We start from the raw sequence: 56,703 nt of genomic DNA, 5'->3' as shown, positions 1-56,703 counted from the left end.
AGCTGACTCACGACCAGAACCTGGACCTTTAACAGTAACTTCAACTGATTTAAGACCGTGTTCTTGTGCAGACTTTGCAGCAGCTTCAGATGCCATTTGGGCAGCAAATGGTGTAGATTTACGAGAACCTTTAAATCCAAGAGCTCCGGCAGATGACCAAGCAATTGCGTTACCATGCACATCAGTAATCATAACAATAGTGTTGTTAAATGTAGCGTGAATATGAGCAATACCAGATTCGATATTTTTCTTCACACGACGTTTACGTGTTGGTTTAGCCAAGACTTTTTACCTCCTTATATTATTTTTTCTTACCAGCAATCGCAACTGCTTTACCTTTACGAGTGCGAGCGTTGTTCTTAGTGTTTTGTCCACGTACAGGAAGTCCACGACGATGACGGATTCCACGATATGAACCAATTTCCATCAAACGTTTGATGTTTAAGTTTACTTCACGACGAAGGTCACCTTCAACTTTGATAGCATCCACTTCACGACGGATAGCGTCTTCTTGATCAGATGTTAAATCTTTCACACGAATATCCTCTGAAACTCCAGCAGCTGCTAAAATTTTCTTAGATGTTGGAAGACCAATACCGTATACATAAGTCAGTGAAACAACTACACGTTTGTCATTTGGAATATCAACTCCAGCAATACGAGCCATTTTTTCTCCTTTCTATTATCCTTGACGTTGTTTGTGTTTTGGATTTGCTGGGCAAATCACCATAACACGACCATTACGACGAATAACTTTGCAGTATTCGCAAATTGGTTTGACCGATGGTCTTACTTTCATTTCTTATCCCTCCAAGTATTTCGATTATTTAAAGCGGTAAGTGATCCGTCCACGTGTCAAATCATAAGGACTCATCTCGACAGTAACACGGTCTCCCGCTAAAATACGAATATAGTTTTTACGAATTTTACCAGAAACTGTTGCTAAAATCTGATGTCCATTTTCAAGTTCAACCGTAAACATTGCATTCGGCATTGTATCAACTACTTTGCCTTCAACTTCAATCACATCGTCTTTTGCCACGCAAAAGCACCCCCTAAATTTCGATTCATTCCTCTGAGCACAGAGGTAACAATTATAAGTCAGACTAATTCATTGTATCACTACTTGTCAAATATTGCAAGTGTAAAAAACGCTTTTATTTTAACTTCAACAAGATTTTTTCAATATCTTTAAATACATCATCAATCTCTTGATTTCCTTGAATATCATAAACCAAGCTTTGAGAACGATAGTGCTCAATAATTGGTGCTCCTTGAGCAATATTGACATCCAAACGACGTTTCACAGTTTCTGGCTTGTCATCCTCACGTTGATAATAATCCTCTTCATTATAATCTGCTGGTGGATTGAAGACTTTATGGAAGGTTTCTCCCGTTTTTTTGTGAATAATCCGTCCGCTCAAGCGCTCTAGCAAGCTGTTAGGATCCACTTCGATATTAACAACCCCGTCTAAAGTAAGCCCAAGTTCAGCAAGTATCTGATCCAGTGCATGAGCTTGATCAATGGTGCGTGGGTAGCCATCTAATAAAAAGCCTTTTTCTTTAATATCATCTTGTGCTAAACGTTCTTTGACAATTCCATTAGTCACTTCATCTGGCACTAATTCACCTTTGTCAATATATGATTTTGCAAGTACCCCCATTTCAGTTTGGTTTGCCATAGCTGCACGGAACATATCCCCTGTTGAGATATGCGCAACACCAAATTCCTCAACGATTTTGGCTGCTTGAGTACCCTTGCCTGCACCTGGCAAGCCCATAATCAAAAGATTCATGATCCTTCTCCTTTTTTGTTTTTAAATAAATCTATTACAAATTCTTAATAAACTTGTTTAAAAACAAAATAGAAAGAGTGGGACAGACTTCAGAAAATCTATGATTTTCGATTTGCTCTCCCACCCCGCAACATAATTCAGGATGAAAACAAAAACTCATTTTCATCATCAACCACTGCGTTCGTACTTTAACGCAAATTGCTTTTGAAAGTATAGAATATCTTTCTTTACTCTGTTTCTATTCTGTTGTATTCATAAAGCCAGTATATTTTCTCTTCAGAAGGTAACCTTCAAGCTGTTTCATTCCTTCAATACCAGTTGCAATAATAATCAGCAAACTAGTACCACCCAAAGCAACAGCATCTGTCAATCCAAACAAATCTTTTGCTAAAATCGGTAAAATCGAAATAAAGCCTAAGAAAAGTGAACCAACTGTTGCCAAGCGACGAAGCAGCTTGGACATGTATTCTTCTGTACCTTTACCCGGACGGACACCATGAATATAGGCACCGCTCTTTTGCAAATTTTCCGCAGTTTTCTCTGGATTGATTTGTACAAATGTATAGAAAAATGTAAACAAAATAATCAAGAGTGCGTACATCACAATTCCGCTTGCGGTTGTTGTTGCAAACAAGGACTGGGCCACTCGAACCCACTGTGCATTATGACCTGTAGCTGTCAAGAATTGGAAAATAGCTGCGGGTGCGGCAGTAATTGAACTTGCAAAGATAACAGGAATAACACCTGCTGGGTTGACTTTCAAAGGAAGGTAAGAGCTAGAAGGTGCCCCTTGAGCTATCTTGGTATACTGGATTGGAATTTTATATTCTGCTTGTTGAACGAAGGTTGTAAAGTAAACAATGAGTAAAACAGCTATAATCAAAATAGTCACAAAAATGATAGATGAAGTAATACGGCTGCTTGGTACATTGACAAAGTAGTCTACATATATACTCTTAATCATTCCTGGAATTGCTGCTACGATACCTGCAAAGATAATCATAGAAACACCATTACCATAGCCTTTATCTGTGATTTGTTCCCCTAACCAAGTCACAATCATAGAACCTGTTGTCAAAAGGAAACCAATCAGCAAATAAGTTTGCCAGTTAGGCGTTGCCACCAACTTAGCACTAGACAAGGTATGGAAACCTGCTGTAATACCGATAGATTGAACAAAAGCCAAGACTAAGGCAATATAGCGCGTTGCTTGATTTAACTTTCTTCGTCCAACTTCACCTTGCTTGCCCCATTCTACAAACTTAGGTAAAATATCCATTTGTAGCAATTGAACAACAATAGAGGCGGTAATATACGGACTAACTCCCAATGCAAATACTGAGAAATTTCGCAAAGCATTACCTGACACAAGGCTGAGCATGTTTAGAAATGAAAGCCCGTTAAGAGCTTCCAAGCTTTTTGCATTAACACCTGGAACAGTAATCGTCGTACCAATTCGAAATACTAATACAATAAAAATTGTAAAGAGAATTTTTGAACGAACCTGTTTGATTTTTAATGCATCTTTTAATAGTTTAAAAAACATAGGTCACCTCGCTTAGATGACTTCCACTGAACCACCTTTAGCAGTGATAGCTTCTTCGGCTGATTTAGAGAATTTAGCTGCTTTCACAGTCAATTTCTTTGTCAATTCGCCGTTACCAAGAATCTTAACACCAGATTTTTCAGCTTTTACAATCCCTGCTTCGATAAGGACAACTGGAGTTACTTCTGCCCCGTCTTCAAAAACATTCAATTGATCAAGATTTACAATTGCATATTCTTTACGATTGATGTTCAAGAAACCACGTTTTGGCATGCGACGGAACAATGGTGTTTGTCCACCTTCAAAACCAAGACGAACTTTACCACCACTACGAGCTTTTTGACCTTTTTGACCACGTCCAGCTGTTTTACCATTACCAGATGAAGTACCACGACCAACACGGTTACGGACTTTACGAGAACCTGTAGCAGGTTGTAATTCATGAAGTTTCATTATATTTTTTCTCCTCTTTTGTAAAATGCTAGCGCTTATACTGAGAAAAAGGTGTCCTCAGGATAAACTCGCCTATACATATATTTAGTTTAAGGGGCTGAGAAAATCCTCTCATCCCCTAGTTTATTTCAATTTAAAGTTTTGTTAGCAAAATGATTACTTACTTAACTTCTTCAACAGTTACCAAGTGTGATACTGCTGTAATCATACCACGAACAGCAGCATTATCTTTTTTGATAACTGAGCTATTTAATTTGCCAAGTCCAAGTGCTACAACAGTTTTACGTTGTGACGGAATGCGTCCGATTGGAGACTTTGTCAAAGTAATTTTAATTTGAGCCATGTGAATCTCCTTTCTTATGCTAAGTCAGAAACTGAAATACCACGAAGGGCAGCAACTTCTTCAGCGCGTTTTAATTGTTTCAAACCTTCAATAGTTGCACGAACGATGTTGATTGGAGTGTTAGAACCAAGTGATTTAGATGTTACATCTGCTACACCTGCCAATTCAATGACGGCACGAACAGCACCACCAGCAGCTACTCCAGCACCTTCTACAGCTGGTTTCAACAAGACACGAGCTCCACCAAATTCAGATGTTACTTCGTGAGGAATTGTTGTGCCAACCATTGGTACCTCAATTAGGTTTTTCTTTGCATCTTCAACGGCTTTGCGAATTGCTTCTGGTACTTCTTGAGCTTTACCAGTACCAAAGCCAACACGACCATTACGGTCACCAACAACTACAAGAGCTGCAAAACGAAGACGACGTCCACCTTTAACAACTTTTGTAACACGGTTAATCGCAACTACGCGTTCTTCAAGTTCAACTGCATTGTCTTTAAATGCCATTTTTTAGTGTCCTCCCTATTAGAATTTCAATCCGTTTTCACGAGCTGCATCAGCCAAAGCTTTTACACGTCCGTGATATAGATATCCACCGCGGTCAAACACCACTTCAGTAATACCTTTAGCAACTGCACGTTCAGCAACAAGTTTGCCGACAACAACGGCTTGTTCAGTTTTTGTTCCTTTTGAAACTTCTTTGTCAAGAGTTGAAGCGCTTGCGAGCGTTACACCCGCTACGTCATCAATTACTTGAGCGTAGATGCCTGTATTAGAACGGAATACGTTCAAACGTGGGCGATCAGCAGTTCCAGAGAGTTTTCCGCGAACGCGACGGTGGCGTTTTTGGCGGACTTTATTTTTATCTGGTTTCGAAATCACAATTTTCACCTCTTAATTTTATTGCGTGCCTAAGCACAAAGTTGGAAATAAATATTTTGGTTAAAAAACAACCTTATAATATTATTTACCAGTTTTACCTTCTTTACGGCGGACGAATTCACCAACGTAGCGGATACCTTTCCCTTTATATGGTTCAGGAGCACGCAAGCTACGGATATAAGCAGCAGTTTGTCCAACTACTTCTTTTGAGATTCCGTTCACAACAATAGTCGTTGGATTTGGAAGTTCAAAAGTAATACCTTTAGGAGCTTCCACTTCATCTGGATGAGATTTACCAACTGAAAGTACCAATTTTTTTCCTTGAAGTTGAGCACGGTATCCAACCCCACGCATTTCAAGTTCTTTCTTGAATCCTTCTGATACACCATGAACCATGTTGTTCAAAAGAGCACGAGTTGTTCCGTGGATTGTTTTCATTTCTTTTGTATCGTTTGGACGGTGAAGAGTTACTTCAGTTCCTTCCACACGAATATCAATATCTTTAGAGAACGTACGAGTGAGTTCTCCTTTAGGTCCTTTTACAGTTACGACATTGTCTTTGTTTGTCAATTCGACACCAGCAGGCAATACGATAACTTTATTACCAATACGTGACATGTTATTTTTTCTCCTGTTAAATTGTCAAGTCGTCCGAGGACGGCCAGTTTTCACGGGGGAACTATCATAGCAGTTTGTATGATAGTTCTAACGTTTTATTCAAATATATCATTCAAATCAGTTTTGCTAATCTGAACACGAGCTACGGCCTGTGTGAAAAAGATAAATCTATCTTGAATGCGGGCATTCATCGCTAGATTTTCTATTTTCACTTTGTCCGTCACGCTCTTTGTATCATGCAATTACCAAACGTAGGCGATTACTTCCCCACCAACATTCTTTTGACGTGCTTCTTTGTCAGTCAACAAGCCTTCAGATGTTGAGATAATCGCAATTCCAAGTCCATTCAAGACTTTTGGAAGATCTTCACATTTTTTGTAAACACGAAGTCCTGGTGTTGAAACACGTTTCAAACCAGTGATAACTTTTTCACCGTTTTGACCGTATTTAAGGAATACACGAATAACACCTTGTTTGTCATCTTCAATGTACTCGACGTTCTTCACAAAACCTTCGCGTTTAAGGATTTCAGCAATCCCTTTTTTGATATTTGATGCAGGTACTTCTAGCACTTCATGTTTTGCTTGATTCGCATTACGAATACGTGTCAAAAAGTCTGCAATTGGGTCAGTCATAACCATTTTGTTTTTCTCCTCTTACTAGTAGTTTGATAATTCACTTGCTAGTTAATGATTGAGCTAGGCTCAGAATATTATTTTATTTATAAATTTCATTTTCTAAGTGAGCCTAGGCATTCGCTCGCAAGCATAACTTGGGTTAGGCAAGAGCGAATAACGACGACTCACGGCGAAAATGGAAGCTATAATTACCAAGAAGCTTTGGTAACGCCTGGAATTTGTCCTTTGTATGCTAACTCGCGGAAGCAAACACGGCAAAGTTTAAACTTGCGGTAAACTGAATGTGGACGACCACAACGTTCGCAACGAGTGTAAGCCTGCGTAGAGAACTTCGCAGGGCGTTTGTTCTTAGCAATCATTGATTTTTTAGCCAATTTATTTACCTCCTAGATTATTTTGCAAAAGGCATTCCAAGGCCTGTAAGCAATTCACGTGATTCTTCATCCGTGTTAGCAGTTGTTACAATAACAATGTCAAGACCACGAGTCTTGTCAACATCATCAAAGTTGATTTCTGGGAAAATCAATTGTTCTTTCACACCAAGTGTGTAGTTTCCGCGTCCATCAAATGATTTTGTTGGAACACCGTGGAAGTCACGGACACGTGGAAGTGATACAGTAACCAATTTATCCAAGAATTCATACATGCGTTCGCCGCGAAGAGTTACCTTAGCACCAATCGCTACACCTTCACGAAGACGGAAGCCGGCGATAGATTTTTTAGCTTTAGTGATAAGTGGTTTTTGACCTGAGATAAGAGCAAGCTCTTCAGCAGCTTTTTCAAGATTTTTAGCATTTGATACAGCATCTCCAACACCCATGTTCAAAACGATTTTATCCACTTTTGGCACAGCCATAACAGATGAGTAGTTAAACTTTTCAGTCAAAGCAGGAACTACTTCATTAAGATATTTTTCTTTTAAACGATTAGCCATTATACTTCTCCTTTCCTTCGTGATTAGTCAAGCACTTCGCCTGATTTTTTATTGTAACGAACTTTTTTGCCGTCTACAAACTTGTAGCCAACACGTCCTGCAACACCATTTTTGTCCAACACTTGAACATTAGACACATGGATTGGTGCTTCTTTTTCCACGATAGCACCTTGAGGATTTTCGTTATTCGGTTTTTGGTGTTTCTTGATGATGTTCACACCTTCAACAACAACTTTATTTACTTTTGGAAGTGCGGCAACGACTTTGGCTTCAACACCTTTGTCTTTACCAGCAATCACGCGAACTTTGTCGCCAGTTTTTACAAACATTGGTTTCTCCTTTGATTTCTTACGCCCTGACGGGCACCCTATCTATCAAAGATAGGGGACTTAGTTTGTTTTTGATTAAAGTACTTCTGGAGCAAGTGAGACGATCTTCATGAATCCACCTTCACGCAATTCGCGTGCAACTGGACCAAAGATACGTGTCCCGCGAGGTGTTTTATCATCACGGATAATCACTGCAGCATTTTCGTCAAATTTAATGTATGAACCATCTTTGCGACGAGCACCTGATTTAGTACGAACGATAACCGCTTTTACAACGTCACCTTTTTTAACCGCACCACCAGGAGTAGCTTGTTTTACAGATGCAACGATGACATCGCCAATGCCAGCGAATTTACGCTTTGAACCACCAAGAACTTTGATTGTCAAGATTTCGCGGGCACCGCTGTTGTCAGCAACTTTCAAACGAGTTTCTGTTTGAATCATTTAAGTTTTCTCCTTTCTGGTTTGATTAGATGATAACTGCTTCTTCTACAACTTCTACAAGACGGAAGCGTTTTGTAGCTGAAAGTGGACGAGTTTCCATGATACGAACAATATCGCCTTCCTTAGCGATGTTATTTTCATCATGCGCTTTGTATTTTTTAGAGTAGTTAATACGCTTACCATAGACTGGGTGGTTACGTTTTGTTTCAACTACAACTGTGATTGTTTTATCCATCTTGTCAGAAACGACGCGTCCAACAAGCGTTTTACGTTGATTACGTTCCATTTTAGAATTTCTCCTTTCCCAAGTCTATTATTTCATTTCTGATTGAACAGTTTTGATACGAGCGATTTGCTTTTTCACTTCTTTCAAGCGTGCGGTTTGTTCTAATTGACCTGTTGCTGCTTGGAAACGAAGATCAAACAATTCTTTCTTCAATTCTCTTTCACGCTTCGCGAGTTCTTCTTGAGAAAGACCACGAAGTTCTTTAACAAATTCTTTTACTTCATTAAGTTTCATGTCTTCTCCTTATTCTGCTTCACGTTTCACGAATTTTGTTTTAACTGGTAATTTGTGGCTTGCAAGACGAAGCGCTTCGCGAGCAACTTCCTCAGGCACACCAGCGATTTCAAACATCACTTTACCACGTTTAACTGGTGCAACCCAACCTTCTGGAGCACCTTTCCCAGATCCCATACGAACCCCGATAGCTTTGGCAGTGTATGATTTGTGTGGGAAGATTTTAATCCAAACTTTACCACCACGTTTCATGTAACGCGTCATAGCGATACGGGCAGCTTCGATTTGGCGGTTTGTGATCCAATGGCTAGTAGTTGCTTGAAGACCATATTCTCCAAATGCCACTTCCTTACCACCTTTAGCTTCACCGCGCATTTTACCACGAAATTCGCGACGGTGTTTAACACGTTTAGGTACTAACATTGGTTATTTACCTCCTTTAGTGTTTTTACGAGCTGGAAGAACTTCTCCGCGGTAAATCCAGACTTTAACACCAAGTTTACCGTAAGTAGTATCTGCTTCTTCCCAAGCGTAATCAATATCTGCACGAAGCGTATGAAGCGGAACAGTTCCTTCAGAATACCCTTCACTACGAGCGATATCAGCACCGTTCAAGCGGCCAGATACTTGAGTTTTAATTCCTTTAGCTCCCGCACGCATGGTACGTTGGATTGCTTGTTTTTGAGCACGACGGAAAGCAACACGTTGTTCTAATTGGCGAGCAATTCCTTCACCAACAAGATGAGCATCCAAATCTGGTGATTTGATTTCAATGATGTTAATGTGGACTTGTTTACCAGTCAATTTGTTAAGTTTTGCACGAAGTGCATCAACGTTTGCTCCACCTTTACCGATAACCATACCTGGTTTAGCAGTGTGAAGAGAAACGTTTACTTTATTTACTGCGCGTTCGATTTCAATAGTTGAAACAGCTGCGTCAGCTAATTCTTTTTGAACGAATTTACGGATTGCAAGATCTTCATGAAGGTAATCCGCGTATTCTTTTTCAGCATACCATTTGGCATCCCAGTCACGGATGATACCGACACGCATACCTATTGGATGTACTTTTTGACCCACGATTTTACCTCCTTATTTTTCTGCAACGACCACTGTGATGTGGCTAGTGCGTTTGTTGATTGGTGAAGCTGAACCTTTTGCGCGTGGACGGAAACGTTTCATTGTTGGCCCTTCGTTTGCGTAAGCTTCAGATACTACCAAGTTTGCTTTTTCCAAACCAAAGTTGTTTTCTGCATTAGCGATTGCTGAGTTCAACACTTTTTCGATAATGCCAGCAGCTTTGTTTGGTGTGAATTTCAAGATTGCGATTGCGTCAGCGACGTCTTTCCCGCGGATATTGTCAAGAACTAGACGAGATTTACGAGGTGAAACGCGCACTGTACGAGCCATTGCTTTAGCTGAAGTAATTTCTGCCATGTTTTTCTCCTCTCTTATCTACGTGTTTTCTTGTCGTCAGCAGCGTGACCTTTGTAAGTACGAGTTGGTGCAAATTCACCAAGTTTGTGCCCTACCATGTCTTCTTGGATGTAAACAGGAACATGTTTACGTCCATCATAAACTGCAATTGTATATCCGATGAAACTTGGGAAAATCGTAGAGCGACGTGACCAAGTTTTGATGACTTTTTTCTTTTCGTCGTTGGCTTGAGCTTCAACTTTTTTCATCAAATGCTCATCGACGAAAGGTCCTTTTTTAAGACTGCGTCCCATTTTTATGTTTTCTCCTTTAAAATATGTACCACAACGGCTTGCACTGACAATCAGCGCTACCGAGCTGGCGGAATTTTGCGAGTTAGCTCGCTAATTATAAGTATGTAACAACTCACGAGGGGCAGTGGTTGATTGCTAGTTAGCTATAGCTACCAGCCTTGCTACACATCTAATCAACTTTGCCAAGGTTTCGCAATAAAGTTTGGTAGCTAAACCGCCAAACTTCTGCTCAGCCGCCTATTTCTCGTTGCGACGACGAATAATAAGTTTGTCGGATTTCGCTTTCTTGTTACGAGTTTTAAGTCCAAGAGCAGGTTTGCCCCATGGAGTAGATGGTGCTTTACGACCAACTGGTGCTTTACCTTCACCACCACCGTGTGGGTGATCGTTCGGGTTCATTACAGAACCGCGGACTGTTGGGCGGATGCCTTTCCAGCGGCTGCGTCCAGCCTTACCAAGGTTAACCAATCCATGTTGTTCATTTCCAACAACACCGACAGTTGCACGGCAAGTTCCAAGAATCATGCGAACTTCGCCTGATTGCAAACGAACAAGAACATATTTACCTTCTTGTCCCAATACTTGGGCAGAAGCTCCAGCAGCACGTACCAATTCACCACCATGTCCTGGTTTCAATTCAATATTATGAATCAATGTACCAACTGGGATATTAGCAAGTGGAAGAGCATTTCCGACTTTAATATCCGCTTCTGGTCCAGAAACGATGCGTTGACCAACTTCAAGACCTTTAGGAGCGATGATGTAAGCTTTCACACCGTCAGTGTAATGTACAAGAGCGATGTTTGCCGAACGATTTGGATCGTATTCAATTGTTTTAACAACTGCTTCAACACCGTCTTTGTTACGTTTGAAGTCAATCAAACGGTAATGGCGTTTGTGTCCACCACCTTGGTGACGAACCGTGATACGACCGTTGTTGTTACGACCAGCTTTGTTGTTCAAAGAAACAAGCAAAGTTTTTTCTGGAGTGCTCGTTGTGATTTCAGCGAAATCCAAAGAAGTCATATTACGGCGACCATTTGTAGTTGGTTTATAAACTCTGATTCCCACGATATTTCCTCCTTAGATTATTCTGCTTCAGCACCGAACAACTCGATTGCTTTAGAATCAGCTGTAAGAGTGATGATAGCTTTTTTAGTTTTGTTTGTAAAACCAGTATAACGCCCTACACGTTTTGCTTTTGGTTTTACATTGATTGTGTTCACATTTGCAACTTTCACTCCGTCAAAAGCAGCTTCAACTGCTTGTTTGATCAAAAGTTTATGAGCACGAGTGTCCACTTCAAATACGTATTTGCCTTCTTCAAGAAGAGCCATTGTGCTTTCTGTGATGATAGGCTTTTTGATTACGTCATACAAATTCATTATGCAAGAACCTCCTCGATTGTAGAGATAGCTTCTTTAGTAACAAGAAGTTTGTCGCTATTTACGATATCAAGAACACTTGCAGTTGTTGCTGTTGCAACTTTCACATTTGGAAGGTTACGAGCTGAAAGTGCAGCAAATTCGTTTCCTTCTTCGAGAATTACAAGTACTTTTGTATCAAGGCTAAGCGCAGCAAGTGCTTTTGCAAACTCAGCAGTCTTTGGAGCTGTAAATGAAAGGCTGTCTACAGCTACGAATTTGTCCTCAGCAACTTTTTCAGAATAAACTGATTTAAGTGCCAATCTACGAACTTTTTGTGGAAGTTTGTAGGCGTATGAACGAGGAGTTGGACCAAATACGGTACCACCACCACGCCATTGTGGAGAGCGAATAGAACCTTGACGCGCACGTCCAGTTCCTTTTTGACGCCATGGTTTGCGTCCGCCACCTGATACTGCAGAGCGGTTTTTAACAGCGTGAGTTCCTTGACGAAGGCTTGCACGTTGACTGATAACAACGTCAAAGACAACTGATTCATTTGGCTCAATACCAAATACTGCATCGTTAAGAACTACTTCACCAGCTTCTTTACCAGTTTGGTCAAATAATTTTACGTTTGCCATTGTGACTGATTTCCCCTTTCTTTATTATTTACCAGCTTTAACTGCTGACTTGATAGTGATAAGAGATTTCTTAGCACCAGGCACGTTACCTTTGATGAGGATAACGTTTTTCTCTGGAACAACTTGTGCGATTTCAAGGTTTTGAATCGTTACACGGTTGCCACCCATGCGTCCTGCCAAGTGTTTGTTTTTGAAAACACGGTTAGGCGCAACTGGTCCCATAGAACCAGGACGACGGTGATAACGAGAACCGTGAGCCATTGGACCACGTGATTGACCGTGGCGTTTGATAACACCTTGGAAACCTTTACCTTTTGAAGTTCCTGTTACATCAACAACATCGCCAGCTTCGAATGTATCCACTGTGATTTCTGCACCGACCTCTAAGCCTTCAATGTTTTTGAATTCACGAATGAAGCGCTTAGGAGCCGTGTTAGCTTTCGCTACATGTCCTTTAGCAGGTTTGTTACTCAATACATCACGAAGGTCGTCAAAACCAACTTGAACAGCGTTGTAACCATCTGTTTCAACTGTTTTTACTTGAAGAACCACGTTTGGTGTTGCTTCAACAACAGTTACAGGGATCAATTCGCCAGCTTCAGTGAAGATTTGAGTCATTCCCACTTTTTTCCCTAAGATTCCTTTTGTCATGAGAAAATGTTTCCTTTTCTATATTTTTTCAAAAAGTTTTTAACGAGCGTTTTTTATGCTCAAGATTAAGATATTAAGGGCGTTAAGAGAGCCTGGCAAAAATAGGAAACTGACGCAGTGTTCGACGAACACTAGGAAGTTCATCTTTTTTGCAGAGCTCTTAGCCCGTATTCAGTTAAGCCCGAATACTTTTACCTTGCATCTGATTATAGTTTGATTTCTACGTTCACACCACTTGGAAGATCCAACTTCATCAAAGCATCAACTGTTTTTTGAGTTGGGTTGATGATATCAATCAAACGTTTGTGTGTACGCATTTCAAATTGTTCGCGAGAATCTTTGTATTTGTGAGTCGCACGAATGATTGTGTAGAGGCTACGTTCAGTTGGAAGTGGGATTGGTCCTGCAACTTCTGCACCTGTACGAGTAGCAGTTTCTACGATTTTTGCAGCCGCTGTATCAAGTGTACGATGTTCGTATGCTTTCAAACGGATACGGATTTTTTTGTTTGCCATCTTTTTCTCCTTTTCGTCTATTTAAGATAATAGGCTAGCTCCACAAGAAAACCGAGACGCCATTGCGTGGCAATGCAACCGAGCGTGTCGCAACCTCTTGCATCAAAGCTACAGACTGTTTTTCACAGCACCATAATAGAATAACACAAAGCCTTACTGATTGCAAGGGATTTGAGCAAGTTTTTTAGTTTTTTTATTTGAAAGCGTTCCCCTTTCTTATTGAGCTTTTACTATCTTCTGAAAAAGCAAGAGATTAAATATAGAAATCTTTATTAGTCGTGAGTACCAACACAAAAAAATCAAGTCTCATTTAAAATGAGGCTTGACATTTACAAATCATTTTTTCTTTAATATGAATAAGTAGAATTGCCTGGTAAGAAGACAAACTACCCCTTCCACGCTTAAAGTCAGTTTGTTTCCTACATGCTTAGTTGAAGGGCTTGCACAGATTTTTAACTACTAGGATAAATCGAATAATCAATACAAACTTGCACTTCCCCATGCACTAAGAATTTACTTGTGCTTTACAGGCCCATCTGCTGCTTTTGTGACAGCCTTTTGAATTTCCTGCGCATAGAGTCGACCACCTGCAGCAATTGTGTCGGCATCTTCTCCAAAGTGGATATGATCACTACCTACCCAGATTTCTGGGTGCTGCTTAGCAGTAGTGTTCCAATCGGCAATAGTGACGTAAGCATATTTCTTGGCTAACTCTCTGGCATATTGCGCATGTTTTTCGGCGACAGGATTGTCATATTTGTCTGAATTACCATCGTAAGGAGTTACCAGAATAAGCCGATGTCCCTTCGGTAGGGTCTTGACCAACTCATTCAGTTCTTCTTCGTAGTTAAAGACAATATTAACACCGGTTGCTACCACGACGGTCTTGAGCAAGCCGCCAGCTGCGGCATTATTGCTCATAATTTCGCGAGCCTGAGCTGTATTGCGACTGCCTTGAGCATCGACTTGTGCATCCGGCAGGACTTCCTTCAGCGGAGTACTAGCCCGTAAGGTAACGGAGTCACCAATAATCGTCACACCATCTGCAATATTGTAACTACTAGCTTCTCCTTTTTCTGCAAGATTTTTAGTCCGATTTAGCTTGGTGTCAGCCTGATGAAGACCATTGACTAGCATATCTGTCTCAAACGCCCCAATCTTCGGAGCAAGTCCGATAGCCAGCAGGCTGATAAGAAGCAAACCTACGAAACTCATTGCCAAGACCTTTTTCAACTGCGTAAAATGCAAGTCCCAACCGAGAAAAGCAGGGGATTTCCCAGCAATGATTGGCTCAATAACATAAAAGGACAGTCCAGCAAAAGCAAGAGAAAGAAGACTTGTTAAAATCACCGCAGGCAGATTGCCCATCAACTGTGAAAAAATCGTGTAGAAAGGCCAATGGAAAAGATAGACTCCATAACTCGTATCAGCAATCACTGTCAAAACTAGCGGTTCTTTTAGGTCGAGAGTCTTCTCATGCAAGACCCGTGTAGCCAATATCATAGCCGCTGCTGACAAACTAGCCAAAAGAAAACCAAGCAAATAGGTAAAAAGCGAATCAAACTTGATCCAAAGCATCATCACGCCTAAGAGACCCGCTCCCGCCGCAAAGACCAGACAAGCCTCTCGCAAAGACCAGGAGCGAATTATTTTCTTTAACAGGCCTGTCATCTGTTTGATACCGGTCAAGGTCGCTAGGATACTGCCGACAAAGAAAGGATAAATGTGAGTCCAGGTCGAGAAATAAAGCCCCGAAAAACTGAGTCCTAAAAGGCTGCCAATAAACATACTGAGAAAGCTGATAAGCAAACCAAACGAAGACAGCAAAAAGATACTGCCCCTCAGCTGACCGGCTGTTTTGCAATATTTGGCTAGGAACCAGACAGCCAGTCCCCAAAGTAGATAATAATGAACCTCTACAGCCAGACTCCAGTTATGGACAAATAAATGTGGAATAAACTGAGCCTCGTAGCTTCCACCCGTCATCATTTCGTAAAAGTTAGTCACAAAGCCCATGACTGCTGCAATCTGCGTTCCAATACCGGCTACAAAATCCCGCCGAATCAAAAAGGTAAAGGGCATGACCACCAATACCATGACGATGACAGGGGGAACAATCCGATAAAAACGCCGTCGAAAGAAGGCTAGAAGCTCTATTTTTTTACTCTGAGAAAACTCATCAATCAAGAGCGCTGTAATCAGAAAACCTGAAAAGGTGAAAAAGACATCAACACCGAGAAATCCCCCAGGAAATAATTTTTGAAAAAAGTGATACAAGAGAACCAGCAATAAGCCTGTCACTCGAACCATTGAAAACCATTTGATACGCATATTTCTCCTAAATCCTTTTCACTACTGATACAGACCGACCAACTCCCGCAAGCCTACATCACTGCTGAGTCAAGCAAGACAAAAATTCTGTTAATTGCTGCATTTAGCAACGTTGCTATAAAATCTATTTTATTCTATTTTACCAAAAAATAAGCTAAAAAAACAAAAAACCTGGAATTTTATTTTCCAAGTCCATTGCTTATTTTATCTATTCCAAAGCCCTCTTCAGTCTGGCTGATGAGAAAATCAGCCTCTTCCTGATACATTTTATAGTAGTGTTCATATTGCTGGCAGCGGCTGGTGTGCGCTTGCCGAATCCAGTGCACATCGCGACCTCGAACGGCTGTATCTCGAGCCAAGCGGCGCTCTAATTCCGTCGCTGTATCGGTGTAAAAACAAATGGACAAATCAAACAATTCTTTCGGCAGAAAAGCAACTGACATGCCTTCCACAATTAGAATTGGTTTTTCCGCTGAAAGTCGCTGACTTGGTGCCCAAGGCTAGTCAATCGTCACTATATCGCAGCCAGATTGCAAAGCTCTTATATCACGTTCCAAGCTCTTCAATTCATGAGCCACTGGAAGACAGGCTGTCACTTTTTGCTCAGGAAATTCTTTAACCGCCAGCAAGTCACGATATTCCCCGTCTATTATATAAGGATCAGCCACAAGCAGATTAACTCGCTCTCGCCCCAGACTTTCTACTAAACGTTTGGCAAAAGTAGATTTTCCAGAAGCACCGTGTCCGTAAATCGCAAGCGTATGTTTTTTCCCATCCAGCAAATAATTCTTGACTACTTCTACTAACGACTTCTCACCGTGATTCATCTAGAAATTCCTCTTTGAATGATTGTAACCATAGCGCTCGATGAAATCTTCACGAAATTCAAGCAAATTGTCATCTAGAATGGCTTGGCGGACATTTTTCATCAGATTGATGAGGAAATAGAGATTATGATAGCTGGTTAGACGGAGTCCAAAGGTTTCATCAGCCTTAAGTAAATGACGAAGATAAGCACGCGTATAGTTTTTACAGGTGTAGCAATCACAGTTATGATCGAGCGGTGTGAAATCCTCTGCAAATTGAGCATTTTTCACGACCAAACGTCCCTCACTGGTCATGCAGGTACCATTTCTGGCAATTCGTGTCGGCAGCACGCAGTCAAACATATCCACACCACGTATTACCCCGTCAATCAGACTGTCTGGCGCTCCCACTCCCATGAGGTAGCGGGGCTTGTTTTCAGGTAACATCTGTGTTGTAAAGTCCAATACTGCATTCATCTCTTCATGAGATTCACCTACAGCTAAACCACCAATAGAATATCCTGGAAAATCCATACTAACCAAATCATGGGCTGACTGGCGGCGCAAATCTTCAAAACCAGCACCCTGCACAATCCCAAAGAGACCCTGGTCATGCGGACGGCGATGCGCTTTGAGTCCACGCTCTGCCCAGCGGCTGGTCCGCTCAATGGATTTCTTGACATAATCGTACGGTTGATAGAACTGCGGGCATTCATCAAAGGACATCATGATGTCACTGCCTAGATTGTTTTGAATAGAAATGGCCTTTTCTGGGGAGAGAAACATTTTTGCGCCGTTCAGGTGATTCTTGAAGGTCACCCCTTCTTCGGTGATGTTACGGCTGTCTGCCAAGGAATAAACTTGAAAACCACCGCTGTCTGTCAGAATAGCCTGATCCCAGTTCATAAATTTATGAAGTCCACCAGCACGCGCAATCAGCTCATCACCCGGCCGCAACCAGAGATGGTAGGTATTGGATAAAATAATCCCTGAACCCATTTCTTTGAGCTCTTCTGGCGACTGCGTTTTTACAGTTGCCTGAGTTCCCACGGGCATAAACATGGGAGTTGGAAAAGTGCCATGCGGCGTGATAATTTCTCCCAAACGAGCACCTGTGTGCTTCTCTTTTTTAATCAAACGATATTGAATCGGTGAATCTGACATTTTTACCTCCGATACTGGGAAAAACAGTCCCAGACCTTCATTTTACAGTGTGTGAGTTCATTTGACTCACAACATCCTGTATGATTTTATCAAAAAAAGGAAGAAAGATAAAGTAGATAAAAACTTTTCTTTCTCTTAGAAGAATATGGTATAATATTTTTCAATATAGGAGGCAAATATGAACTTAAGTGAATTGCGAGCAGAAGCTCGTCGTATCCAACGCCAAACCAAGGGAATCTACGCACTCTTTTTAGTGCCAATTGTGACTGCGATTGTTTCCGTTGTTTACAATTATTCTTCAGACACCTTGTCCAATAATATCTTACAATATGGCATCCAAAATACGGTTGTCCACGGGATCAATCGCTCATTGTTCCCAGTAGCGATTAGTTTTATCGTATCTTTCTTTTTAACTGCTGCCTTTTGGACCTTACTGGAAGTCATTCGTGGAAAACGACAAGAGGTGCATTTTTCAGATTCCATTCGGACTTTTGACAGTAAAATAATCGGTCCTGTTTTCATGACGCTTTTGCTCAAACGCGTATTGCTATTTCTGTGGAATATTTTCGTCTGGATTGGGAGCGGCATGATGATTCTTGCTAGTTTTAGTATCATTAAACTCCTCCCCAATTCTCAAGATATCTCACAAAACGTTGCGCTTCAAACAACTATTGGAACTTTATTGCTCTACATTCTTATCGGTTTTCTCTTGATGATTATAGGCGTTCTGATTGCACTCCCTCAGTACTATGCCTATTCTCAAGTGGAATTTATCCTCTTTGACAGCTTGGAAAACAATAGCTACGATGGCGCCTTTAAAGTAATCCGTGCGAGTCGTCAGATGATGAAAGGTTACAAGGGAAAGAGATTTGTTCTTGATTTAACCTTTATCGGTTGGTACTTGCTAAGTGCCCTTACTTTTGGAATTGCTTCTATTTATGTTTATCCCTACGTTTATACAGCTCAGACTCTTTTCTATGAAGCTGTCAGAAAGGAAAAAGAACAAATTCCGATTTTTTCTTAATTTTTCTAACTCTGAAAAATAAAATTAACCTCACAAAGACTTGGACAGTTGTTCAGGTCTTTTAAGTTCACTCTATTTTTATCTCGCACAATCACTCAACTAACGCGCAGTATCATAAACTCTACACAAAAAAGCCACCAATTGGGTGACTTTATTAGGGAGATTATTATGAAAAAGTTTAGGATTTCTATCAAACAAAGTTAGGAGGTCTTCATTTGATAAATATAGTATAACCAAGTTAGCTTAAACCAAACTTAATTTTTTAGAACAAATTGATTTTTTTAGAAATTTCTTGAAAGGCATCTTTCAGCGAATCTTGATCTGTAAAAGTTGCTACTTCCCAACCTAAGAAATCACATTCTTTCCACCAACGTTTCATGTCAGCTGGACTGAAATCTACTTTCTTGCTCCTTGTTTGATGGCGGCGAACCGCTTCTTCAAAAGTCAAATCATAATAGTAAGACAGAACTTTTGGATAAAAGAGGTCACGCAGTTCTTCTAGCATTTGCCTGTAAATGTCTGTTTCATAAAATCCTTCAACGATAACCAACAAATCTCGCTCATAGCCATAACGGGCAATGGTTGCCGTCAAAGAGATTGACAAATTGTCCGGCCCGACTTTTTCTTTTAGCATGTCACGGCAAACGACATCTTGAGAAATGACAAGTGTCCTTCGTCCATAATACTCTTGCAATTTCTTTGCCAGACTCGTTTTTCCTGAACCAGAATTACCTCTGATATCACCAACGTTGGCATTTACCCTCCTAAAATCAGACGGGTATGCTCCTGCTTGATACAGCGGTTCATGACAATATCATCGTGCCCAACTGCACGAAGGATTTGCTCGGCTTCTTCATTTTCCAAGCCCAATTGTGCCCAGAAAATCTTAGCATTCACTTGCAGAAAATCACGCGCCACATCTGGCAAAAACTCACTGCGACGGTAGACATCAACAATATCCACCGAAAAAGGAATGTCCTTGAGACTGGCATAGACGGTTTCTCCTAAAATCTGACCGCCGGCTGCTCGCGGATTGACCGGAATAATCCGATAGCCCCGTTCTTGCATCTCCTTGGATACACGGTGGCTGGTTGCCTCTTCGCGATCTGACAAACCAACAACTGCAATCACCTTGCTGTTTTCTAAATAATGTTTGACAATTCCATCGCTGGGATTTTTGAAATGATAGGTCATAAAATTTTCTCCGTAATTTTTATGTATTGTGAGTCATGCTGATCCTTTTGAATCCGAAACACAGTTATAACCATTAAGAAGCCGAACGACACAAGAACCTCTCGTTGTCCTTATGAACTTAGCACCTTGTTTTTACTTTGCTTCATACCAGGTCTTACCCGCACTTTCGTCCGCTTTCAAGGGAACAGAAAGTTCAATGGCAGATTCCATGATGTCTTTGACCAGCGCTTTGATAGCGGTCAGTTCGTTTTCGGGCACTTCTAGCACAATTTCATCATGAACTTGCAGCAACATTCTGGTTTTAAAATTCCCATCTATCAGAGCTTGGTCCAGTCGAATCATTGCAATTTTGAGAATATCTGCAGCCGATCCTTGAATCGGTGAGTTGATAGCTGTCCGTTCTGCAAATCCTCGGACATTGAAGTTACGAGAATTAATATCCGGGATCTCCCGACGACGGTGAAAGAGAGTTTCTACATAGCCTTTATCTCGAGCCTCTCGTACCACATTTTCCATATAATTCTTAATTCCAGGATAGCGCTCAAAATAAGTATCAATATAGGACTTCGCTTCCTTACGGCTAATCCCCAGATTGTTGGCAAGTCCAAAGTCAGAAATTCCGTAAACAACACCAAAGTTGACAGCTTTGGCATTGCGGCGGTCATTTGGTGTCACATCTTCTGGTCTTTCGATATTAAAAACCCGCATGGCTGTTGAAGTGTGAATATCTGCCCCATGTCTGAATGCCTCAATCAGATGCTCATCACCTGAAATATGCGCCAAAACCCGCAGCTCAATTTGCGAATAATCAGAGCTAAGTAAGACACTATTCTCCCACTCTGGCACAAAAGCTTTCCGAATCAAGCGACCTTGCTCTAGGCGGATTGGGATATTTTGCAGATTAGGGTCAACACTTGATAGGCGTCCTGTCTGAGTCAAATCTTGAAGATAGCGAGTGTGAATCTTTCCGTCTGCTAGAATCCAGTCCTGTAGTCCCGTGACATAGGTTGATTGAATCTTAGCAATTTGCCGATAGTCCAGAATTTTTTCCACAATTGGCGCGATTGGTGCCAAACGTTCCAATACATCTACTGCCGTAGAATAGCCCGTTTTGGTTTTCTTAGTAAAAGACGTTGGCAAACCTAATTTTTCGAAGAGAATGCCCCCCAACTGTTTAGGTGAGTTAATGTTAAACTCCTCGCCAGCAAGCTCATAGATGTCCTGCGTTAGTTGGGTAAGAAGCACCTCATTTTCAGCCTGCATGGTTTGCAATGTTTCGCGCTTTACCTTGATACCAGCAATTTCCATTTTAGCTAGTACAAAGGCTAAAGGTTGCTCCATTTCGTACAGCAGATTAAGCTGGTCATGCTGGCGCAGCAAGTCTGTCATAGGCTTTTCCGTTTCAACGAGAACTGTGACTTTTCTGGCTAAATGGCTCAATAAAATAGCTTTTTCAGGCAGTGCCCGCTTAGCGCCTTTCCCATAAACCGCCTCATCTTCGGCGAGTTTGGTCTTGCCATAAAGACCAGCAATTGTTGCGATTTCATTGTTATCAACGGTTGAAAGAAGGTACTTAGCTAAACGGCTATCAAATGCAGGTCGCGAAAGCTCAATGCCTAAGCGACTGAGCAAGACCTTGGAGCGTTTAAAATCATAAACCTTGAGGGCTGTGTTTTCCAAAAATTCTTTGAAAGCTGGTTGATGCAAGAGGTTGATGTCCTGACTGGCATAAATCTGCTGTGCATTTCCCCACGCAAAGCCCACCATCTCGTCTATGTGGTAATTGTCCCCCAACATTTCAAAGTAGAAAAAATCATCTTTACTGAGCATTTCTGGACGGACTTCCGTCACTTCCTCAAAAGCAATGTCAGCCGCCTCTTCTGGCTCTACTTCCGCTTCCAGCGCTTGCTTAAATTGTTTAAAGCCCATTTCATCATAGAATCTACCTAGTTGTTTAATATCTGATCCTCGATAGAGAATATCTTCTAAACCGATTTCAATCGGAGCTTGAGTGTCAATAGTGACAAGTGTTCTAGACAAGAAAGCTATCTCTTTATCATTGATGAGATTTTCCTTCATCTTAGACTGCTTCATTTGGTCAATGTTGTCATAAATGCCTTCCAGAGAGCTGTATTCCCAAAGGAGCTTGAGCCCCGTTTTCTCGCCGATTTTCGTCACACCAGGGATATTGTCCGAAGAATCACCCATAAGAGCCTTAAGGTCAATAAATTGTGTGGGTGTAATTCCCATTTTTTCCATGAGATAAGCTGGTGTGAATTCCTCGAACTCAGCCACACCTTTTTTAGAGATTTCCACGATAGTATTATCATCGGCCAGCTGGATTAAGTCCTTGTCGCCGCTCACAATTGTCACATCGTAGGGAACAGCCGTGTTTTCAGCCATTTTATCCAAAGTACCGATAATGTCATCTGCCTCATACTGATCCAAATCATAATAGCGAATGCCTAGCTTATCTAGCATTTCTCGGATAAAAGGCAGCTGTTCGCGAAATTCCTCTGGCGTTTTAGCCCGACCGCCCTTGTAATCAGCATACATCTCTGTCCGAAAGGTGGTCTTTCCCGCATCAAATGCCACCAAGATATGGGTTGGCTGTACACGTTCTATCAAGTGATTCAGCATAAGATGGAAGCCGTAAATGGCATTGGTGTGAAGCCCAGACGGACTCTTGAATCGGTCAATTTGATTGTATAGTGCAAAAAAAGCACGAAAAGCGACGGACGAACCGTCAATCAATAGTAATTTATTCTTATTTTCCATAGACTTATTATACCATGAAACCAAAGAAATTTTCTGATTAAGGATAATGACCGCACGCAAAAGACTTAAGAAAAATTTCTTAATCCCTTATATATTTTGATACAACAATTTCTCCAAATGTTTCACCGCATCTGCAAAGTGATCCACTACATACGTCGCCGCCTTTTGGATGTTCTTCGGAGCATATGCCATGCAGTAGGAAATATCGGATTTTTCAAAGACTGCAAACAAACTAATAAAAACAAAGAGTGAGATAAACCGGAAATGTTCATTTTTCTAGTCTATCTCACTTTCATTTTATAAATCTAATACAAGCGAAAAACTGCTACCTTGTCCATACTCACTTTGCACGAAAATATCACCACCCAATTGGCGTGCTAATTCACGTGCAATATAGAGCCCTAGACCGTGCCCGCCAGTTTTCATATTGCGAGAAGATTCTACCCGATAAAGTCGTTTAAATATTTTCTCCAAATCCTCTGACTTAATGCCCTGACCTTCATCTGCCACCGTTAAAGTCAAGCGCTTATTGTCAACCGCCGCATCAATAGTAAGCTTAGTGCCTGCTTCTGAATACTTAAAAGCATTGCTGACAAGATTGAGAATAATCCGTGAGAGTTTATCATAGTTGCTGATAATTTTTGCTGATTCTGGCTGCACTGAAATCTGAATATCTCGGTCTTCTTTATCAATCACCAATTGGAACTCCGACATAATATCAATCAAGAGCTTATCAAGGAAAATCTCTTCTTTTTCAAGCGGTACATCTGGCTGATTCATCGTATTCAGAGTGATAAAACTTAGCTCCTCGACCAGCTTATTCAACCGATCGGTCTGCCGACTGATGGTTTTGAGATAATACTGCTGCTCATCTGCCGCAATCACACCATCCAACATTCCTTCGACAGTTGCCTGAATGGATGTTAAAGGCGTTTTAATATCGTGTGAGAGCTGAGCAATCATCAAGCCTTTTTCTTTTTCACTTTCTTCTAAAGAGGCAAATGTGTTTTGCAAATCAGTAGACATTTCATTAAAAGCATCTGCTAATTCTTTAAATTCTGTTGGGTTTTTAATTGTATTGACCGTTTCAAACTTCTTGTCAGAGATTCCTTTTATGAGTTGTTTTAATTTATCCAAAGAAAGAAAGACACGGCTCAACAGCAAAAGGCTAACCAATGCCCCTGTAATACTAGCCAGAATGCTAATACCAATAATAAAATAAATATCACTTTTTGAAATCAGCATGGTGTTGACAGACCAGATGATTGCAACAACCGTGATCGTTGTGGAAATGAGGTATCCTACAATAATAAAGTGTTTTAATTTCATTTTAAACCTCTATCTTATACCCTAAGCCCCAGACGGTCTTAATCGTGGGTGTTTTTTCTGTACTGTATTTTGCTAAATCTTGCCGCAAGGCATGAATGTGAACATTCAACGTATTTGTATCATCTACAAAATCTTCTTGCCAGACTTTCTCATACAATTCTGTCTTAGAAAAGACCCGCTGAGGATTGCTGGCCAAAATCCATAGCAACTCAAAAGATTTAATGGTCATCATCAACGATTGTCCGTGCACTGTCACTTCGCGCGTTGCATGATTTATCTCTAAATCCCCTAGTTGGAGTTTTTCATCTGCTCCCACACTGCGGTGAATGCGCCGCAAGATATTATGCACCCGCAACACCAACTCCCGCGGACTGAAAGGTTTGGTAATAAAATCATCCGCTCCCATACTGAGGGAATAAATTTTATCCGGTTCAGATGTTTTAGCAGTGATAAAAAGGAAAGGTTGCTCCGGAGCAAGATACTGCACTTCGCCAATCAAATCATACCCGTCCATGTTGGGCATCATAATGTCGGTGACAATCAAATCAATCGGATATTTCTTAAAAAGCTCCAAAGCTTCCTGCCCATCATGCGCCACATTGACTTCATAACCTGCCTGTGTTAAATAACGCTTGTTAATCTCGGTAATCTCTACTTCATCATCTACTAACAAAATTCTCTTCGTCATTTTCTTACCTCTATTGTGAAAAATAGTGTTATACCACGAAAAAGTATAACACTATTTCTATACTTGATTCAAGCGTTATTGCTCACAAATGCGAGAATTACTTCTTTTCTCTGCGTTTCATGCCAACAAGTGCTAAAATAGCTGCTGCACTTAATCCAAGAAGTCCTAGGACTGTCAAGCCAAGAGAGGATTTTTGACCTGTATTAGGAAGCGATTTTTTGCTTGCTGTAGCTTGTCCACCTTTTGAAGTTGTTGCAGAAGGTGTGCCACCTTTATTTGAATGCTTGCTTCCGTCATGATCTGCTTTTTTACCTTGGTTTTGTGCCTGATCATTTTGACCTTGTTGAGATTGTCCTTTAGAGTCCGCTTTCTTTTCACCTTTTAGGTTAATCGTCACAGATTTCGTCGCAATGACATTCTTCAAGTCCGCTTTGCCATCTTTGGTTGCTCCATACACTGTAACAGTTGCTTTATACAAATGTGTTCCATTTGCTTTTAACTGTTCTAACAGAGCTTTGTCTTGTTTACCTGCAGCATTACCGTCCAATGAAACTTGGTAGAAATATTGGCCTTTGCCTAAGCTCGCTAGTGGCAATAGACCTGGATGCTTAGCTGAGCCATTATCTGACCATGGGGCGCCGTTTGAGGATTTCAACAAGAGACGTGTTAACATACCGTCACCACCAAAGAGTTCATACGGAATCACTTGATTAACACCAGCTGTAAATGGTCCTGGATAGACTGCATTTGTTAAATAACTTGCAGGGACATCAATTTTATCTTTGATGTTGTCTACTACGGATTTTTTCACTTGGTCAACGGTCGTAGTGCCATTCAGATTCAATTTTACTTGACGTGTTGCGACAACATTGTTCAGGTCTGCTTTACCATCCTTAGTTGCACCGTAAACTGTGACGGTTGCAGTATAGGTATGAGTACCGTTGGCTTTCAATTGATCCAAGAGTGCTTCACCTTGTTTGCCTGCAGCATTACCGTCCAATGAAGCTTGATAGAAATATTTACCTTTTGGAATGTTGGCAAAGGGTAGTAAGCCAGCGTGTTTTGCCGTGCCGTTATCTGACCACGGGGCGCCATTTGAAGATTTCAACAAGAGACGTGTCAGCATACCGTCACCACCGAAGAGTTCATACGGAATGACTTCGTTCACGCCTGCCGTAAAGGGACCAGGGTGGGTCGCATTTTGTAAGAAGGAAGCTGGTACATCTGTACCACCTTTGATGTTATCCGCTACAGATTGCTTAGCTTGAGCAAGAGTTGGATCTTCTTGCGCTTTTGAAGCTGTTTCTTTTGCAACTGTTTCTGACGCCTTTTGGATTTTTTTCGCAGCTTCCGCGACGGACTTGCCTACTTTGTTTTCTTTTGTAACTTCTTGTTTTTCTTGCACCTTTTTATCTGGTGTTTGAGTTGTTTTGCCAGACAAGTCTTGTGAGGGTTTTGTTGTACTTGGTGTTTCTTTCTTTTCAGCTGACGGGCTTTCTGTTTGCCCTACTTTCGAATCAAGTATGGATTTACCAAAGTCTGTCGAACTATTTGAAGGGGTTGTTGTCACCACCTTGTTTTGCGAACCAACTTGTGCATTTACAGGATTACTAATGAGAATAAAGAATCCGCTTGTCACAACAACCGAAGCTACACCTACACTCAGGCGGCGAATAGACCATTTGGTATATCTTTCATGATTTGGACGATGATTTTTGGCAACCATATTATTTACTCCTTTGATTATTTTTAATGGTTAATTAAAGTCTACCAAGCTCTTATTAACTATCCCTAAGACAAAGTTAAAATTTTTCTTAAATAAGCATTATTTCTTGCTTATTTATAGAATTTTCACATGTTGTGATATACTAGATTACATGAACAACATTTATTATTTTGTCCGTCACGCGCACTCAACTTACACACCTGACGAATGGACACGCCCTTTGTCACAAAAGGGACTCACTTCCCTCTCACAATTAAAAATACTAGAGAATAAGCCAATCTCTGCTATTTATTCTAGTCCTTACCAACGAGCAATTGAAACGATTGAGCCTTTGGCACTAACCTTTGGGCTTCCGATTCAACTTGATAAGCGATTGATTGAACGAAAACTAAGCAGTCAGCCGGTTTCCGACCAAACATTTGAAACTACACTCAAGCAACTTTGGCAAAATCCTGACAGTTCTCTACCGGGTGGCGAATCAAATCTCATAGCTCAAAACCGAGCTCTATCATTTCTGCAAGAATTAGAAGAAAACATACTAAGATTAGTAGTGAAGAAATCTCCGACGGGAGAGAGTACTCACTACTTTTTCTTTATGTTAAAGTAGTAGTGTCTTGTAAAGTCGTAGGGCTCTATGGCGCTAGACGTCGCTTGACAAACTGGCAAGACACCTTGTTTTAGGTGGAGTTTGATCAAAGTATGTAGGACGCTAAACGTCGCGTATTGAAAATAAAATCACTAAAACATGGAATTATTCAAGACAAAAGAGGTAATGTCATGCGTGCAGTATTTGGAATTGATGTCAGTAAAACAAGTTCTGAGGTGGCAATTTTAGTCAACGGTGAGAAGGTTCATGGCTACTCCATACTCAATGATGCCATTGGATTCAATCGCCTGTTGGGGGACTTGAAAACTGTTCATAACCCTGAGATTATATTTGAGGCCACAGGCGTCTATTCTCGACGTCTTCAGGCTTTTCTTGAGGAATGTGGTTACGCTTATACACGGCTAAATCCACTGGAAGCTAAGAAACAGTTGGACAGTCTGCGAGTTCGTAAAACAGATAAAATTGACGCTGAAAAGTTGGCTAAATCTCAGCTTGTGCACAATCGTAAACCAACTTACGTGCAGGAAGAAGTTTATCAACACCTGCGTGATTTAAGCCGTTTCTATCAAAATATGACTGAAGATCTTGTTCGAGCTAAAAACCGTCTGCACAAGGTTCTACAAGTCACCTTTCCTGAATTGGAAAATCTCTTATCCACACCAACTGGAGAGCAATATTGGAACTTAGTGATGGCTTTTCCATGTAAAGAGTTTGTATTAAGCCTATCTCAAAGTGACTTGTATGAGATTATCCGTCAATCTACCTCCAAACGCATCTCTGAAAAGCGTATTGCTTACCTGACTGATAAACTTATAAAACTCGCTAAACAATCTTTTTGTGCGGTCAAGAAAACCTCTCCAATGCTTGAAGAGGTTCGTTACTATGCTCAAGAATTGCTTCGTCTTTCTGAACGCAGACAAGTTGTCTTAAACGACATGGTAGCTCTAGCTCAGCCTTTACCAGAGTATGACATCTTACGGTCAATTCCTGGCATCGCAGAAACCACAGCGACATCTATCATTGGCGAATTGGGAGATATTCGTCGATTTCACTCTGCCAATCAAATCAACGCTTTTATTGGCATTGACCTGAGACACTATGAATCTGGGAACTTTCTCGCTAAGGAACACATCACTAAACGAGGTAATCCCTATGCCAGAAAAATCTTGTTCAAGTGCATTCACAACATCGCTTCAGCTAGTCATACCAATCCCTGCCATATCGCTGACTTTTATGAGAAACGAAAAAGACAATCGACAATAGCTTCAACTAAGCCACATACGATTGCCTCTATACATCGTCTCATTCGAACAATGTATTACCTCATTACGCATAACAAACTTTACGATTATTCTTTGACCCAAAATCGATAAGGCTGTCTATGCCGTATTATTGTAACACCTTGTTTCAAAAAATACCAGATGAGGTGTTTTTTAGCATGCCATTTTATGGATCAAAAAGTGTTAGAAATAAGACAGTAACCTCAGAATAGCTACTGTCTTATCTCTTTTTTTACTTAAAGCCTTGATAGACTTGAAAAATGGTAGAAAAAAGGAACCGTCACACCTGTAATAGTTTTTAATCTATCTAAGACCTGAAGCGAACTATTTGAAAAATCATCTACAACTACAACATCATAGCCACTTTTTAATAATTCCACTACTATGTAGCTACCGATATAACCTGCACCACCTATGATTAAAATCTGTCTTATAAGACTATCACTTCATAATAACAATCTCACTTCAATTTTGATAGTGCAGTCCTCAAATATTGCCCTTGCCGAAGTTTACTACCAATTTGTTTAGCATTTTCTAACATTTCTTTGTATTGCTCTTCTGACAAGGTATCTAAATTTTCTTTTAAATCAGAAAGAGAAGAAACAACTAGACCACACTGTTTATCTATCACAAAATGAGCCAGTGCTGACTCTTCCCAAACAACTACAGGAAAACCTGCTGCTAAATAAAGTGAAGCCTTGTGCGAGTTGTTATAGCGAAGGTACTCACCAAATACACCACTACATGTCTCAGCGCTATCACCATCCCAGACAAGACCAAAACCACCCTCAAGAGCTGCTGGTAGCTCGTCAGGTAAGAAGGACCCAAAGTAAGTCTCATTCGCAAGAGCTCTGCTCTCGTCGAAGCCAACACCATAAAGGTTATAAGCAGGTTCATCAGGAAGAGAGTAAAGATAACCAGCTTTTTCCTGAGCCAAATTACCAGCCACAATAATTGGCTGATTCTTAGTAAGACCCGTCTTCTCTTGGAAATTTGGAATCAAATAATCGAAAATACCAAGGCTAACAACCTTATCTGCCTCAACCCCTTTATCCACCAAAACAGATTTCATTATTGGATTGTGGGCGATGATACCATCAGCTGCGCCAAGAAGACCTGATTCCTGAATTTGAATTCGAATCTTATGCTTCAAAGGAAAATTCTCAACATTAACATAACGAAGAGCTTCTAAATCGTGGATAATAAAATGAACTTTTACGCCTTTTTTCTGTGCTTTCTTTACATGATGTGTTGTGAAAAAACTATGATGAAGCATTGGGAACTGGATCAATAACTCATCACCTTGCTTTAGTTGAGCCAAGGCCTGACCAAAAGCCTTGGATTTATGAAGCTGTGCTTTAAGTGTACTCATCTCGTACCAATTATCAACTGAAAGAACCAAGGCTTGATAACCTTCTCTCTTTACAATTTCTTCAACATCATTACGTGCCTTATTACCGGCATTTTTAACATTATTATCGTGTAAAAATTCTTCTTTTAAATAGTATTTCATCTCTTATTTCTCATTTTTCAAAAGCTGATTTTTCAGGATAGCGTTCTTTCAATATTTCCTTAAAACGAATGATATTCTCCTCTTTAGAGTCAACATCATCATTTACACAAAGCAGTTTTTTATGTTTATCTTTAAAGATACTCTCTAATCGATCCACTTGATTCAGGTCTATCGACTCTCCAAAATTCTTTGACATAGGATAAAACTGATTACTTTCAATCTGCCAATGCTGACAGATGTATTGATTAACATCTACTCCATAGTCTCTAATTTTATTTCGTGACGTTCTATCTAATGTTTCACCCTCAATGTCCCATAAATGTGCCAAGGTACTCTTTTTCATAGGTGCAGCTAAATGGTTATTCACATAGCCTGTTGGCCCCCATGGCAAAAGTAGCAAGTTTTTCAAAACTAAATACCCATAACGATGATTGAAAAATTTCCAAGGCGAGGACTTTAGTGCCTTCTTATTAGGAAAATGGCGATAAATCAATTCAACATTATTGTGATAAGTATTCGTAAATGGTGACCAAGGAACTAAAGCATCATATACAGCTAAAAGCTTAGGTTGCCCATTCTTATAAAAATCCGAAGGTTGACTATCTCTAATCAAGTACACATCATCATTGAAATACAAATAATTCTCCGACAAGCCCTCAATCCGATGGAGGTTGAGTTCAATAGCCGCTGAATTATAGGTAGGTAGATACTCTTTAGGGATAAACTCCTTATGAGTGACCAACTTGAGTTTTGGATGCTCCAAGTTCAACCATTCCGGTTTTTGGCCATTGGTGACTAAGTAAACACGATTTACCCAAGGAGCATGATTTTCAATCATTCGAAACCAGTAATTAAAAATCCCGTAATCACGATAACGCTGCTCTCCGTCGATTTCTTGGTCCAAATCTGCCACTTGACCAGTCACAGCTTGTTTCTCACGGATAAACTCCGGATCACTCCCGTCAACCCAGAGAACCACGATATCAATCTTATCTTCTGTCATTTAGTAAATTCTTTCTCTACGACTTCCAAAGCACGCTCAATGACCACGTGCATGTCGTAGTATTTATAGTCTGCTAGACGTCCACAGAAAATGACCTTGTCATTTTTCTCAGCTTCTTCTTGGTACTTGGCAAACATAGCATTGTTCTTTTCATCATTGATTGGGTAGTATGGCTCATCTCCACGTTTCCAATCAGCTGGGTATTCGCGGGTGATGACCGTCTTCGGTTGGGTTCCATACTCGAAGTGCTTATGCTCAATGATACGAGTATAAGGAATCTCACGTTCTGTGTAGTTGACTACAGCATTACCTTGATAATTTTCCTCATCCAAGATTTCGTGTTCAAAACGCAGGCTGCGGTACTCCAACTCTCCATGTTTGTAGTCAAAGTATTGGTCAATCATCCCTGTAAAGACTACTTTTTCAGCTGACGCTTCTAGTTCTTCACGATTGGCAAAGAAATCAACCCCAAGCTCTACTTCCACATCGCCCAGCATATTTTCGATAATGACATTGTAACCACCGATTGGAATTCCTTGGTAACGGTCGTTAAAGTAGTTATTATCAAAGGTCAAACGAACCGGAAGACGCTTGATGATGAAAGGAGGCAGGTCTGTTGCAGAACGTCCCCACTGCTTCTCCGTATAGCCCTTGATCAATTTTTCATAGATGTCTGGACCAATCAACTTGATGGCCTGTTCTTCAAGGTTCTTGGGCTCAACATCTTTCATGTCAGCCGTTTGCTCAGCAATCTTATCCTTAACCTCTTGCGGAGTCTTAGTTCCCCACATAGCATAGAAGGTATTCATGTTAAATGGAAGATTGTAAAGACTGCCCTTATAGTTAGCAATAGGGGAATTGATATAGTTGTTAAATTCAGCAAATTGGTTGACATAATCCCAAACCTTTTTGTTTGAGGTATGGAAAATGTGGGCACCGTACTTGTGAACATTGATTCCTTCAACATTTTCACAGTAAATATTTCCGCCAATGTGATCACGCTTGTCAATCACTTTTACTTTTTTGCCACGTTTTGTAGCTTCGTGTGCGAAGATTGCTCCAGACAAACCAGCACCAACGATAAGATAATCGTACATTATAAACTCCTTTTTATAATTTAACTATTCGATTGATATAAGGGATTTTCATTAATGTCATACTTATTAGAAAACTAATCATTAATGTGAAAACAGGGAAAAATAAGTATGCACCCACTATGTTACACCCTATCAACTTTTGCCATATCTGCATAACATAGGTATGTATAATGAATACCCCCATCGTTTGGACTGATAACAAGTAGATCATTCTAAATTTAGAAGCATCAATGGTTAGCGTCAATAAGGTAAGAAATAGTCCTAAACTAATTACTTTTACCAAAAGATTGTCATAAAAATATTCAGCAAAAAGATTATGATAAGTATTTTTTGCTATGAAAAATAATATTATCGGTGAAATCAATAACAAAAGTATGCTAACTATTTTCATCCATCCCTTAAAGATTGATTTTAAATTATCTATATTGAATTGTGCTACAAAACCACCTAAAATGTAGTAAAAGAACCAAGTCCATAATCTAAACGTCTGTATAACATAAATTTGCACTGGCATTTGAAGCAAAAAATTTATCAATTCAAAAATCAAACCAATAATTGTTAATACAGATAGAAAGTACAAATAACTTCTTTTTGAATGTAAATACTTCTTCAATATCGGCAAGCATAAATAAATTAGTATCAATGAGCCAAAAAACCAAAATTGAAAGAAATAACCCTTTTGTATCAAAGAAGCCAAAATTTTTTTAATTGGATTATTTGTGAAGTCTCTTTTAAGTAACCAGATGATAATAGTCCATGACGACACTGTTATTAGAATCCATTTTATTTTATGTAGTATATAGGGATATGTTATCTTGCTTTTACCCAATAATAAATAACCATTCACCATAAAAAACAAGGGAATTGAATAAGTACCTAAATAATATAAATAAGATGAGTAATTCCATCGCCCTGTTTCCTTAAAACCTGGCATCGTAGTGTGAAGCAAAACAACTCCGATACAAGCGATTATTTTAATCAAGTCTAAATTTATATTCCGTATTTTCTTCATTTCTAATTTTTCCCTATTATTTGTTTTAATTCTTTCACATCTATCACTTTCAGAACTAGAATAGCAAGCAGATAAATGAGGCCGCCAAGCACTGCATACACAAGAACATTTAAAGTAGGTGAAAAATGCAAGAATGGTTTTGCACTTAGCAACAAGCCATACATCATAGCAGATGCGCATACAATTTTTGCCATAGACCCAAGAATCGGTACTTCCTTAAGGTAAGGAAGGGTATAGTACAATTGAATGAACCATACCAGTGACTCCGTTAGAACTGATACAATAGCCGCACCGATAAAACCAAAATGAGGCAAGAAGAGCAAATTCAACCCCACACTTACTATAGCAGGAATGGTGGTGGATAGCATAAATTCTTTGTTTTTATCGTGCGGGATGAGAATTTGAATCCCCATAATATTGGTCCATCCGATGAAGAACATGCGGAAGATCATGATGGCAATGGCATAACGTGCGTCCTGGAAATCCTTCCCTAGGAAGAATTGAACAAAGTCATCGTTGACAATCAGCATGCCAGCAATGATGGGGAAAATGACCAAATTATAAATCAAAAAGGACATTTGGTGCATCTTGTTGACAGCCTTGTGATCTCCTGAGGACAAGAGGCTTGATACACGGGGCAACATGACACTTCCCAGAGACGTCACCAAGGTCAACAAAATATTGACGAGTTTTAAAGCCTGGTCGTAAATCCCGACATCCTTTGTAGAGGCGAGAGCCCCCAGCATGGTCCGGTCAAGAGTAACATAGAGGGAAATGGCAATCTGCGGTAAAAAGAGCAGAATGACTGGTTTTAAATGCACCCGTGCATAAGCCATATCAAAATGTGCTTTCCCAATGAACTCCCGAGCAGGTAGCCACATACTGAGCTGACCTAACAGCTCAAAGATGGTTAGTAAGAATACATAGAGATAAAGATCATTGGCAGATTTAACGAACAAGAAGATGGAGATGACTCCGACTAGCTTAACCGTAATATTTCGAACCGTAATCTTGCGGAAGTCCTCTAAGCCCTGAAAAAACCAGGAGATATCGAGCCCTTTTGATACTAAGCTAAGTCCTAAGATATAGGCAACTGGATTTTGCATAGAAGACAGGGTCACACATAAAAGAACATAGAGGCTAAGGGATAAAACCGTAGCACCAAACTGGAGGGTATAAATCCCCCAGAAATTCTTTTGGATGTTTTTCCGGTGCCCTGAAATTTCCTTAGTACCGTAATTGGCCACTCCTAAAGTCGCTAAAAGGATAAAATAAGTGACAATGGAGTTGAAATAGCCGTAAGTTCCTAAATCTTCAGAGCTAAATACCCGAGTGACATATGGGGTGGTGATAATCGGTAGAATAATCACCAGTAGCTGGTAGGAAAGATTATAGGCGTAATTTTTTAAAACTTTCATAAGTACAATAACTTGTTTTAGCCTTCCTTTGAATTTGACGAATACTCTTCTTTATTCAATTTTCGCATCCTCATTCACAATAAATAGGCGACTGATAAATAAGATTAATGGAGAATAACGAAGAACTAACATCTGAGGATCAAACATACCATGGATAATCATAATTCCTAAGCAAGCCAGTACGATATCTTTTTGAATGGATACAAAATAACGCATCACTTTTGTCAATGCAAACAACATAAATGCACTGACAATCAGGCCATCAATAACCAATAATTGAACAAAAGAGCTATCAATATAATTGTAATTACTAGTGAAATTTCCAAATATATCAAGAGTTGTAAAGGAAATTGGTTGCCCTAACCAAGATACCCCAAAATTTTGAAAACCATTGACACTGAGACGCAAGCGATTATGCGTAAATTGATCGACTAAGTGAAATAAATTCCCAGATGAATAAAAACAAAAATACAAGATAATCACTAAAGCTAAAATAAAACCGTAGTGCACAAGTGTCTTTGTCCAGAAGTTTCCAATGATAAACTCTTTTTTAAAGATTTTAATACTCAACAAAGCATAGGTTAGTATCAAAATGCTTAAGTAAAATGGACTAGATGTCGAAGTCTGTTGATACATATAAATGGTAGACATCAACAGAGCTAACAACTCAAGGTAGGAAATCTTCTTCCCTCTAAACATAAGATAACTACATAATGCAAAGAACATACGTTGAGAAGCAAAGGAAACATAGTTAAATCCAAGACTATAACGATAACCACCATCTGCACTCATCAACATATTTGAAATAATTCCCATCTTACTAGCCAAAATAGTGACAATGAGAACTGAGAATGTCGCTAAGGAGAAGGTACCTAATAATTTCTTGAACTCTATATCCCTAGCTGAAAAAACTAATAATAAAACGTTTATGTCAAGTAAACCATCACGATTTTTTGAAACTATCAACATCGAAAAGAGGAATGCAAGTGCTATTAACAGCGATTTCCAGTGAAATCTAAAGTAATACAAGGTCTTCGGAAGAGTGATAAACTCTTTTATCAAAATCATGATAATAGTAAAATAGAGAAACATCCTATACAGGAATAGAAAACCATCTAATCGAACAAAATAAGTGGTTGTGACTAAGGAAGCGACAGCAACCCATATAAACAAGGTGAATAAATAAATTTTTTCTGAGATAAAACGATTGTTCATCACAACAGTCATCCAAACCTTTCAATCATAATCATAAAGTCTTATTACTAGTATCTAAAAAAACCTCTCACAACTAAATAGCGAGTACCCCTATTTTATCAAGGTTTGCAGTTTTTTTAAAAAAATTACTGTCAGATACATTCTGAAATGTAATAACCGCCTAACTAGAGGATGAAGCGGAGAAGTAGCTTTTTTTAGCAATGCAATCATCTCTTGATTTCTACACAAGACCTCAACATAGTGTCGTTTTTTAGAAAGAGACATCTTTTGCTTTGATATGTTCTGAATATTACTCATCAGGATGCGCATCTTTATTTGATCTATAAATTGATCATCATGGATATTCCAACTTGTCATCAACTGATCAACTTTTCCTAGTTCTTCCAATTGATAGTTCATCCGATTAGGATTATACTGTCCCATCGCAGAATCTACTCTTCCTGAAATATAGACATAATAACCAGATTTCACCAAGAAAACCGCATTAACATGCTGATAAACATTCAAATTGAAACGAACATCTTCTCCCAATTCATAGGATTCAAAAACAATTTGATGTTCCTCCAGAAATTCTCTACGGTAAATTTTATTCCAAACAGTATACATCATATCTGTTAAACATAATTCTTGAAAAAGCGCAATAAAATCACTCTTGTCTTTTTTTCCTTCAGTAGGAAGTATTTTTGCCGATCGATCTATTTCTGATAAGTTCTTTTCAATCGAATTATAGTAACTAAACACCAATAAGTCTAATTGGGAATCTAATTGACTTTCCACATCTGAAAATAGATTTCCCACAAGATAGTCGTCCGCATCCACAAAACAGATAAACTCGCCTTTCGCTTTGGATAAGCCAAAGTTACGTGCCGGACCAACACCATGGTTTTCAATATGATAGACAGAGATATTTGCGTACACATTAGCATAACTATCACAAATACTACCACTACAATCTGTAGAACCATTATCTATCACTATAATCTCCAAGTCATCATAATTTTGAGAAATAACACTTTTTAAACAACGATCAATGTATTTCTCAACGTTATAGACTGGAATAATAACAGAGTATTTCAAATTAAACTCCCATTTCATATCAGAAAATGTTTTGAATACTGAAGGCTAGTTTTAATACTTTAAGTCTAAACAGTATATATTTTAACTTATTTGGTTGGTCTTTCATTTGAGAAAGAGAAACACTATTCTTAAGTAATTCTTGTTTCACTTCATTAGTAATGTCTATATATTTTTTATCTAATTTAGATTTATATAAACTTGCCAAGATATGAGTCAAGCCATTCACATAATATAGCTGTGAAATTTGTAATTCTTCTTGATTTAATTGTGAACAAACAAAATCAGAATAAAAAACTTCTTTGTAGAACCCAAACATATCTCTAAACTTCTGCTCATTCCAAGACTGTGTAATGGAATCAGGATTATCAATTAAATAGTGATAATACTTTTGATTGGTAGCAAAGACATTCTTGGCTGAAAGAAAAAGCTTGTAATTCGTTCCCAAGTCTTCGTAATATTTTCCTTTTGGAAAAGAAATATTATTATCAACAAATAAAGACTTTTTGTATATTTTGTCGTTGGCAAAACCTGTGATATAACTGTGCTTGAGCATTTGGACAAAAGCGTCTTTACCTTCAAAGACTTGAGTCACTACTGAATCCGAAACTATAACATCTTTTTCACCTTTGACAAACTCACGATTAAAAGAAATAATATCAAATTTTTGAGATTCTAGCTCTTCTGCCAAGTCTATAAAGGTATCTGGCTCAATCCAATCATCTGAATCAGGAAAATAAACATATTCTCCTTTAGCCTGAGAAATACCCGTATTGCGAGCTTCAGAAAGTCCTCTATTTTCTTTATGAATAACTGAGATAAAGTCATAAGCTTTAACATAGTCATCACAGATTTGAGGAGATTTATCAGTACTTCCGTCATCTACAAGTATAATATCATAATTATGCCACCCTTGGACAAGTACGCTTTCTACACAACGTTTTAAATACTTTTCAACATTATAAACTGGAATGACAACAGTTAAAAGTGGTTTCATGGATTCTTCACCTAAATTTTTATTTTATGTTAGAACTTCCCCACCCTTTTTCAACCAAGTAACAGCATTAAAATAGCGGTGGTGAGTTTTCAAATCAATGCCAACGTGTCCTTGCTTTTCAGCTGATTTAAAATGAACTAAGGAAGGTAAATCACTATAATTCTTCGAAGAAAAAATAACCTTACTCTTATATGGAAGCTCTTCGAATTCTTTCATCAATTCATAAGTGCAAGCATCATTGTCATTGAACTTGAAATACAAATTATCCCAATGAATACGTGCCAAACGACGTTGCCATTTTTGAGTTGCTTCTTCTTCATCTGCGTAATGCAAAAAATGAAGTTCAATATCGCCAAGAAGTGCAAGAGGATAGGCATTATCGAAATCCTTGATGTACCTCGATTCCTTAACGAATTTCAAGGGGATATCTCCACTCAAATAATATTTTAGGTTCTTGAGCATTTTGATGTAATCAGGTGAAAAGACAAACATCCCAACAAAGGGTGTTTGATAAGGTAAGCCTAACTCCTGATAAACTTTCCTAGCCCAACAATTATCACAAATAATTGTGAAATTTTTATTTTTGAGTCGTCGTCTTGGGATAAAATTAATAATGGGATAAACGATTGGTTTTAATTTATTCTTAATTTTTTCAGTATTCATCTTAGTATTTCCTATACAACTCCGAAAAATTCCGAATATAACTTTGTAAGGAGAAGAGTTCTTTTTGACGTTGGACAGAGGCCTTACCAAATTGCTCTCTCTTCTCAGTGTTCTCGGATAAATCTTGAATAGCCTTCGATAATTCTGCAGGCTGATTTGGAGTGGCTAGGAGACCATTTTCACCCTCCTTAACCATTTCACAGACACCACCATGACGATAACCAACTACAGGTTTACCACAAGCCATAGCTTCTAGTACGACTGTTGGTAATGGATCTGGATTGGTACTTGGCAAGACAAAGATATCAAACATATTATAGAGTTCTGTCGTCTTGCTATAATAGTCGATTCGCTTGATTTGTCCAGCTACTGGTGAGTCTGAAATGGTTTTTTCCAGCTCATCCACACGCCATTCTTCACCCTCAAATGCACTACCTGCCAAAAAGGCAACTGCTTTTGGATTAGCCTTCAAGATTGGAGTCACAGCTTCTAAAAAGTCGCCTTGACCTTTCCAGGCATTAACTCGTCCGATCATACCGATGACAAGCGCATCTTGTGCGATACCAAACTGATCACGGACGGCGTTGGCATCCATTTCGTGATAGACGGCATTGTCAACACCATTATAGATGACTTGAACTTGGTCATTTTTTACAAAGCGAGACTGCTTGACGTGGTTGGCTACAGCATTTGAAACCGTCACAATCGTATCAGCATAACGTCCCATCAAAAAGTTGATAAAATCTGAAATTGCTTTTGGTTTGACAATAATTTCATGAACATGCCAAATCAAAGGAAGTTTCAACTTACGTTTGAGATAAATTCCCTCAAGTACTGCAGTAGTATTGTTGTGAATGAGAGTAATTCCATTTTCCTTAGCATATTCAGCGATTTGCTTTGAATAACGGTTATATGAGCCAAAATACTCAAGAATCCCCTTAGGATTAAAATATTTACGGCGCAAGATTGGATAATCGATAACTTTAACTTTAGCACCAACATTCTCCAGAGCACCCACCAAGACACCAGCATTGGGTAAAATAACGTGCGTTTCAAATTCGTCTTTATTCAAACCTTTAATAAGCTCCAACAAAACCTTGTCAGCGCCATACATTTCGGCACCAGCATGGAGATATAAAATTTTCTGCATTTCTATCCTTTAAATACTTTTTCGTAGTCTATAACAATCTTTTCCCAAGTAAAGGCTTCAGAGATACGTTTACTTGATTTTTGATTGAGGTCTTCGATAGCTTGTTCATCCAATTGCTCAGCTTGATCAATGACACTTGCTAATTGATCTTTCTTCCAATAAATAGCACCATCTTCACCAACTTCGCGGTTGAAACCGACGTCCAACAAGAGATTAAGCTTAGTAGACTCCAAAGCCTCAAGAAGGGACGGATTGGTACCACCTACTTCATGACCATGGAAGTAAGCAAAGGCATTCTCGCGAATGTATTTGAGCAATTCTTGATCATAGACAGTCCCGACAAATTTAACACGAGGGTCCTTATCAAAACCTGTTTCCTGACGCAACTTGTTGTAGAATTTATTTTCTTCAACATTTGTAATGAGAACAAAGTCCTTGTCAGAGTTAGACGCCATAAAACCACGAATCATGGCCTCATAGTTGTTTTCGGGAACGAATCGTCCCACAACTAGATAATATCCGTTTTCAGCAACACCCTTTTCCTGATACCAACTACGAATTTTTTCGTCCTCAGGTTTTAAAACAGACTTACTTGTATCTGTCCCGTAGGCGATGTAAGTCGTCTTGGGCCGATACTGTTTATAGTCTTCTCGGATATATTTTTCGATATTTTTACTATCGCAAACCAATAAGTCCGCATGCTTGACCATGAGTTGCTCTGAGTATTTCCAATACTTACGGACGGGGAAACTCCATTTTGATCGGAGCCACTCATGTCCATCAGGATTGACAAATAAACTGCCTCCGATAGCTTTAATTTTTTTCTTGAGCCCAGCGATAAAAGGCCCAATACGACAAGCTAAAATATAGAAAATAGGAGCCTCATCCCTATTTGCTTTAGCGATTTCAATCGCTCTATTTACAGCAGCAATATCATAGGCAATGGCTCTAGCTGGCCCAATATTAGGCACGTCAATATTGAAACAAATTGCCCCGTTATGCTTAAACTGGTCATCTGTGATTCCAGACTTAGCTGAATTTTCACGCATACAGGCTACATAGTACTGTATACTACTATCTTGCTGATATTCTGTTAATTTCTCAACAAAGGTTTCAAAGCCACCATACTTGGCAGGGATTCCTTTTGAGCCTATGATATAAACTGACTTCTTCATCTTTCTCCTATCAAGGAAGCGAAGTCTCACCTACTTCGCTCCATCTTTCATTAATACAACTTTGACAGTCTTTAGTAAAATTTTAATATCTGACCAGATAGTCCAATCATCAATATAGGACACATCTAGCTTTACAACATCATCAAAATTCGTGATTTCACTGCGGCCGCTGACTTGCCAGAGGCCTGTGATGCCTGGTTTGAAACTCAAACGTTTTTTCTGTTCAGGTGTGTATTTTTCATACTCATCCACAGTTGGCGGACGCGTACCAACTAAGCTCATATCACCTTTAAGAACATTCCAAAATTGTGGAAGCTCATCTAGACTGGTTTTCCGAATGAATTTTCCAATAGGTGTAATCCGTGGGTCATCATCCATTTTGAACATCCCACCACTCATGGTATTATGTGCCATCAGCTCTTTTTTGCGCTCCTCGGCATCTACGTACATAGAGCGAAATTTGTAAAATTTAAAAATCCGACCGTTTTTTCCAACACGTTCTTGAACAAAAATTGCTGGTCCGCCATCTTTACGAATCATTGGAACTAGGAAAAGCGCTGCAATTCCACATATAAGAAGTCCAAAGAGAGAACCAATGACATCCAAAACTCTTTTAGCAATGATGTGACTATAATTGTAGAAATTTGTTGAAAAAGTGACCACGCTAAAGCCAGCAATTTCTTGAAGCTTCTTCTCACCAATTTGAAAATCCAAGGCGTTAATATTCACATTAACGGTGATTCCCATATTCTCAAACTGAACAACCAAATCTTCAATAGAATAGTCATCACTCGGCAAGCTAATAAAAACTTCATCTACAACAGAGCGAGTTGCAAATTCGATGAGACATTCTTTTGGTATCGTTTGGATTGTCGGATGTTGGTAACGCGAGTTATCAAATACCGAAATAGCTACTATACATTCATTAAATGTGTGCGCTTCGGTCAATTGCTTTAAAATTCTGTCTAGACGATTGGAAACCGTAAGGATGAGTACTTTTTTACTGCTTTTTAATCTTGGATGTACTCGTGCATAATATTGCTTGATTAATAGATTAATGCAATAAACACCCAAAGCATTCAACAAGATAAAAAAGATGAGATTGCTACGGGATAATGAAAAGTTGCCTCCCAACATAAAAGAAGAAAATGTGATAATGACTGCATAAAAAGCACTGTATTTCAGTGTCTCGGTAAATTCAATTAAATAGCCACGTTGAAAAAAATGATAGTTATAATTGCTAATATAAAAAGCAACAATATGTAGCAACATTAACATCACAATATCTTTATTAGTTAGACTAAAGTTTGAAATTAAATTTATGATCATAATCACAACAAAAACTGTAATTAGTTGAATAAAAGCAATTCCTGTTTTTTGCAACTCATTTCTATTTTCAAACATCCCTACTCCTAAATGCTAATCTCTACTTTTTCTTTCCGTAATTTCCGTAATTGCCATAATTTCCGTAGGAGCCATATTTTTCTAACTGTATATCATATTTATTTAGAATAACTCCCAAAAATGGCGTTCCAGTTTGTTCTAATTGTTCTTTTGCCTTTTGCAATGTTTTCCGTTTTACATTTCCTGACTCAACGATTAAAACGCTAGCATCACATTTTTGAGCAATGATAGCCGCATCAATGACCAGTCCAATCGGTGGGGTATCAACAACGATATAATCATAATGGTTTCTGAGAATATCAATCATGATACCAAAGTTTTTACTTTGCAATAAAGCTGTTGGATTGGGTGAGACTTGTCCAGCTTCAATCACAAATAGATTGTCAATATTTGTTTCGCATAAACCGTTTGACAAATCTGTCGCACCAGCTAGATAATCTGTCAGACCTGTGATTTTATCACGCGTTTTAAAAATCCCTGACATGACAGAGTTACGAATATCTGCGTCAATTAGTAAAGTATTATATCCTGAACGTGCAAAAGCAATGGCTAGATTTGTAGAAGTCGTTGACTTCCCTTCTCCAGACTGTACAGAAGTGACAGCAATGACCTTAATATTATCCCCACTAAGCTGAATATTAGTTCTTAAGGCATTGTAGTATTCTTCTGTTTTCTTTATCGTTTTTTCTTTATTTTTAGCTAATTCTAAACTCGGCATTATTTTCCCCTCTTATAGTTTATTCATATTTGGCACAACTCCAAGAAGAGTAATTCCCAGCGCTTCTTCCACATCTTCTGGCTTTTTCACTCGGTCATCTAACACTTCAACGACAAGAATCACAACTGAGATTAAAACCCCTCCTGCAAGAAAACCAATCAAGGTATTGCGTCTAATATTTGGTGAAGAAGGGGAATTTGGTACTTCTGCCTCTTCTAACGTTGTTACATCGGATACTTTGGTAACAGCAATAATTTTTTCAGCTGCAATTTGACGCAAACTATTAGCAATACGCGCAGCTTCTTTGGCATCCCCATCTGAAACAGCGATAGACACAATACGCGTATCCGTTGGGACAGTGACATTGATTTTTTTAGCTAATGCGCTTGGTTGTACATTTAACTTCAAGTCATCAATCACTTTTGCTAACACATCTTGAGATAAAATAATTTCTTTGTAGTCTTTTACCAAGTATGTCCCAGCTTGAAGGTCTTGATTGGTAAGAGTAGAATTTTCATTGGCTTGTCGATTTACAACGTAAATACGAGTTGTACTAGTATAATTCGGCTTTATAATAAAGGTACTATAGCCTAAAGCAACAATAGCCATTGCAAAAGCGGTCACAATGATGAGAAATTTTCGTCTCCACAGGGTCTTAACTAATGATAGAACATCAATTTCCACCGTCTGATTATCTTGATTTTTCATTTCTTCTCCTAAATTAATTCGTCTTTTAATAATATTTCTTGATTTTCGCGAAATAGTGTATCAGCATATGCTTTGCCATACTTTTTAGAGATAATTTGGTAGGCTTCCTGCATATAAGGAGGACGTGGACCTAAATTGTGCATATCACTCGCCACAAAGTGCACTAAATCCTGCTCCATAAAGAATTGTGCCCGCTTCTTCATGAATTTATACTTTTCACCAAATAACTTCGGTTTGAGGACGCTGGAGCTGTTGATTTGCATATAACAACCCATGTTAATCAAATCCTGCACTTTTTTCGTTTCATTCTCCAAGCAATGATAACGCTCAATATGAGCTACAACTGGTGTAATTCCTAAACGGAGCACATTGTTTAAAGCGCTGTGGATTTCCCTATATGGTGTCGTCATACTAAATTCAATTAAAGCATAACTCGTTCCGCCTAAAGTTGGGATGATTTTCTTATCGAGTTTTTCTAAAATATCGCTGGTATAATAAATTTCAGCCCCATACAAAATAGTGAGATCATCTGCTACTTCTTTAGCGATTTCCTGAACCTCATGAAAATTTGCCGCGATTTTTTCTTCAGGAGTTTCAAACATTCCCTTTCTACGATGAGAAGTTGAAATAATCGTTCGAACTCCTTGGCGATAACTTTCCGTCAAAAGCTCTCGCGTATCCTGACGTGTCTTGGGCCCGTCATCTACATCAAACACAATATGCGAATGAATATCAATCAATCTTATTTACCTTCCATCACTTTCTGAATTGCCGCTTTGGCTGCATTCAAGCTATCTTGATTTAATTCCATCATGTAAAGATTCGCATCTGGCATAGCATAAGACGGAAGGTCTGTCCGTCCCTCACCTGTAACAGCTTGAGAAGTCACAGTATAACTACCGCCAGATTCTAGTTGTGTATTAATGAGATTCATCATCGTTTCAAGACTCATATTGGTTTGAACTGAATTTTGTAAACCTGAAATAATCTCATTGTAATTCTTCAAAGCATGTGTTGAAGTCAACTTTTTAATAATTGCCGCAATTACTTTTTCTTGATTTTTACCACGGTCGTTATCTCCGCCGCTCAATGAATATCGTTCTCGCACAAAGCCTAGAGCCTGCTCAGAATTTAGATGAACATCTCCTACACCAAAATGATAATTCCCGTGCAAACTTGTAAATTCTTGGTCATTATAAACGTCAATTCCACCTAGCAAATCCACGAGTTTAAGGAAAGAAGTGAAATTGAGACGAACATAATAATTTGTTTTAATGCCGTAGAGATTTTCCAATGTGTGAATAGACGCTTCCACGCCATAAATACCAGCATGCGTTAATTTATCATTTTGGTTGTTGCCACCATCAGCAATCGGCACATAGGCGTCACGCGGTGTTGTTGTCAACAACACTTTCTTCGTTTTGCGATTCACCGTCATGATAATATTCACATCAGATCGAGAAACAGATGAAACGGGACCATAAGTATCAATACCACTGACATAGATGTTAAAGACATCGTTATTAGTAGCTGGTGACTGAGCGTTTTCAATCTTTTTACTAATCTTGTAAGTATAGATTTTCTTAATTTTTGAAGCGTAGTCTGGATATTCGTTTTCAATGACACTTTCAAAAACGCTGTTTAGCACCATGGCCTTCGCCTCACCGTTCATCAAAGACTTATAAGCTGTCAGATAAGAAGATGACTGGTCAACCGTCAGGTTTACTTTTTTCGTTTGCGCTAGGTTATCTGTCAATACCTTGATATTATTTGCATCATTTGCCGTTGGTGCTAGAACGTTTTTGACTTGGCTAATATCTTTGATATCGCTATTTTTCGGTACCACTACGCTCATTTCATATTCAGAATAGTTGGATGTTGCATTTAGCCCGTTAGACAAATCCAGCACTTCTTTAATGGCATACATCGCACCTGAACTTACCAGAATCGCTAAAATCAGTATAATCGTCGTTGTGACACGCGCTTTATTTTTAAAAATTAAAAAGCCAGTTCCTAGTGCTCCAACTGCTAGCAAGATTGATACCAAAACATTCATGTACCGAAAGGCTAAAATGTTATATCGGAACATTGAAAAAATCAACAATGCTGCTAACAATGCAAAGATGACTAGCAAAGCAATATTTAAGATCCGATTGCTTTTCTTCTTAGCAGAGCGCGATCTTTTTTGGACCATTTGAAACTCCTATGCAAAAATATTCATTTTATTATCCCTATTATAGCATAAAATAACTGAAAGTTAAACATTCTTTAAGAATTACAAAAACTTTAAATGATAAATGCGTTTTCAATGCAGTTCTTCGCTGTTACAATTCCAAACAACAAAAAAGCAGGAACATTCAGTCCTGCCTTGGTTCAAATTTATTCTGTTTCATCTCGATTAACTTGCTCGAAATTTTCTTTGCTGTCATTTAGCCTATCCCAGATGACAACTTTTCCAGCTTTGAGAGACTTTTGCACATCAATGATTCGTTGGTTAGAAGAACCACGAAATTGCAACATGAGATTTTTCTTGGCTTTGTCAAACCGTCCATCGACCAGGATGTCAATAAGACTCAGCAGTTCCAGCTTATCGGGTGTTTCCAACATCATTTCTTCCCATGTGTAGCCCGTCCAAGACCAAATATCTTTATTTGGCAATTCCTTACGAATCCGCTTAACCAAGGGAATGAGAATACCTGTATTGAGAAAAGGCTCTCCGCCAAGCAAAGTCAACCCTTGAACATAGGGCTCTGCTAGATCTTTCATAATTTGCTCTTCCAGCTCATGCGTATAAGGAATCCCTGCATTGAAAGACCAAGTTGCTACATTGTAACAGCCCTCACAATGAAACATGCAGCCGCTGACATAGAGGGAATTACGCACTCCTTCGCCATCTACAAAATTAAAAGCTTTGTAGTCAATAATGCGCCCCTTGCTTAACTCTTCACTTTTCCACTCACCTGGTTTCGGTGTATTCCATGTCATTTTTCTACCCCAACTCTATCCAATAACGCTCTTTCCTAGCTCGTACATTTTCCAACACTCCACCATTGGCCAAAATCACTGCTCGACTAGCAGCATTATCCATATCGCAAGTAATCAGAACGGGAGAGAGCGCTAATTTTTTGGCTTCAAGTAAAGCCAAGGCTAATTGTTGTTTACCATACCCTTTCCCCCGCTCACTAGGCCGAATGCCATAGCCAATATGCCCGCCCAACTCTAAGTAAAAATCATTTAGTGTCATACGAAGCCCTAAAAAACCTAATGCACGATCATCTGCAAAGGAAGCAAACAAAATAGCTGGAACACACCCTTCTTTCAAATTCAGTCCTGCCTCTTGATCACGATTGATTTGCAACCAATCTTCGTAATTTTCTGCACATGCCCAAGTGCTTTCTACACCGCCATTCATGAGAAGCCCCTGCTCTTTGTATTCTGCAATCATTTCAAGTATCGCTTCTTTATCTGCCAATTCTGGTCTTCGTAATTCCATAAATTACTCCTAATTCAAATCTATCCAATAGCGTTCGGTGCCCTGTCGGATGTCTTCTAATATGCCCCCGTTTTTTAAAATAACTGCCCTACTAGCAGAATTGTCCTCCGCACAACTAACTAGCACTCGGTGGATATTCTTTGAAGCAGCGACAAGAAGCCCTTCTTTCAACATAGCGGTCGCATAGCCCTTCCCCTGCATAATTGGACGAACGCTATAACCAATATGACCGCCATGTCCGCGTAAATGTTCATTCAGACGCAAGCGTAAATTTAGAAAGCCAACAGCCTGTCCTTTATCAAAGGCAACAAACTGTATAGCCGGCACCCATGTATTAGGAATATTGAGACCCATTTCCGCATCTTGGTTTCCAGCAATCCAATCTTCATAAACGAAATTTTCCTTGTCCCAAAAACCGCCATCGTGTGCAGCATTCGACCTTTCAAATTCTAGTATGAGGTCTATCACCGCCTCTTTATCTTCTAATCTTGGTCGTCTTAATTCCATTTTTCTCACCTTGATAGAAATAGAGTGAGACTAGCTTCATGCAAACCTCACTCTTTCTCCTATTTTTTCTTTGTTTTTTGTAAGAATTGTTCTCGCAAATTTGCAACACGATCTTTTTTATTGACTCCGCCTTTGGAATGCTTTTCATGATAGCGTGTCACTTGTGCCTTGCCCTTATCGTCTAATTGATATTTTCCCATTAGAATTCCTACTTTTCTACATGATGTCCTTCGAACTTGATTGTTGAACCATTCATGTGTTTAACACGAGCTGAAATCTCCTTGTGACGTCCATTTACCATCGGACGGGCTTGAGGATTTCCAAGATAACCACAAGTTCGCTTGACAACATCAACTGTCTTAGGATCGCTATTGCCACAGTTTGGACAAGTAAATCCACGTTCTGTTGGCGTGAAATCCCCTTCAAAATCGCACTTATAACAATGGTCAATCGGAGTATTGGTTCCCAGATAGCCCACACAATCGTAAGCATAGTCCCAGACTGATTCGAGTGCTTTCGGATTTTGTTGTAGAACAGGATATTCACAGTAGTGAATAAAGCCTCCTGAAGCCCCGGCCGCTGGATAATCTTTTTCAAAATCTAATTTTTCAAACGGTGTCGGATTTTTACGGACATCATAGTGGAAACTATTCGTATAGTATTCCTTATCTGTAATATCTTTTACCAGACCAAATTTTTCTGTATCCAGACGACAGAAGCGGTCGGTCAGACTTTCAGACGGTGTGGAGTAAACTGAGAAGTGATAATCATATTGGTCAGACCACTCTTCGACACGGCGTTTCATTTCACGAACAATGTCTACTGTAAATTTCTTAGCTTCTGGATTGTGTTCCCATTCACCACCATAAAAGACAGTCGCTACTTCATACAGACCGATATAGCCAAGAGAAACCGTTGCTCTGCGATGTTTAAAGAGTTGATCTACCTTGTCATATTTACCAAGACGTTGCCCAAAAGCGCCATATTGATAAAGGATAGGAGCATTAGCTGGCGTCGCTTCTTTTGTACGTTCCACACGATAGACAAGAGCATCTTCAGCGATATTCATCCGTTCATTGAAGATTTCCCAGAATTTATCCATGTTGCCTTCAGATTCGAGGGCAATTCTTGGAAGGTTGACAGTTACAACCCCAAGATTCATACGACCAGAATTGACTTCTTGTCCATTTTCATCTTTCCAACCTTGTAAGAACGAGCGGCAGCCCATTGGAACTTTGAAAGAACCCGTTAATTCCACAATCTTGTCGTAAGACAAGACATCTGGATACATCCGCTTCGTAGCGCATTCCAAGGCCAACTGCTTAATGTCGTAGTTTGGACTACCAGGTTCCAAATTCAAGCCACGCTTCAATGTAAAAATCAATTTAGGGAAGATGGCTGTACGGCGCTCAGAGCCAAGACCTTTGATGCGGATTTGAAGAATAGCTTTTTGAATTTCACGCTCAAAACGATTGGTTCCAAGTCCAAAACCAAGTGAGGTAAATGGCGTTTGTCCATTTGATGTAAACAAGGTATTGATTTCATACTCCAAAGATTGCATGGCATCATAAATGTCTTTTTTAGTCTTTGTCCAGGCAAACTCTTCTTGCTTTTCAGGAAGCACCCATTCACGTGCATCCTTCAAATGTTTTTCATAATTTTTTTCAGCATAAGGCGCCAAAACTTCATCAATTCGGTCAGCAGAGCAACCACCATATTGACTAGAAGCTACGTTTGCAATGATTTGAGAGATTTGCGCAGTCGCTGTTTGAATGGATTTCGGACTTTCGACTTCAGCATTTCCAATCTTAAAGCCATTTGCCAACATGCCCTTAAAATCAATCAAACAGCAATTCGTCATCGGTGTATAAGGACTGTAATCCAAATCGTGATAGTGGATGTCTCCTTTTTGGTGTGCATTTGCCACATGTGGTGGCAGCATTTGCAAACCAATCGATTTCCCAACAATTCCCGCCGTCAAATCACGTTGAGTATTGAAAACATCGCTGTCCTTGTTGGCATTTTCATTGACAACCGCTTGATCTTTATTCAGCAATTTGCCGATTGTGAAGTTGATATCTGTTGCTTTTGAACGCGCAAAATCGCGTTGGGTACGGTAAGTAATATAACTTTCTGCAATGGCGTATTCATTGGCATTCAGTAATTCGTGTTCCACGATATTTTGAATTTCATAGATTTTAACGCCCGCAGGAAAACGTGAAATCACTTCTGCTACGATTTTATTGGTAATACCTTCAAGTTTTGCTTCTAACAACGGAGTCATCGTCGTTACTTCTTGGCTAGCCTTGACAAGAGCTTTGTAGATCTTGTCTGCGTCAAACGCCACACGACGACCGTCACGTTTTTCTACATAAATATCAGCAAATCCTTGTACTGTTTCTTCTTTTAATGCAATCATGAGCTCCTCCATTCGTATAAAACATATTATATCACTCCAATAAAAAAAATCAATATCTTGTGGTGAAAAACTTTAAATTTTATTTTAAACACAAGATATTGATTTGTTATTTCAACTTATAGAGCTTGAAATGATTGAGTTTTAGGTCTGTCTGCTGATAATTTTCTTTTAATTGTTTTTTGATATCTTGCAGAAGAGACACTTGATTGTTGACCAAAATATAAGCTGGGGGCGTTTCTTTCAAGTTATTCACTAGGGATATTTGATTTTCATCTGTTCCTTGGTACAAGCTAGGGGTTAAAATCGGTACCGCAGATAGGCGCCCACTCGCTTGGTAGAGAGCTGCCGTTGTGTCCCAAGCATAGATTTTATCAGTATTCTTTGATTTGCTCTTGATATAATTTGCCGCAGAAATACGCTCACTTGTTTCGCCTGTCGATAAAACATACTGATTGACAAACGGAAAACCAATTAAGTAAATCATGGCTAGAAGCGGTAAAAAAGCATTCTTTGCAACATACGTTCCTAAAATAGATGTAGATTTTTGTACACGGCTATGACGTCCACCTCTTTTAAGTTTACTTTTTCCTAACCACATACTGAGCAGAATCAGGAAGAATGGTAAAACAGGCAACAGCTGATAAGCGCCTTGATCTGGTAAAAAGAAAACAAATAAAACTAAAATTAAGGACGCGAAAAAACTAAATAGCTGCAGGAAACGTTCCAAAGAATTTGCTGGCAATGAAAAACTTCTCACCCAAGTCACAACTATACCAAGTCCAATAATAAGTCCTCCATAAAGCAAACCATTGTACAATAAATGCTGTCCTGAAAAATGCAAGCTATCCCAAGGATAAAGAATCTGGCTTATGGCAAGCCCAAAACTGCCATTCAAAACCGTATAATAACCTAGCGGATAAAATACAAGCGAGAATCCTACCAAAATGGCAAATAATTGATACAGGCCGCGCGCTTTTTTCTTTGCCCAAATATTATAAACTAGCAGAGCAAGGAAAGTCACCAAATAAAATACAAGGCTCGTCACCGGATCAATCATAAACATCAGCGCACCAAGTGCTCCAAAGCCAATAAAACCTCTGTCGCTTGCTTCTCCTGTCACATAACGCATCAGAAAGTACAGCGACCCAAAGACAAATGGGAAAGCAAAAATACTAGAGTATAAGCCGCCCCAGCCTAAAGCGAGCGTCAAACAATAGAATAAAGAAAGGATTTTGATAGAAGTGTTTTTTACAGCCGTTAATTGATATACAATTTTAAACAGATAAATTCCTGCAACAAACAAAGCCAAGCATTGCATTGCCGCAAAGAAAATATTGCCCATGAAGAGACTACCCGCCCAATTAGCTAGATAATAAAGCAGACCACTCGTTCCATAAATATTTCCATAAATAACCTGACCTTGCGCCATTGCCCAACCTGCATATAAATTTTGAGATTGCAGATTAGTAGCAAGGTTGGTCAAAAATGGATTGGCAACACTTAAAACGCTCAATAATAAGCTCCACAAAAATAAAACGACAAAGGGCGTTGACGCAGGTTCTATAAAAACTTTTTTCTGCTCACTCTCTTCGTGAACTCTCTCTACTACTGGTTCTTGTTCAGTCATTGTGTCGTACATAAAGGTTCTCCTTGATATCAGTCCTATCTAGTATATCAAAATCTCCTCTATCTGTCAGCTTGATTCTGACACATTCTTCATCTTTTGCAAAAGTAAAGTGTAGTATTCCAATTCTCGAAAACGATGATAACTTACAGCCGCATACTCTTTCAAAAATTCTTTTTCTTCACTTGTTAAATCGATAACCATTCTGCCTCCTTTTACTAGATTATTCGTAAAAAAGAAAAATTCCTCTCATTACAAGAGAAATTTTATAGCATCGGTGCAAATAATTCGACAATTTCTTTAATCAAGCGTTGATACCAGGTATTTTTAATGGTATCTTCATGTATTTCTTGTGAGGTTTCAAACAATTCCTCAAAATCTCGCTTCAAGTCAAACATAGCAGGCGTTTTATACATCAAAACAGCATTTTCATAGTGATGAACTAAGCTGCGGTAATCAAAATTGATTGTTCCGACAACACCAAAATCATCATCAGCCACTACATGCTTACTGTGAATAAAGCCCGGTGTATACTCATAAATCCGAACCCCAGCCGCCATTAAATCCGGATAAGCTCCTCGCGTAATAAGCTGAATGATTTTTTTATCTGGAATATAAGGTGTCACAATGCGGACATCTACCCCCCGCATAGCAGCATTTTTGATGTCTTCCGTCAAATCATAATCAATGATTAAATACGGCGTGGCAATATACACATAATCTGTCGCCTGGCTGATTATATTTTGATAGACATTTTTACCCACTTGAGCTTTATACATGGGCTTCGGGCCGCTTCCATACGGAATATAGAGCCCTGACGCATCTACAGCTTTGTTGTCCAAATGATAGCGATCGAAATCACTGATTTTCCCACGGTTGATATACCAGTTCATCAGAAACAGCCGTGTCAAGGCTTTTACAGCGCGCCCGTTCAGACGAATCCCACCGTCTTTCCAGTGACCAAATCGCTCGATGTGATTGATATATTCATCTGCCAGATTGATGCCACCAGTATAGCCAATCTGCCCGTCAACGACGAGAATTTTACGATGATCTCGATTATTATAAGCCACCGTCATCCGCGGAATCACTTTGTTAAACTTATGAGCGTCAATCCCCATAGCCTGCAATCGGCTGGTATAATCTCCCGGAAGAGTTGCCATACAGCCAATGTCATCATAGAGCATTTTCACTTCCACACCTTGGACTGCCTTTTCACGCAGAATATCCAAAATACTATTCCACATGATACCTTCTTCCACAATGTAATATTCTAAAAAAATAAATTTTTCTGCTTTGCGTAAATCTTCCAGCATTTTCTGGAACATCTCTTCTCCCAAAGGGAAAAATTGCGATTCCGTGCCGTCGTAAACATCCGCATTATGATCCATGCTGAGAAGCGACTTAATAATCCCGTAAGCTGATTTATCTGTTTTTTTCAAGTCTAACCGCAACTCATAGCTATTGTCCTCACGAAATTTCATCTGATCCATATTTTTTAGCTGTTTCAGTTCACTTCTGGATAATCGGCGCTCGCCAAACATCAAATAAAGCAAGGAGCCAATGACTGGAACAAACGCTACCAAGAGCCAAGTTACTTTACTTTCCGGTGTCATTGAACGATTGACAATCGCTAAAATCGTTGCCAAGCTGAATAAAATCACAAAGACAATCCATAAAGTAGGTGTCCAGCGACCAAGCCAAAAGAAAAACCAAAAAATGAGCGCAAGTTCTAGTAACATGATAATAATACTGAAACCATATTTTGACATCAATAGCTGAAATTTCCTAAGATTCATTTTCTCTCCCTGTTTTTACTTAGTACTAGTATAACGGGGATTTCCTAATAAATCAAGCCAGAATCACTCATTCTTCGATATTCAAAGTATTTTTTCATTAGAGCAAAAAAGAGTAAAAGAAAAGTTGTGGTTCGTAACCAGCCACTTTCTCTCCTACCCCCTATCTCTACATTTTAACTAGAATACTGATTGTTGTCCACTACCAATTTAGAAAGCGGTTAGAAGCAACAGATAAAGTTCATGAAGCAAGCCCCTTTGTGAATAATTCACTAAAACAAATGCAGCCTCTCATATCGACTTGTATGAATCAATAAACTTAAAGTCCAACGCGTCCTTGTTCTCGCAAACTCATATCAAATTTTTATCAAGAAATTTTGCACCAACATTAGACAAGTTATTGCTTCGTTAAAACGACCGTATCATTTTCTCCATTTTCTTGCTCAATATCCTCAATCGTTAACCGTTTGCCATCAATCATATAACGCTCAATGTCATCACCAATCGTCATTCGCTGATTTGTCGGATCAATGCTCACCTGTTTTACTTTCTCTTTACCGTTTGGCTCTTTTTCTGTCCACGTACCACCATTTCCTTTGATAACCAAAGTAATCTCATCTTCTTCGTCCATACCTTTATAAGTACCGTCTAATTTTTCTGACGAATTTTCTGCAATAGTTGGCGAATCACTACTCTCACTTGAGACTGTAGTTGATTGGCTGCTTGAGACAGATTGAGAGGACGGTGAAGTTTGGTTAGACTTGGTACACGATGTCAAAATGATAAGTCCTATCAGAAAAAATATGACGTAGCTGAATTTCTTTAAATGTGCCATTTTCCCCTCCTTTACCTGCATTTCTATTATACCATTCACCATTCTAATCAGTCAATTTCTTTCTCCAAAAGAAAAGCACGAACTTCCGCAATAAAATAAAGAGAACCTGTTACAAAAAGGAGCTGATTGTCATTAGCGCTTTTAATAAATTGTTCGATAAAGTCCTGATAAGAGGCAATGTAGAGACCATTTGTAAAGTCCTGTTCATTTGCTGCACCGTCATCCTCAAAAGTCGTTACGAACAACTGCACATGAGGCAATTCCTGCTGAAGATAAGACAGCATCCCCTGATAATTTTTGCGTTTCAAAGCACCGAATAAGAGAAAGATTTCTTTTTGTCCTTGCTGGCGAATAAACTCCACCAAACGTGACAAAGCGGGTAAATTGTGAGCCCCGTCCAAATAAATTCTTCTCTCAAAATATTCCAGTCTCCCTGCCCAATGGGTCTCTTGCAAAGCCTTGCGTATCCATTTTACTTGTGGTTGCCAATTTTGCTGTTTCATGAATAAAAGAAAACTTTGCAAAGCAACAGCTGCATTTTCTTCCTGATAAGTACCTTTGAGACCCAGCTGTAAACCAACTATCATTTTATCTTGATTAGAAAATTGTCCTTTTGAAAATGAAAAATCCCTACCGTATTCATACAAAACAACTCCCAACTCATCTGCGCGCAATTCGCAGACCCTTCTAGCTTCTTCAGCCAGCGGCCCGATAACAGCTCGTTCCTTTTTCTTGAAAATTCCTGCTTTCTGCTCCGCAATTGCTACTATGGAGTCTCCTAATGTTTCTTGATGATCCAATCCTACAGACGTTACAACCGCAACATCTCCTATCACTACATTTGTTGCATCTAAAAGTCCACCAATTCCCACCTCAATTAAAGCCACATCTACCTGCTCTTCTTCGAAATACAATAAAGCTATGAGTGTTAAAATTTCAAAATAAGATAATGAATCTTGTGTCCGCAAAAGTTGCCTTTCCATTGCTTGAATACGGCGCCCAATTCTAACAAAATCCTTGTCAGAGATTGGTTTATGATTGACACAAATCCGATCATAAATGCTCACCATATGAGGTGACGTAAAGGTTCCCACCTTCTTTTTATGCTCTGCAAATAATTGACTCATAAAAGCAATGCTTGAGCCTTTTCCGTTCGTTCCTGTCACATGAATAATGGGATAATTTTCTTCCGGATGATCCAAAAGACTTATAGCCTGTCTCATTCGCTCTAAACCAGAGCGAAAATTTAAACCAATGCGACTCTCTAGCCACGTTTCAATTTCATTCATATTCTTCTCCCAGCAAAAAGGGAGTGAAACAGAACCAGACTTTGGTTCATGTCACACCCCACAATTTACTTGAATGGCTGGAACTCTTGCTCCACATGGGAATTAACCAACCACTCATTCGTATACCATAAAATAACGATTCACACAGCCTTTTAATCTCTTCATCGTCTGTAATACGAAAAGCTAGTGTACGCAATTTTTATTCTTCCATAAAGCTATTGAAAACTTCTTCAATCATATCCCATTCAGCATCTGAATCTTCTGGGATTGGTTGCAAATCGCCTTCTGTTCCGTCCTCATTTTCAGTAAACGAGTAAGCTTGAATTTCTACCTCGCCATTTTCATCTTCTTCTGCGCTAGCTGGAATTAAGAGAACATAGTTTTTACCAAATTCTTCTTTTCCGTCAATGGTCAAGAGAATTTCAAACAAAGTTTCATTTCCTTGCTCGTCTACTAGCGTAATCAACTCACGCTCTTCGTGTTCATGGTCATGGTTATGATCGTGTGCCATGTTTTCTCCTTTATTATTAAAAATTTCGATCTAAATAATTCTGCAATATGAGCTGCGCTGCGAGCTTATCAATCACTTTTTTTCGCTTCTTTCTGCTCACATCCGCTTGCTCAATCAGCATTCTTTCCGCAGCTACCGTTGTTAGACGCTCATCTTGGTATTCAACTGGCAAATGAAATAATTGCTCAATCTTAGCACCATAAGTTTGACTTGCTTCTACACGTGGTCCGCTTGTATTGTTCATATTTTTAGGGAGTCCTACAACGAACTTATTAACCTTATATTCTTTTACAAGCTCACTCAAACGATCAAAACCAAATTCCCCTTTTTCTTCATCAATAGGAATAATTTCAAGTCCTTGAGCTGTAAAACCAAGTGGATCACTAACTGCGACACCAACTGTTTTTGAACCAACATCTAACCCCATAATTCTCATTAGAGATCAATGCCTTGCCCTTTCAAATAATAACGAACTAATTCTTCTACAATCTCATCACGTTCATATTTACGAATTTGATTTCGTGCATTATTATAGCGAGGTACATACGCAGGATCACCACTAAGCACGTATCCCACGATTTGGTTGATTGGGTTATAACCTTTTTCATTCAGCGACACATAGACATCTTTCAATGTTTCACTAATCTCTTTTTTGTTTGAATCATCAAGATTAAAACGTACTGTCTCATCTGTAAATCCCACAATTACACCTTCTTTCACTAGAATACCCATATTATAGCACATTT

General features: G+C 39.2%; 67 protein-coding genes and 2 pseudogenes (1 of these 69 cut by a window edge). 3 read left to right on the top strand and 66 right to left on the bottom strand.

Annotation, left to right across the window (positions count from 1 at the left end; genetic code table 11):
- From rpsK to tgt, 30 genes and pseudogenes are all read right to left on the bottom strand, one after another.
- A protein-coding gene (gene rpsK, locus IYQ91_RS05240; protein ID WP_001118385.1) for a 30S ribosomal protein S11 crosses the window boundary here: on the bottom strand, positions 1-282 show its 5' portion. The gene continues 102 nt to the left of window position 1, outside the view; only the first 282 of its 384 coding nucleotides appear in the window; it begins with the start codon at positions 280-282; its stop codon lies beyond the left edge, outside the window.
- Between the two features lie 19 nt (positions 283-301).
- Entirely contained in the window at positions 302-667 is a 366-nt protein-coding gene (rpsM, locus tag IYQ91_RS05235) for a 30S ribosomal protein S13 (protein WP_002262317.1), read from the bottom strand.
- A gap of 15 nt (positions 668-682) precedes the next feature.
- On the bottom strand, positions 683-799 hold the full coding sequence (rpmJ, locus tag IYQ91_RS05230) for a 50S ribosomal protein L36 (protein ID WP_001808836.1): 117 nt from the start codon (positions 797-799) through the stop codon (positions 683-685).
- A 24-nt stretch (positions 800-823) separates the two neighbouring features.
- On the bottom strand, positions 824-1,042 hold the full coding sequence (infA, locus tag IYQ91_RS05225; RefSeq protein WP_001029883.1) for a translation initiation factor IF-1: 219 nt from the start codon (positions 1,040-1,042) through the stop codon (positions 824-826).
- 115 nt (positions 1,043-1,157) lie between these two features.
- Positions 1,158-1,796: an adenylate kinase gene (locus tag IYQ91_RS05220; RefSeq protein WP_195673271.1), complete on the bottom strand. Its 639-nt coding sequence runs from the start codon at positions 1,794-1,796 to the stop codon at positions 1,158-1,160.
- A 238-nt stretch (positions 1,797-2,034) separates the two neighbouring features.
- A complete protein-coding gene (gene secY / locus IYQ91_RS05215) occupies positions 2,035-3,342 on the bottom strand; it encodes a preprotein translocase subunit SecY (RefSeq protein WP_003026523.1) in 1,308 nt (435 codons plus the stop codon).
- 12 nt (positions 3,343-3,354) lie between these two features.
- Positions 3,355-3,795: a 50S ribosomal protein L15 gene (rplO, locus tag IYQ91_RS05210; protein ID WP_003026525.1), complete on the bottom strand. Its 441-nt coding sequence runs from the start codon at positions 3,793-3,795 to the stop codon at positions 3,355-3,357.
- A gap of 160 nt (positions 3,796-3,955) precedes the next feature.
- On the bottom strand, positions 3,956-4,138 hold the full coding sequence (gene rpmD, locus IYQ91_RS05205; RefSeq protein ID WP_195673270.1) for a 50S ribosomal protein L30: 183 nt from the start codon (positions 4,136-4,138) through the stop codon (positions 3,956-3,958).
- Between the two features lie 14 nt (positions 4,139-4,152).
- Positions 4,153-4,647 carry a 30S ribosomal protein S5 gene (gene rpsE, locus IYQ91_RS05200; RefSeq protein ID WP_003026530.1) on the bottom strand — a complete coding sequence of 165 codons (495 nt, stop codon included), beginning with the start codon at positions 4,645-4,647 and terminating at the stop codon, positions 4,153-4,155.
- 18 nt (positions 4,648-4,665) lie between these two features.
- The gene (gene rplR / locus IYQ91_RS05195) at positions 4,666-5,022 is read right to left on the bottom strand and encodes a 50S ribosomal protein L18 (RefSeq protein ID WP_003026531.1); all 357 of its coding nucleotides are present in this window, start codon (positions 5,020-5,022) and stop codon (positions 4,666-4,668) included.
- Between the two features lie 81 nt (positions 5,023-5,103).
- Entirely contained in the window at positions 5,104-5,640 is a 537-nt protein-coding gene (gene rplF, locus IYQ91_RS05190; protein ID WP_126467823.1) for a 50S ribosomal protein L6, read from the bottom strand.
- A 242-nt stretch (positions 5,641-5,882) separates the two neighbouring features.
- A complete protein-coding gene (gene rpsH, locus IYQ91_RS05185; RefSeq protein ID WP_003026535.1) occupies positions 5,883-6,281 on the bottom strand; it encodes a 30S ribosomal protein S8 in 399 nt (132 codons plus the stop codon).
- A 185-nt stretch (positions 6,282-6,466) separates the two neighbouring features.
- Positions 6,467-6,652, bottom strand: a complete 186-nt coding sequence (locus IYQ91_RS05180; protein WP_001085699.1) for a type Z 30S ribosomal protein S14 — start codon at positions 6,650-6,652, stop codon at positions 6,467-6,469.
- 17 nt (positions 6,653-6,669) lie between these two features.
- Positions 6,670-7,212, bottom strand: coding sequence for a 50S ribosomal protein L5 (gene rplE, locus IYQ91_RS05175; protein WP_003026536.1), 543 nt, complete (start codon positions 7,210-7,212; stop codon positions 6,670-6,672).
- Positions 7,213-7,235: 23 nt separating this feature from the next.
- Positions 7,236-7,541, bottom strand: a complete 306-nt coding sequence (gene rplX, locus IYQ91_RS05170) for a 50S ribosomal protein L24 (RefSeq protein WP_003026539.1) — start codon at positions 7,539-7,541, stop codon at positions 7,236-7,238.
- 75 nt (positions 7,542-7,616) lie between these two features.
- Entirely contained in the window at positions 7,617-7,985 is a 369-nt protein-coding gene (gene rplN / locus IYQ91_RS05165; protein WP_195673269.1) for a 50S ribosomal protein L14, read from the bottom strand.
- Positions 7,986-8,010: 25 nt separating this feature from the next.
- On the bottom strand, positions 8,011-8,271 hold the full coding sequence (gene rpsQ, locus IYQ91_RS05160) for a 30S ribosomal protein S17 (RefSeq protein WP_003026542.1): 261 nt from the start codon (positions 8,269-8,271) through the stop codon (positions 8,011-8,013).
- 27 nt (positions 8,272-8,298) lie between these two features.
- Positions 8,299-8,505 carry a 50S ribosomal protein L29 gene (gene rpmC, locus IYQ91_RS05155; protein ID WP_003029476.1) on the bottom strand — a complete coding sequence of 69 codons (207 nt, stop codon included), beginning with the start codon at positions 8,503-8,505 and terminating at the stop codon, positions 8,299-8,301.
- Between the two features lie 9 nt (positions 8,506-8,514).
- A complete protein-coding gene (gene rplP / locus IYQ91_RS05150) occupies positions 8,515-8,928 on the bottom strand; it encodes a 50S ribosomal protein L16 (RefSeq protein ID WP_003029477.1) in 414 nt (137 codons plus the stop codon).
- Between the two features lie 3 nt (positions 8,929-8,931).
- Positions 8,932-9,585, bottom strand: a complete 654-nt coding sequence (gene rpsC / locus IYQ91_RS05145; protein WP_021002172.1) for a 30S ribosomal protein S3 — start codon at positions 9,583-9,585, stop codon at positions 8,932-8,934.
- Between the two features lie 12 nt (positions 9,586-9,597).
- A complete protein-coding gene (rplV, locus tag IYQ91_RS05140; protein WP_003026550.1) occupies positions 9,598-9,942 on the bottom strand; it encodes a 50S ribosomal protein L22 in 345 nt (114 codons plus the stop codon).
- Positions 9,943-9,956: 14 nt separating this feature from the next.
- Positions 9,957-10,235 (bottom strand): 30S ribosomal protein S19, encoded by a 279-nt coding sequence (rpsS, locus tag IYQ91_RS05135; protein ID WP_000533765.1) that lies wholly within the window; start codon positions 10,233-10,235, stop codon positions 9,957-9,959.
- Positions 10,236-10,472: 237 nt separating this feature from the next.
- Positions 10,473-11,306: a 50S ribosomal protein L2 gene (gene rplB / locus IYQ91_RS05130; RefSeq protein WP_003026553.1), complete on the bottom strand. Its 834-nt coding sequence runs from the start codon at positions 11,304-11,306 to the stop codon at positions 10,473-10,475.
- 17 nt (positions 11,307-11,323) lie between these two features.
- Positions 11,324-11,620 (bottom strand): 50S ribosomal protein L23, encoded by a 297-nt coding sequence (locus IYQ91_RS05125; protein ID WP_003026555.1) that lies wholly within the window; start codon positions 11,618-11,620, stop codon positions 11,324-11,326.
- Positions 11,620-12,243: a 50S ribosomal protein L4 gene (gene rplD, locus IYQ91_RS05120; RefSeq protein ID WP_195673268.1), complete on the bottom strand. Its 624-nt coding sequence runs from the start codon at positions 12,241-12,243 to the stop codon at positions 11,620-11,622. The genes IYQ91_RS05125 and rplD overlap by 1 nt, the downstream gene beginning before the upstream one ends.
- 24 nt (positions 12,244-12,267) lie before the next feature.
- Complete coding sequence (rplC, locus tag IYQ91_RS05115; protein ID WP_003026558.1) at positions 12,268-12,894, bottom strand: 50S ribosomal protein L3; 627 nt, start codon at positions 12,892-12,894, stop codon at positions 12,268-12,270.
- Positions 12,895-13,100: 206 nt separating this feature from the next.
- Entirely contained in the window at positions 13,101-13,409 is a 309-nt protein-coding gene (gene rpsJ, locus IYQ91_RS05110) for a 30S ribosomal protein S10 (RefSeq protein ID WP_002894478.1), read from the bottom strand.
- Positions 13,410-13,922: 513 nt separating this feature from the next.
- A complete protein-coding gene (locus IYQ91_RS05105) occupies positions 13,923-15,740 on the bottom strand; it encodes an acyltransferase family protein (RefSeq protein ID WP_195673267.1) in 1,818 nt (605 codons plus the stop codon).
- 179 nt (positions 15,741-15,919) lie between these two features.
- A pseudogene (locus IYQ91_RS05100) lies at positions 15,920-16,567 on the bottom strand (uridine kinase family protein).
- On the bottom strand, positions 16,568-17,710 hold the full coding sequence (tgt, locus tag IYQ91_RS05095; protein WP_049507796.1) for a tRNA guanosine(34) transglycosylase Tgt: 1,143 nt from the start codon (positions 17,708-17,710) through the stop codon (positions 16,568-16,570).
- Positions 17,711-17,888: 178 nt separating this feature from the next.
- Here tgt and IYQ91_RS05090 point away from each other — a divergent pair, with 178 nt between their 5' ends.
- Entirely contained in the window at positions 17,889-18,734 is an 846-nt protein-coding gene (locus IYQ91_RS05090) for a DUF975 family protein (protein WP_003026565.1), read from the top strand.
- A gap of 262 nt (positions 18,735-18,996) precedes the next feature.
- Here the strand turns inward: IYQ91_RS05090 and IYQ91_RS05085 are convergent, their stop codons facing one another.
- From IYQ91_RS05085 to IYQ91_RS05060, 6 genes are all read right to left on the bottom strand, one after another.
- Complete coding sequence (locus IYQ91_RS05085; RefSeq protein WP_041784063.1) at positions 18,997-19,473, bottom strand: kinase; 477 nt, start codon at positions 19,471-19,473, stop codon at positions 18,997-18,999.
- Positions 19,474-19,490: 17 nt separating this feature from the next.
- Entirely contained in the window at positions 19,491-19,928 is a 438-nt protein-coding gene (locus IYQ91_RS05080) for a CoA-binding protein (RefSeq protein ID WP_021002175.1), read from the bottom strand.
- A 132-nt stretch (positions 19,929-20,060) separates the two neighbouring features.
- Positions 20,061-22,706 carry a DNA polymerase I gene (gene polA / locus IYQ91_RS05075; RefSeq protein ID WP_195673266.1) on the bottom strand — a complete coding sequence of 882 codons (2,646 nt, stop codon included), beginning with the start codon at positions 22,704-22,706 and terminating at the stop codon, positions 20,061-20,063.
- 297 nt (positions 22,707-23,003) lie between these two features.
- Positions 23,004-24,035 carry a sensor histidine kinase gene (locus tag IYQ91_RS05070; protein ID WP_003026574.1) on the bottom strand — a complete coding sequence of 344 codons (1,032 nt, stop codon included), beginning with the start codon at positions 24,033-24,035 and terminating at the stop codon, positions 23,004-23,006.
- Position 24,036: 1 nt separating this feature from the next.
- Entirely contained in the window at positions 24,037-24,723 is a 687-nt protein-coding gene (locus IYQ91_RS05065; RefSeq protein WP_070242118.1) for a response regulator transcription factor, read from the bottom strand.
- Positions 24,724-24,820: 97 nt separating this feature from the next.
- The gene (locus tag IYQ91_RS05060; RefSeq protein ID WP_195673265.1) at positions 24,821-26,449 is read right to left on the bottom strand and encodes an SSURE domain-containing protein; all 1,629 of its coding nucleotides are present in this window, start codon (positions 26,447-26,449) and stop codon (positions 24,821-24,823) included.
- A 151-nt stretch (positions 26,450-26,600) separates the two neighbouring features.
- Here IYQ91_RS05060 and IYQ91_RS05055 point away from each other — a divergent pair, with 151 nt between their 5' ends.
- Together IYQ91_RS05055 and IYQ91_RS05050 are read left to right on the top strand one after the other, a co-directional pair.
- Entirely contained in the window at positions 26,601-27,056 is a 456-nt protein-coding gene (locus IYQ91_RS05055) for a histidine phosphatase family protein (protein ID WP_195673264.1), read from the top strand.
- A 170-nt stretch (positions 27,057-27,226) separates the two neighbouring features.
- Positions 27,227-28,429 carry an IS110 family transposase gene (locus IYQ91_RS05050; RefSeq protein WP_195673263.1) on the top strand — a complete coding sequence of 401 codons (1,203 nt, stop codon included), beginning with the start codon at positions 27,227-27,229 and terminating at the stop codon, positions 28,427-28,429.
- A 173-nt stretch (positions 28,430-28,602) separates the two neighbouring features.
- Here the strand turns inward: IYQ91_RS05050 and IYQ91_RS05045 are convergent.
- From IYQ91_RS05045 to IYQ91_RS04905, 30 genes and pseudogenes are all read right to left on the bottom strand, one after another.
- A pseudogene (locus IYQ91_RS05045) lies at positions 28,603-28,770 on the bottom strand (NAD-dependent epimerase/dehydratase family protein); the annotation flags it as partial.
- A gap of 26 nt (positions 28,771-28,796) precedes the next feature.
- Positions 28,797-29,849, bottom strand: a complete 1,053-nt coding sequence (locus IYQ91_RS05040; RefSeq protein WP_195673262.1) for a sugar transferase — start codon at positions 29,847-29,849, stop codon at positions 28,797-28,799.
- 10 nt (positions 29,850-29,859) lie between these two features.
- On the bottom strand, positions 29,860-30,852 hold the full coding sequence (locus tag IYQ91_RS05035; protein WP_003026589.1) for a stealth family protein: 993 nt from the start codon (positions 30,850-30,852) through the stop codon (positions 29,860-29,862).
- The gene (gene glf / locus IYQ91_RS05030) at positions 30,849-31,949 is read right to left on the bottom strand and encodes a UDP-galactopyranose mutase (RefSeq protein WP_195673261.1); all 1,101 of its coding nucleotides are present in this window, start codon (positions 31,947-31,949) and stop codon (positions 30,849-30,851) included. The genes IYQ91_RS05035 and glf overlap by 4 nt, the downstream gene beginning before the upstream one ends.
- Positions 31,950-31,962: 13 nt before the next feature.
- Complete coding sequence (locus IYQ91_RS05025; protein WP_195673260.1) at positions 31,963-32,961, bottom strand: acyltransferase; 999 nt, start codon at positions 32,959-32,961, stop codon at positions 31,963-31,965.
- Between the two features lie 2 nt (positions 32,962-32,963).
- Entirely contained in the window at positions 32,964-34,379 is a 1,416-nt protein-coding gene (locus IYQ91_RS05020; protein WP_195673259.1) for a flippase, read from the bottom strand.
- A gap of 51 nt (positions 34,380-34,430) precedes the next feature.
- Positions 34,431-35,597, bottom strand: coding sequence for a polymerase (locus tag IYQ91_RS05015; RefSeq protein ID WP_195673258.1), 1,167 nt, complete (start codon positions 35,595-35,597; stop codon positions 34,431-34,433).
- 87 nt (positions 35,598-35,684) lie between these two features.
- Positions 35,685-36,671 (bottom strand): glycosyltransferase family 2 protein, encoded by a 987-nt coding sequence (locus IYQ91_RS05010; RefSeq protein WP_195673257.1) that lies wholly within the window; start codon positions 36,669-36,671, stop codon positions 35,685-35,687.
- A gap of 19 nt (positions 36,672-36,690) precedes the next feature.
- On the bottom strand, positions 36,691-37,665 hold the full coding sequence (locus IYQ91_RS05005) for a glycosyltransferase (RefSeq protein WP_195673256.1): 975 nt from the start codon (positions 37,663-37,665) through the stop codon (positions 36,691-36,693).
- A 24-nt stretch (positions 37,666-37,689) separates the two neighbouring features.
- Positions 37,690-38,328: a DUF1919 domain-containing protein gene (locus IYQ91_RS05000; RefSeq protein WP_195673255.1), complete on the bottom strand. Its 639-nt coding sequence runs from the start codon at positions 38,326-38,328 to the stop codon at positions 37,690-37,692.
- 1 nt (position 38,329) lies between these two features.
- Positions 38,330-39,478 (bottom strand): glycosyltransferase family 4 protein, encoded by a 1,149-nt coding sequence (locus IYQ91_RS04995; protein ID WP_195673254.1) that lies wholly within the window; start codon positions 39,476-39,478, stop codon positions 38,330-38,332.
- 2 nt (positions 39,479-39,480) lie between these two features.
- On the bottom strand, positions 39,481-40,653 hold the full coding sequence (gene cps2T, locus IYQ91_RS04990) for a beta 1-4 rhamnosyltransferase Cps2T (RefSeq protein ID WP_195673253.1): 1,173 nt from the start codon (positions 40,651-40,653) through the stop codon (positions 39,481-39,483).
- 30 nt (positions 40,654-40,683) lie between these two features.
- The gene (locus IYQ91_RS04985) at positions 40,684-42,057 is read right to left on the bottom strand and encodes a sugar transferase (protein ID WP_021002188.1); all 1,374 of its coding nucleotides are present in this window, start codon (positions 42,055-42,057) and stop codon (positions 40,684-40,686) included.
- A gap of 22 nt (positions 42,058-42,079) precedes the next feature.
- Positions 42,080-42,775 (bottom strand): tyrosine-protein kinase, encoded by a 696-nt coding sequence (locus IYQ91_RS04980; RefSeq protein WP_049517281.1) that lies wholly within the window; start codon positions 42,773-42,775, stop codon positions 42,080-42,082.
- A gap of 12 nt (positions 42,776-42,787) precedes the next feature.
- On the bottom strand, positions 42,788-43,483 hold the full coding sequence (locus IYQ91_RS04975) for a CspC family polysaccharide chain length determinant protein (RefSeq protein ID WP_138099532.1): 696 nt from the start codon (positions 43,481-43,483) through the stop codon (positions 42,788-42,790).
- Between the two features lie 8 nt (positions 43,484-43,491).
- A complete protein-coding gene (gene cps4B, locus IYQ91_RS04970; protein ID WP_195673252.1) occupies positions 43,492-44,223 on the bottom strand; it encodes a capsular polysaccharide biosynthesis protein Cps4B in 732 nt (243 codons plus the stop codon).
- Positions 44,224-44,225: 2 nt separating this feature from the next.
- Entirely contained in the window at positions 44,226-45,677 is a 1,452-nt protein-coding gene (locus IYQ91_RS04965) for an LCP family protein (RefSeq protein ID WP_195673251.1), read from the bottom strand.
- A gap of 185 nt (positions 45,678-45,862) precedes the next feature.
- Complete coding sequence (gene nrdG, locus IYQ91_RS04960) at positions 45,863-46,468, bottom strand: anaerobic ribonucleoside-triphosphate reductase activating protein (protein WP_195673250.1); 606 nt, start codon at positions 46,466-46,468, stop codon at positions 45,863-45,865.
- A gap of 4 nt (positions 46,469-46,472) precedes the next feature.
- Positions 46,473-46,976 carry a GNAT family N-acetyltransferase gene (locus IYQ91_RS04955; protein WP_195673249.1) on the bottom strand — a complete coding sequence of 168 codons (504 nt, stop codon included), beginning with the start codon at positions 46,974-46,976 and terminating at the stop codon, positions 46,473-46,475.
- A gap of 9 nt (positions 46,977-46,985) precedes the next feature.
- Positions 46,986-47,483 carry a GNAT family N-acetyltransferase gene (locus IYQ91_RS04950; protein WP_195673248.1) on the bottom strand — a complete coding sequence of 166 codons (498 nt, stop codon included), beginning with the start codon at positions 47,481-47,483 and terminating at the stop codon, positions 46,986-46,988.
- Between the two features lie 59 nt (positions 47,484-47,542).
- A complete protein-coding gene (locus IYQ91_RS04945) occupies positions 47,543-47,683 on the bottom strand; it encodes a hypothetical protein (protein WP_003031250.1) in 141 nt (46 codons plus the stop codon).
- An 8-nt stretch (positions 47,684-47,691) separates the two neighbouring features.
- Positions 47,692-49,902: an anaerobic ribonucleoside-triphosphate reductase gene (gene nrdD, locus IYQ91_RS04940; RefSeq protein WP_195673247.1), complete on the bottom strand. Its 2,211-nt coding sequence runs from the start codon at positions 49,900-49,902 to the stop codon at positions 47,692-47,694.
- 106 nt (positions 49,903-50,008) lie between these two features.
- Positions 50,009-51,541 (bottom strand): heme transporter CcmD, encoded by a 1,533-nt coding sequence (locus IYQ91_RS04935; RefSeq protein ID WP_195673246.1) that lies wholly within the window; start codon positions 51,539-51,541, stop codon positions 50,009-50,011.
- A 54-nt stretch (positions 51,542-51,595) separates the two neighbouring features.
- Positions 51,596-51,730, bottom strand: coding sequence for a hypothetical protein (locus IYQ91_RS10080; RefSeq protein ID WP_259274331.1), 135 nt, complete (start codon positions 51,728-51,730; stop codon positions 51,596-51,598).
- 62 nt (positions 51,731-51,792) lie between these two features.
- A complete protein-coding gene (gene cls / locus IYQ91_RS04930; RefSeq protein ID WP_195673245.1) occupies positions 51,793-53,325 on the bottom strand; it encodes a cardiolipin synthase in 1,533 nt (510 codons plus the stop codon).
- A 394-nt stretch (positions 53,326-53,719) separates the two neighbouring features.
- On the bottom strand, positions 53,720-54,157 hold the full coding sequence (locus IYQ91_RS04925; RefSeq protein WP_195673244.1) for an SP_0198 family lipoprotein: 438 nt from the start codon (positions 54,155-54,157) through the stop codon (positions 53,720-53,722).
- Positions 54,158-54,204: 47 nt separating this feature from the next.
- The gene (locus IYQ91_RS04920) at positions 54,205-55,446 is read right to left on the bottom strand and encodes a bifunctional folylpolyglutamate synthase/dihydrofolate synthase (RefSeq protein ID WP_195673243.1); all 1,242 of its coding nucleotides are present in this window, start codon (positions 55,444-55,446) and stop codon (positions 54,205-54,207) included.
- 199 nt (positions 55,447-55,645) lie between these two features.
- Positions 55,646-55,957 carry a DUF1292 domain-containing protein gene (locus tag IYQ91_RS04915; protein ID WP_003027765.1) on the bottom strand — a complete coding sequence of 104 codons (312 nt, stop codon included), beginning with the start codon at positions 55,955-55,957 and terminating at the stop codon, positions 55,646-55,648.
- Positions 55,958-55,973: 16 nt separating this feature from the next.
- Entirely contained in the window at positions 55,974-56,393 is a 420-nt protein-coding gene (gene ruvX, locus IYQ91_RS04910) for a Holliday junction resolvase RuvX (protein ID WP_195673242.1), read from the bottom strand.
- Positions 56,393-56,659, bottom strand: a complete 267-nt coding sequence (locus IYQ91_RS04905; protein WP_009569646.1) for an IreB family regulatory phosphoprotein — start codon at positions 56,657-56,659, stop codon at positions 56,393-56,395. The genes ruvX and IYQ91_RS04905 overlap by 1 nt, the downstream gene beginning before the upstream one ends.
- Between the last annotated feature and the right edge of the window lie 44 nt (positions 56,660-56,703).

It is taken from the genome of Streptococcus sp. HF-2466 (genome assembly GCF_015594645.1).
In the GTDB taxonomy this organism is placed as follows: domain Bacteria; phylum Bacillota; class Bacilli; order Lactobacillales; family Streptococcaceae; genus Streptococcus; species Streptococcus anginosus.
The sequence above is the reverse complement of the archived record's forward strand: the minus strand, read 5'-3'. Positions and strand labels throughout refer to the sequence as shown.

Excerpts from the sequence above, each read along its gene's own strand:
- tgt (WP_049507796.1), bottom strand. The coding sequence starts at position 17,710 with ATGTCAGATTCACCGATTCAATATCGTTTGATTAAAAAAGAGAAGCAC.
- IYQ91_RS05040 (WP_195673262.1), bottom strand. The coding sequence starts at position 29,849 with ATGAAATACTATTTAAAAGAAGAATTTTTACACGATAATAATGTTAAA.
- IYQ91_RS05000 (WP_195673255.1), bottom strand. The coding sequence starts at position 38,328 with ATGAATACTGAAAAAATTAAGAATAAATTAAAACCAATCGTTTATCCC.
- IYQ91_RS05055 (WP_195673264.1), top strand. The coding sequence starts at position 26,601 with ATGAACAACATTTATTATTTTGTCCGTCACGCGCACTCAACTTACACA.
- IYQ91_RS05060 (WP_195673265.1), bottom strand. The coding sequence starts at position 26,449 with ATGGTTGCCAAAAATCATCGTCCAAATCATGAAAGATATACCAAATGG.
- rplN (WP_195673269.1), bottom strand. The coding sequence starts at position 7,985 with ATGATTCAAACAGAAACTCGTTTGAAAGTTGCTGACAACAGCGGTGCC.
- rpsJ (WP_002894478.1), bottom strand. The coding sequence starts at position 13,409 with ATGGCAAACAAAAAAATCCGTATCCGTTTGAAAGCATACGAACATCGT.
- IYQ91_RS05005 (WP_195673256.1), bottom strand. The coding sequence starts at position 37,665 with ATGAAACCACTTTTAACTGTTGTCATTCCAGTTTATAATGTTGAAAAG.
- rplP (WP_003029477.1), bottom strand. The coding sequence starts at position 8,928 with ATGTTAGTACCTAAACGTGTTAAACACCGTCGCGAATTTCGTGGTAAA.
- rplO (WP_003026525.1), bottom strand. The coding sequence starts at position 3,795 with ATGAAACTTCATGAATTACAACCTGCTACAGGTTCTCGTAAAGTCCGT.
- IYQ91_RS05105 (WP_195673267.1), bottom strand. The coding sequence starts at position 15,740 with ATGCGTATCAAATGGTTTTCAATGGTTCGAGTGACAGGCTTATTGCTG.
- rpsM (WP_002262317.1), bottom strand. The coding sequence starts at position 667 with ATGGCTCGTATTGCTGGAGTTGATATTCCAAATGACAAACGTGTAGTT.
- IYQ91_RS04915 (WP_003027765.1), bottom strand. The coding sequence starts at position 55,957 with ATGGCACACGATCATAACCATGACCATGAACACGAAGAGCGTGAGTTG.
- IYQ91_RS04945 (WP_003031250.1), bottom strand. The coding sequence starts at position 47,683 with ATGGGAAAATATCAATTAGACGATAAGGGCAAGGCACAAGTGACACGC.
- rplV (WP_003026550.1), bottom strand. The coding sequence starts at position 9,942 with ATGGCAGAAATTACTTCAGCTAAAGCAATGGCTCGTACAGTGCGCGTT.
- IYQ91_RS05065 (WP_070242118.1), bottom strand. The coding sequence starts at position 24,723 with ATGACGAAGAGAATTTTGTTAGTAGATGATGAAGTAGAGATTACCGAG.
- IYQ91_RS04980 (WP_049517281.1), bottom strand. The coding sequence starts at position 42,775 with ATGCCGAGTTTAGAATTAGCTAAAAATAAAGAAAAAACGATAAAGAAA.
- IYQ91_RS04975 (WP_138099532.1), bottom strand. The coding sequence starts at position 43,483 with ATGAAAAATCAAGATAATCAGACGGTGGAAATTGATGTTCTATCATTA.
- rplF (WP_126467823.1), bottom strand. The coding sequence starts at position 5,640 with ATGTCACGTATTGGTAATAAAGTTATCGTATTGCCTGCTGGTGTCGAA.
- IYQ91_RS05025 (WP_195673260.1), bottom strand. The coding sequence starts at position 32,961 with ATGAAGAAAATACGGAATATAAATTTAGACTTGATTAAAATAATCGCT.
- IYQ91_RS04955 (WP_195673249.1), bottom strand. The coding sequence starts at position 46,976 with ATGGAATTACGAAGACCAGAATTGGCAGATAAAGAAGCGATACTTGAA.
- IYQ91_RS04965 (WP_195673251.1), bottom strand. The coding sequence starts at position 45,677 with ATGGTCCAAAAAAGATCGCGCTCTGCTAAGAAGAAAAGCAATCGGATC.
- IYQ91_RS04995 (WP_195673254.1), bottom strand. The coding sequence starts at position 39,478 with ATGCAGAAAATTTTATATCTCCATGCTGGTGCCGAAATGTATGGCGCT.
- rpmD (WP_195673270.1), bottom strand. The coding sequence starts at position 4,138 with ATGGCTCAAATTAAAATTACTTTGACAAAGTCTCCAATCGGACGCATT.
- rplX (WP_003026539.1), bottom strand. The coding sequence starts at position 7,541 with ATGTTTGTAAAAACTGGCGACAAAGTTCGCGTGATTGCTGGTAAAGAC.
- IYQ91_RS04985 (WP_021002188.1), bottom strand. The coding sequence starts at position 42,057 with ATGTTTGAAAATAGAAATGAGTTGCAAAAAACAGGAATTGCTTTTATT.
- IYQ91_RS04935 (WP_195673246.1), bottom strand. The coding sequence starts at position 51,541 with ATGTACGACACAATGACTGAACAAGAACCAGTAGTAGAGAGAGTTCAC.
- IYQ91_RS05125 (WP_003026555.1), bottom strand. The coding sequence starts at position 11,620 with ATGAATTTGTATGACGTAATCAAAAAGCCTATCATCACAGAAAGCACA.
- ruvX (WP_195673242.1), bottom strand. The coding sequence starts at position 56,393 with ATGAGAATTATGGGGTTAGATGTTGGTTCAAAAACAGTTGGTGTCGCA.
- cls (WP_195673245.1), bottom strand. The coding sequence starts at position 53,325 with ATGAATCTTAGGAAATTTCAGCTATTGATGTCAAAATATGGTTTCAGT.
- nrdD (WP_195673247.1), bottom strand. The coding sequence starts at position 49,902 with ATGATTGCATTAAAAGAAGAAACAGTACAAGGATTTGCTGATATTTAT.
- IYQ91_RS05220 (WP_195673271.1), bottom strand. The coding sequence starts at position 1,796 with ATGAATCTTTTGATTATGGGCTTGCCAGGTGCAGGCAAGGGTACTCAA.
- rplE (WP_003026536.1), bottom strand. The coding sequence starts at position 7,212 with ATGGCTAATCGTTTAAAAGAAAAATATCTTAATGAAGTAGTTCCTGCT.
- IYQ91_RS05035 (WP_003026589.1), bottom strand. The coding sequence starts at position 30,852 with ATGACAGAAGATAAGATTGATATCGTGGTTCTCTGGGTTGACGGGAGT.
- IYQ91_RS05090 (WP_003026565.1), top strand. The coding sequence starts at position 17,889 with ATGAACTTAAGTGAATTGCGAGCAGAAGCTCGTCGTATCCAACGCCAA.
- rpsH (WP_003026535.1), bottom strand. The coding sequence starts at position 6,281 with ATGGTTATGACTGACCCAATTGCAGACTTTTTGACACGTATTCGTAAT.
- rpsE (WP_003026530.1), bottom strand. The coding sequence starts at position 4,647 with ATGGCATTTAAAGACAATGCAGTTGAACTTGAAGAACGCGTAGTTGCG.
- rplC (WP_003026558.1), bottom strand. The coding sequence starts at position 12,894 with ATGACAAAAGGAATCTTAGGGAAAAAAGTGGGAATGACTCAAATCTTC.
- rplD (WP_195673268.1), bottom strand. The coding sequence starts at position 12,243 with ATGGCAAACGTAAAATTATTTGACCAAACTGGTAAAGAAGCTGGTGAA.
- IYQ91_RS04920 (WP_195673243.1), bottom strand. The coding sequence starts at position 55,446 with ATGAATGAAATTGAAACGTGGCTAGAGAGTCGCATTGGTTTAAATTTT.
- secY (WP_003026523.1), bottom strand. The coding sequence starts at position 3,342 with ATGTTTTTTAAACTATTAAAAGATGCATTAAAAATCAAACAGGTTCGT.
- IYQ91_RS05080 (WP_021002175.1), bottom strand. The coding sequence starts at position 19,928 with ATGACCTATCATTTCAAAAATCCCAGCGATGGAATTGTCAAACATTAT.
- IYQ91_RS04925 (WP_195673244.1), bottom strand. The coding sequence starts at position 54,157 with ATGGCACATTTAAAGAAATTCAGCTACGTCATATTTTTTCTGATAGGA.
- IYQ91_RS05070 (WP_003026574.1), bottom strand. The coding sequence starts at position 24,035 with ATGAAATTAAAACACTTTATTATTGTAGGATACCTCATTTCCACAACG.
- rpsS (WP_000533765.1), bottom strand. The coding sequence starts at position 10,235 with ATGGGACGCAGTCTTAAAAAAGGACCTTTCGTCGATGAGCATTTGATG.
- rpmC (WP_003029476.1), bottom strand. The coding sequence starts at position 8,505 with ATGAAACTTAATGAAGTAAAAGAATTTGTTAAAGAACTTCGTGGTCTT.
- rpmJ (WP_001808836.1), bottom strand. The coding sequence starts at position 799 with ATGAAAGTAAGACCATCGGTCAAACCAATTTGCGAATACTGCAAAGTT.
- IYQ91_RS05050 (WP_195673263.1), top strand. The coding sequence starts at position 27,227 with ATGCGTGCAGTATTTGGAATTGATGTCAGTAAAACAAGTTCTGAGGTG.
- nrdG (WP_195673250.1), bottom strand. The coding sequence starts at position 46,468 with ATGACATGGAATACACCGAAACCAGGTGAGTGGAAAAGTGAAGAGTTA.
- glf (WP_195673261.1), bottom strand. The coding sequence starts at position 31,949 with ATGTACGATTATCTTATCGTTGGTGCTGGTTTGTCTGGAGCAATCTTC.
- rpsQ (WP_003026542.1), bottom strand. The coding sequence starts at position 8,271 with ATGGAACGTAATCAACGTAAAACGCTTGTTGGACGCGTCGTTTCTGAC.
- cps2T (WP_195673253.1), bottom strand. The coding sequence starts at position 40,653 with ATGAAGAAGTCAGTTTATATCATAGGCTCAAAAGGAATCCCTGCCAAG.
- IYQ91_RS05020 (WP_195673259.1), bottom strand. The coding sequence starts at position 34,379 with ATGAAAGTTTTAAAAAATTACGCCTATAATCTTTCCTACCAGCTACTG.
- IYQ91_RS10080 (WP_259274331.1), bottom strand. The coding sequence starts at position 51,730 with ATGGTTATCGATTTAACAAGTGAAGAAAAAGAATTTTTGAAAGAGTAT.
- polA (WP_195673266.1), bottom strand. The coding sequence starts at position 22,706 with ATGGAAAATAAGAATAAATTACTATTGATTGACGGTTCGTCCGTCGCT.
- IYQ91_RS04950 (WP_195673248.1), bottom strand. The coding sequence starts at position 47,483 with ATGGAATTAAGACGACCAAGATTAGAAGATAAAGAGGCGGTGATAGAC.